Annotated in this window: 34 protein-coding genes; 26 read left to right on the top strand and 8 right to left on the bottom strand. The window is 70.4% G+C overall.

Annotated elements, in window-relative coordinates:
* The coding region (locus VFZ09_RS28370; RefSeq protein WP_329730816.1) for a serine/threonine-protein kinase at positions 1–1,734 on the bottom strand (1,734 nt) is incomplete at its 3' end.
* A gap of 406 nt (positions 1,735–2,140) precedes the next feature.
* Between VFZ09_RS28370 and VFZ09_RS28365 the strand changes: the two genes are divergently transcribed.
* From VFZ09_RS28365 to VFZ09_RS28355, 3 genes are all read left to right on the top strand, one after another.
* Positions 2,141–5,026, top strand: a complete 2,886-nt coding sequence (locus tag VFZ09_RS28365) for a 2-oxoglutarate dehydrogenase E1 component (protein ID WP_329730815.1) — start codon at positions 2,141–2,143, stop codon at positions 5,024–5,026.
* Positions 5,016–6,230: a 2-oxoglutarate dehydrogenase complex dihydrolipoyllysine-residue succinyltransferase gene (gene odhB / locus VFZ09_RS28360; RefSeq protein WP_329730814.1), complete on the top strand. Its 1,215-nt coding sequence runs from the start codon at positions 5,016–5,018 to the stop codon at positions 6,228–6,230. Before VFZ09_RS28365 ends, odhB begins: the two co-directional genes overlap by 11 nt.
* Positions 6,231–6,376: 146 nt before the next feature.
* On the top strand, positions 6,377–6,580 hold the full coding sequence (locus tag VFZ09_RS28355) for a cold-shock protein (protein ID WP_073558789.1): 204 nt from the start codon (positions 6,377–6,379) through the stop codon (positions 6,578–6,580).
* A 99-nt stretch (positions 6,581–6,679) separates the two neighbouring features.
* Here the strand turns inward: VFZ09_RS28355 and VFZ09_RS28350 are convergent, their stop codons facing one another.
* Positions 6,680–8,893 carry a S9 family peptidase gene (locus tag VFZ09_RS28350; RefSeq protein WP_329730813.1) on the bottom strand — a complete coding sequence of 738 codons (2,214 nt, stop codon included), beginning with the start codon at positions 8,891–8,893 and terminating at the stop codon, positions 6,680–6,682.
* A 118-nt stretch (positions 8,894–9,011) separates the two neighbouring features.
* On the opposite strand from VFZ09_RS28350, the gene VFZ09_RS28345 reads away from it, so the two are divergent.
* The 3 genes from VFZ09_RS28345 (at position 9,012) to VFZ09_RS28335 (ending at position 14,267) form a co-directional block, all read left to right on the top strand.
* Entirely contained in the window at positions 9,012–9,776 is a 765-nt protein-coding gene (locus tag VFZ09_RS28345) for a hypothetical protein (RefSeq protein ID WP_329730812.1), read from the top strand.
* Between the two features lie 153 nt (positions 9,777–9,929).
* Positions 9,930–11,747, top strand: coding sequence for a methyl-accepting chemotaxis protein (locus tag VFZ09_RS28340; protein WP_329730811.1), 1,818 nt, complete (start codon positions 9,930–9,932; stop codon positions 11,745–11,747).
* Positions 11,748–11,813: 66 nt separating this feature from the next.
* Entirely contained in the window at positions 11,814–14,267 is a 2,454-nt protein-coding gene (locus VFZ09_RS28335) for a glycoside hydrolase family 3 C-terminal domain-containing protein (RefSeq protein WP_329730810.1), read from the top strand.
* 19 nt (positions 14,268–14,286) lie between these two features.
* On the opposite strand, the gene VFZ09_RS28330 is transcribed toward VFZ09_RS28335, so the two are convergent.
* Positions 14,287–14,652: a DUF6184 family natural product biosynthesis lipoprotein gene (locus tag VFZ09_RS28330; protein WP_329730809.1), complete on the bottom strand. Its 366-nt coding sequence runs from the start codon at positions 14,650–14,652 to the stop codon at positions 14,287–14,289.
* A 259-nt stretch (positions 14,653–14,911) separates the two neighbouring features.
* On the opposite strand from VFZ09_RS28330, the gene VFZ09_RS28325 reads away from it, so the two are divergent.
* From VFZ09_RS28325 to VFZ09_RS28295, 7 genes are all read left to right on the top strand, one after another.
* The gene (locus tag VFZ09_RS28325; RefSeq protein WP_329730808.1) at positions 14,912–15,361 is read left to right on the top strand and encodes a DUF2147 domain-containing protein; all 450 of its coding nucleotides are present in this window, start codon (positions 14,912–14,914) and stop codon (positions 15,359–15,361) included.
* Positions 15,362–15,426: 65 nt separating this feature from the next.
* Entirely contained in the window at positions 15,427–15,564 is a 138-nt protein-coding gene (locus VFZ09_RS28320; protein WP_329730807.1) for a hypothetical protein, read from the top strand.
* 140 nt (positions 15,565–15,704) lie between these two features.
* Positions 15,705–16,463, top strand: a complete 759-nt coding sequence (locus VFZ09_RS28315) for a hypothetical protein (protein ID WP_329730806.1) — start codon at positions 15,705–15,707, stop codon at positions 16,461–16,463.
* 290 nt (positions 16,464–16,753) lie between these two features.
* Positions 16,754–20,779, top strand: a complete 4,026-nt coding sequence (locus VFZ09_RS28310) for a DUF6531 domain-containing protein (protein WP_329730805.1) — start codon at positions 16,754–16,756, stop codon at positions 20,777–20,779.
* 7 nt (positions 20,780–20,786) lie between these two features.
* Positions 20,787–21,173: a hypothetical protein gene (locus VFZ09_RS28305; RefSeq protein ID WP_329730804.1), complete on the top strand. Its 387-nt coding sequence runs from the start codon at positions 20,787–20,789 to the stop codon at positions 21,171–21,173.
* Between the two features lie 173 nt (positions 21,174–21,346).
* The gene (locus tag VFZ09_RS28300; RefSeq protein WP_329730803.1) at positions 21,347–21,589 is read left to right on the top strand and encodes a hypothetical protein; all 243 of its coding nucleotides are present in this window, start codon (positions 21,347–21,349) and stop codon (positions 21,587–21,589) included.
* Complete coding sequence (locus VFZ09_RS28295; protein ID WP_329730802.1) at positions 21,586–22,164, top strand: hypothetical protein; 579 nt, start codon at positions 21,586–21,588, stop codon at positions 22,162–22,164. Before VFZ09_RS28300 ends, VFZ09_RS28295 begins: the two co-directional genes overlap by 4 nt.
* Here VFZ09_RS28295 and VFZ09_RS28290 read toward each other — a convergent pair.
* Complete coding sequence (locus VFZ09_RS28290; RefSeq protein WP_329730801.1) at positions 22,109–23,851, bottom strand: BamA/TamA family outer membrane protein; 1,743 nt, start codon at positions 23,849–23,851, stop codon at positions 22,109–22,111. The genes VFZ09_RS28295 and VFZ09_RS28290 overlap by 56 nt on opposite strands.
* A gap of 147 nt (positions 23,852–23,998) precedes the next feature.
* Between VFZ09_RS28290 and VFZ09_RS28285 the strand changes: the two genes are divergently transcribed.
* Positions 23,999–24,361, top strand: a complete 363-nt coding sequence (locus tag VFZ09_RS28285) for a response regulator (RefSeq protein ID WP_329730800.1) — start codon at positions 23,999–24,001, stop codon at positions 24,359–24,361.
* Here VFZ09_RS28285 and VFZ09_RS28280 read toward each other — a convergent pair.
* Complete coding sequence (locus VFZ09_RS28280; RefSeq protein WP_329730799.1) at positions 24,341–25,225, bottom strand: cobalamin-binding protein; 885 nt, start codon at positions 25,223–25,225, stop codon at positions 24,341–24,343. The two genes, VFZ09_RS28285 and VFZ09_RS28280, sit on opposite strands and share 21 nt — an antisense overlap.
* A 120-nt stretch (positions 25,226–25,345) precedes the next feature.
* Here VFZ09_RS28280 and VFZ09_RS28275 point away from each other — a divergent pair, with 120 nt between their 5' ends.
* From VFZ09_RS28275 to VFZ09_RS28225, 11 genes are all read left to right on the top strand, one after another.
* Positions 25,346–26,341, top strand: a complete 996-nt coding sequence (locus VFZ09_RS28275; protein WP_329730798.1) for a hypothetical protein — start codon at positions 25,346–25,348, stop codon at positions 26,339–26,341.
* A 280-nt stretch (positions 26,342–26,621) separates the two neighbouring features.
* The gene (locus tag VFZ09_RS28270; protein WP_329730797.1) at positions 26,622–28,292 is read left to right on the top strand and encodes a serine/threonine-protein kinase; all 1,671 of its coding nucleotides are present in this window, start codon (positions 26,622–26,624) and stop codon (positions 28,290–28,292) included.
* Between the two features lies 1 nt (position 28,293).
* Positions 28,294–30,849, top strand: a complete 2,556-nt coding sequence (locus VFZ09_RS28265) for a TonB-dependent receptor plug domain-containing protein (protein WP_414640752.1) — start codon at positions 28,294–28,296, stop codon at positions 30,847–30,849.
* The gene (locus tag VFZ09_RS28260) at positions 30,846–32,087 is read left to right on the top strand and encodes a hypothetical protein (protein ID WP_329730795.1); all 1,242 of its coding nucleotides are present in this window, start codon (positions 30,846–30,848) and stop codon (positions 32,085–32,087) included. Before VFZ09_RS28265 ends, VFZ09_RS28260 begins: the two co-directional genes overlap by 4 nt.
* Positions 32,088–32,226: 139 nt before the next feature.
* Positions 32,227–32,850: a response regulator gene (locus VFZ09_RS28255; protein WP_329730794.1), complete on the top strand. Its 624-nt coding sequence runs from the start codon at positions 32,227–32,229 to the stop codon at positions 32,848–32,850.
* 268 nt (positions 32,851–33,118) lie between these two features.
* Positions 33,119–36,232, top strand: a complete 3,114-nt coding sequence (locus VFZ09_RS28250) for an ATP-binding protein (RefSeq protein ID WP_329730793.1) — start codon at positions 33,119–33,121, stop codon at positions 36,230–36,232.
* Positions 36,233–36,341: 109 nt separating this feature from the next.
* Positions 36,342–36,653: a response regulator gene (locus VFZ09_RS28245; RefSeq protein WP_329730792.1), complete on the top strand. Its 312-nt coding sequence runs from the start codon at positions 36,342–36,344 to the stop codon at positions 36,651–36,653.
* 71 nt (positions 36,654–36,724) lie between these two features.
* On the top strand, positions 36,725–36,889 hold the full coding sequence (locus tag VFZ09_RS28240) for a hypothetical protein (protein WP_329730791.1): 165 nt from the start codon (positions 36,725–36,727) through the stop codon (positions 36,887–36,889).
* Positions 36,886–40,065, top strand: a complete 3,180-nt coding sequence (locus tag VFZ09_RS28235) for a sensor histidine kinase (protein WP_329730790.1) — start codon at positions 36,886–36,888, stop codon at positions 40,063–40,065. Before VFZ09_RS28240 ends, VFZ09_RS28235 begins: the two co-directional genes overlap by 4 nt.
* A 129-nt stretch (positions 40,066–40,194) precedes the next feature.
* A complete protein-coding gene (locus tag VFZ09_RS28230; protein ID WP_329730789.1) occupies positions 40,195–41,949 on the top strand; it encodes a peptidoglycan-binding protein in 1,755 nt (584 codons plus the stop codon).
* A 38-nt stretch (positions 41,950–41,987) separates the two neighbouring features.
* Entirely contained in the window at positions 41,988–43,214 is a 1,227-nt protein-coding gene (locus VFZ09_RS28225; RefSeq protein ID WP_329730788.1) for a cytochrome P450, read from the top strand.
* A gap of 297 nt (positions 43,215–43,511) precedes the next feature.
* On the opposite strand, the gene VFZ09_RS28220 is transcribed toward VFZ09_RS28225, so the two are convergent.
* Entirely contained in the window at positions 43,512–44,186 is a 675-nt protein-coding gene (locus tag VFZ09_RS28220; RefSeq protein ID WP_329730787.1) for a hypothetical protein, read from the bottom strand.
* A gap of 236 nt (positions 44,187–44,422) precedes the next feature.
* Here VFZ09_RS28220 and VFZ09_RS28215 point away from each other — a divergent pair, with 236 nt between their 5' ends.
* Positions 44,423–44,848, top strand: coding sequence for a hypothetical protein (locus VFZ09_RS28215; RefSeq protein WP_329730786.1), 426 nt, complete (start codon positions 44,423–44,425; stop codon positions 44,846–44,848).
* A 332-nt stretch (positions 44,849–45,180) separates the two neighbouring features.
* Here the strand turns inward: VFZ09_RS28215 and VFZ09_RS28210 are convergent, their stop codons facing one another.
* Entirely contained in the window at positions 45,181–45,642 is a 462-nt protein-coding gene (locus VFZ09_RS28210; RefSeq protein WP_329730785.1) for an immunity 26/phosphotriesterase HocA family protein, read from the bottom strand.
* Between the two features lie 2 nt (positions 45,643–45,644).
* On the bottom strand, positions 45,645–46,127 hold a 483-nt coding region (locus tag VFZ09_RS28205), incomplete at its 5' end, for a hypothetical protein (RefSeq protein WP_329730784.1).

Here is a 46,127-nt window from a genome sequence, read left to right as displayed (position 1 = left end):
CTCGAGCCGGGCCCCCGGCCCCTCCTGCACGGTGACGAAGTCCTCGTACACCACACCAGCGAACCGGGTGCCAGCATCGGCCCCGGTGCGGATGCCCAGCAGCCGCATGGTTTCCAGGGCGCCGGGCGGGCACGCCTCGGGCGGGGGCGTGGCGCGCACCTGGGCCCCGGGGCACCCCGCGGCGAGCGCGCCCACGGCGGCGGTGCACAGGGTGTGGGCCATGGCGCTGCGCACCGGGCCCTGCTTCTGCTGCTGCGAGGGGGAGTCCTTCCGCGAAGTCTTCACGCGCGTCGTGTCCTGGGGGAGCATCGCGGGGGCGACGGGCGCGGGGGTGGCCGCCCACGCGGGCGCCGCGCCATCTCCACCTTCCAGCGGACACCATGGAGGCGCCACTTCCTGGCGCTCCAGCACCATCAGCAGGTGCTTGAATCCCTCTTCCAGCCCCCTCTGAACCAAGAAAGACCGGGACGGTGGCACAGGTGGAGGCGGAAAGAGGTTCGTCGCCAGCGCCAGCGCCATGACGCCGCCACCGAGCAGAAATACCTTCGCCTTTGGAACGGTGGGCGCGCGCTCCCCGGCCGTAGCGGCCACGGCGGGAGGCGACACGGGAACCAGTTCCGGCACGTCCCCGGGCTTGCCACGCCGGGGGTGCTCGCGCTCGTACACCAGCAGCCGACGATCCCGAGCCAGCGCCTGCTCCACATCCAGCACTTCGTCCATCCGGGTGGTGGCGCTCTCCGGGCTCCAGGCTTCACACAACGGCACCTCCCAGGCCGCGTCCGCTCCGGCACCTACCGCCTCCAGCGCCGCACAGACAGCCTCCGCATCCGCGTAGCGCGCCTCGGGCGCCGCCTCCAACATGCGCATGCACACGGCGGACAGACCCGGGGGGACGCGCGGGTTGCGCTCGTGCGGCGGCACGGGCCGGGTGCTCAGCACCGCGTCCTCCACCTCCTCCTCCCGCGCCCCGTCGAAGGGCCACACTCCCGTCAACAGCCAGTAGAAGAGTACGCCCAACGCCCACAAATCGTCCCGGGCGCTCGCCACGTACTCCTGGCCTGGCTGGCGCTCACGCCGGAAGCGCCAGGCCTCCGGAGCACGGTAACGGATGGCGCCCGGCAACTGCCCCCGCGTCACCGTCAGCGCTCCTGGAAACGTGCCCACGCCGTAGTCCACCAACACGGGCCTGCCCTCCCCCGTCACCACCACGTTGTCGCACTTGATGTCGCGGTGCACCACGCCCACGTCATGCGCCACCACCAACTGCTCCGCCAGCTTCAGCACCACATCCGCGACCCCACGCGCCGTGGGGTTGTGGCGTTCCACATACGTGTCCAGGGGCAGCCCGGGCACATAGGCCGTAACGATGTAGAGAAAGAGGGGTCCGAAGCCAGGATGCTCACCATGGTGGCCATGGCTGTCCACCACCATGAGACCCACGTGGTGCAGGCGCAGCAACACCTCCAATTCCCGCAGCGCCCACTCGCCCGCGCGAGGCAGGTAGAGCAACTTCACCGCATACTCGGTGCCATCACGCACGGCCCGGTACACGGTGCCGTAGCTGCCCGCCCCCACCTTCGTCTTCAAGACGAGGGTGCCCACCGTCTCCCCCTCCCGTGGCAGGAACTCCTCCTGCGCCCCCTCCTTCAGGAGCCGTCTCAACAACTGCCGCTGGAGCCGTTGCGCACGAGCCTGCCGCGCCCCATCCGTCCCCCCTCCCTCTGCCTGCCTCATGCGTGCTACCTCCCAGGTGGGGCAGCCTAGCATGACACCCGCCGTCACCGGACACGTGCGGGCAGGGCCTCGGGTGGGCTCCGCTTCCAGTCAACTGGAAGCACCCCACATGCACACACATCACTTCCAGTCAACTGGAAGTGAAGGTCCTTTGGCACACCTCTCACCAGCGGCGCGTTAGCCAGCTCTACCGCCTCTCATGAGGGCTGCTGGCCCAGCCAGGAGCGCAGGCCGTGGCTCCGGGCGAAGCATGGGATGGGACGGAAATCAAAAAGGTGCGCTCACGTGGCGCATGAATCCTGCTGCTCCCCCGGACCGGAAGGATTGGGAGCCGGGACCCGGCTGATCAACAAATCGTGCCGAAAACCCCCCAACGGGGCGGCCTTCCAGTAAAAGAGCGCACGCCATGGCGAATTTCCAGGACTCGTACCTCTCCGGCGGAAACATCGACTTCATCGAGGGGCTCTACGCGCGCTACCTCGAGGATCCGTCCAGCGTGGACCCGAGCTGGCGCGAGTTGTTCGAGCGCAACGACGGCGCCGGCCGGCCCATCTTCAACAAGACCCTCATCGAGCCGCCCGCGCCCGTGGTCCCGGGCAAGGACGGCGGCAAGGGAGAGAAGGGCAACAAGGCCGCCGCCGCGGTGGCGCTGGCCCCGCAGACGGCCCCCACGGTCGCCTTCGAGCAGGACATGAAGCTGCAGGCCCGGGTGGACCAGGCCATCTCGGCCTTCCGCCTGCGCGGCCACCTGCGCGCCCAGCTGGATCCGCTCGGCCGGCCCCGCCCGGCCCTGGACCACGTGGCCGACGTGGGCATGGTGGACGACAAGCACTTCTCCACCGCCGAGCTGGAGCAGCTGGTGGAGAGCGCCCACGTCTTCCCCGAGGCCCGGGTGAAGCTCAAGGAGCTGCTGGGCCGGCTGCACCGCACGTACACCGGTGCCATCGGCGTCGAGTACATGCAGATGCTCGACAGCGAGCGGCGGCGCTGGCTGATGAAGCGCATGGAGTTCACGGAGAACCGCACGGCCTTCTCCGTGGACGAGCAGCGCCACATCCTCACCCGGCTGTCCTACGCCGAGGGCTTCGAGAACTTCCTGCACACCAAGTTCATCGGCGCCAAGCGCTTCGCGCTGGATGGTGGTGAGGCCCTGGTGCCCATGCTGGACGCCGTGCTCGAGGTGGGCGGCGACCTGGGCCTCAAGGAGGTCGTCATCGGCATGGCCCACCGCGGCCGCCTCAACGTGCTGACGAACATCCTGGGCAAGAAGCCGGATCAGATCTTCAGCGAGTTCGAGGGCCCGCAGGACCCCAAGCAGCACATGGGCCGCGGCGACGTGAAGTACCACATGGGCTTCAGCTCGGACCACACCACGCGCGGCGGCAAGGGCATCCACCTGTCGCTGGCCTTCAACCCCAGCCACCTGGAGGCGGTGGATCCGGTGGTGGAGGGCCGCGTGCGCGCCAAGCAGGACCGCAGCGGCGACACCGAGCGCACCAAGGTGATGCCGCTGCTCATCCACGGCGACGCGGCCTTCATCGGCCAGGGCGTGGTGGCCGAGACGCTCAACATGGCGGGCCTCGAGGGCTACAAGACGGGCGGCACCCTGCACGTCGTCATCAACAACCAGGTGGGCTTCACCACCGACCCGTCCGACTCGCGCAGCTCCATCTACTCCACGGCCCTGGCGCAGATGCTGGACGTGCCCGTCTTCCACGTGAACGGGGACGACCCCGAGGCGTGCGTCCACGTGGCCCGCCTGGCGTCCGAGTACCGCCAGACCTTCAAGAGCGACGTCGTCATCGACCTCGTCTGCTACCGCCGCTTCGGCCACAACGAGGGAGATGACCCCTCGTTCACCCAGCCGGCGATGTACGAGATCATCCGCAAGCACCCCTCCGTGCGCACGCTCTACGCGCAGCAGCTGGCGCAGCAGGGCCGGATTCCCGCCGACGAGTCCGAGGCCATCAAGCAGCGCTGCATGCAGGAGTTCGACGCGGCGCTGCTGCGCGCCCGCGCGGAGAGCCAGTTCAAGGAGCCCAACGCGCTGGAAGGCCTGTGGCAGCCGTACAAGGGCGGCGCGCACAAGAGCGCCCCGCTGGCCACCACCGCGGTGGACAAGGAGACGCTGCGCGCGGCCCTGAAGAAGCTGGCCGAGGTGCCCGAGGGCTTCAACGTCCACCGCGACGTGGAGCGCACGGTGCTCAAGAAGCGCCAGGCCATGCTGCAGAGCGAGGAGCTGCAGTGGAGCGAGGGCGAGTCGCTCGCCTACGCCACCCTGCTCTCCGAGGGCTACGCCATCCGCCTCAGCGGCCAGGACAGCGAGCGCGGCACCTTCAGCCACCGCCACGCCGTGCTGCACGACGTGAAGACGGGCGACAACTTCGTCCCCCTGCGCCAGTTCCCCACCGGCAAGGCCCGCTTCGAGGTCTTCAACAGCCCCCTGTCCGAGATGGGCGTGCTCGGCTTCGAGTACGGCTACAGCCTCGACGTGCCGGACGGCCTCACCCTCTGGGAGGCCCAGTTCGGTGACTTCGCCAACGGCGCTCAAATCATCATCGACCAGTTCATCGCGGCCGGTGAGAGCAAGTGGCGGCGGCTGAGCGGCCTCACCCTGCTGCTGCCCCACGGCTACGAGGGCCAGGGCCCGGAGCACTCCAGCGCCCGTCTGGAGCGCTTCCTGAGCCTGAGCGCCGAGGACAACCTCCAGGTGGCCTACCCCACCACGCCCGCGCAGATCTTCCACCTGCTGCGCCGCCAGGTGCTGCGCCCGCTGCGCAAGCCGCTCGTCATCATGTCGCCCAAGAGCCTGCTGCGCCGCCCCGAGGCGACGAGCAAGCTGGACGAGCTGGCCACCGGCACCTTCCAGGAAGTCATCCTGGACCGCGTGAACCCGGCCAACGTGACGCGGCTGCTGCTGTGCTCCGGCAAGGTCTACTACGACCTGGTCAAGACGCGGGACGAGCGCAAGGACGAGTCCATCGCCATCGTCCGCGTGGAGCAGCTCTACCCCTTCCCCTTCGACGAGCTGGCAGGCCTCGTCGCGAAGATGCCGAAGCTCACCGAACTCCTCTGGGTGCAGGAAGAGCCCCGGAACTCGGGTGGCTGGCACTTCATGTTGCCCCGTCTGCACGACCTGGCCTCCGCCCGGGGCCAGAACCCGCTGAAGGTGGGCTACATCGGGCGCGCGGAAGCCGCCAGCCCCGCCACCGGCTTCCCCCAGACGCACAACCTGGAGCAGCAGCTCATCGTCGAGGAAGCCATCCTCCGAGGAACCAAGAATGGCCGTTGAACTGAAAGTCCCGCCCCTGGGCGAGTCCATCACTGAAGCCGTCGTCGGGAAGTGGAACAAGAAGAAGGGCGAGTCCGTCTCCGCCGACGAGCCCCTCGTCGTCCTGGAGACCGACAAGGTCACCATCGACGTGCCCTCCCCCGCCGCCGGCTCCCTCGCCACCATCGCCTTCAACGAGGGTGACAAGGTGCGCGTGGGCGACGTGCTGGGCACCATCGACGCCGCTGGCGCTGGCGCCTCCGCTCCCGCGCCCCAGGCCGCCGCTCCCGCCGCCGCGCCCGCTCCCGTCGCCGCCGCCGCTTCCGCCGGTGCCGACGTCCGCATGACGCCCACCGCCCGGAAGATCGTCGAGGAGAACAAGCTCGACGTGGCCCAGCTCAAGGGCAGTGGCACCGGCGGCCGCATCACCAAGGAGGACGCGCTCGGTCAGCTCAACCGCCCGGCCGAGGCCCCCGCCCAGCGTGCCCCGGCTCCGGCCGCTCCCTCCGGCCCGCGCCCGCGCGCCGACCGCGAGGAGCGCGTGAAGATGACGCCGCTGCGCCGCCGCGTCGCCGAGCGCCTCGTCCAGGCCCAGTCCACCGCCGCCATCCTCACCACCTTCAACGAGGTGGACATGGGCGCGGTGATGGAGCTGCGCAAGCAGCACCAGGACAAGTTCCTCGCCCGCCACGGCGTGAAGCTCGGCTTCATGAGCTTCTTCATCCGCGCCGCCGTCGAGGCCCTCAAGGCCTTCCCCCAGGTGAACGCGGAGATCGACGGCGACGACGTCGTCTTCAAGCACTACTACGACATCGGCGTGGCGGTGAGCGGCAGCCGCGGCCTCGTCGTCCCCGTGGTGCGTGACGCCGACACCCTGTCCATGGCCGAGCTGGAGAAGAAGGTCGGCGACTACGGCACCCGCGCGCGCAACGACAAGCTCACGCTCGCCGAGCTGCAGGGCGGCACCTTCACCATCACCAACGGCGGCATCTTCGGCTCGATGCTCTCCACCCCCATCATCAACCCGCCCCAGACGGGCATCCTGGGGATGCACAACATCGTGGAGCGCCCCGTGGCCCGCAACGGCCAGGTCGTCATCCGGCCCATCATGTACCTGGCCCTCTCCTACGACCATCGCCTCATCGACGGCCGCGAGGCCGTGCAGTTCCTCGTGCGCGTCAAGGACTGCATCGAGGACCCCACTCGGCTGCTGCTGGAAATTTGAAAAGCCGCTAAACGGCACCAACCAGGAAAACAGGGCAGCCGACTGGACAGGCGCTCGGCTGCCCGCCTAGCCTTTCACCTGTCACCCGACGGACGGGGGACGGGAGAACGAGTCGGTCTCGGGCCGGCTCCTGACAAGGAAGCACAATGGCAACTGGTACCGTGAAGTGGTTCAACGACGCGAAGGGCTTCGGATTCATCGTGCAGGACGGCGGCGGCGAGGACGTGTTCTGCCACCACACCGCCATCAACATGGATGGGTTCCGCACCCTCGCCGAGGGGCAGAAGGTGGAGTTCGAGCTGGCCAAGGGCCCCAAGGGTCTGCAGGCGCAGAACGTTCGCGCCGTCTGAGTCCGCCCCGAGCCACTGCGTACCGATAGTGGCCTCGGAAAAAGGCCCGGCATCCCTCAGGAGGAGCCGGGCCTTTCTCTTTGCGGGCTGTCCCCGCGGCTACTTCGCCAGGTGCCGCTTGAAGTGGTTCATCACCCACTCGTACTGGCGCTGGGTGACGAGCGGATCCGGCACCATGTGCGTGAGGCCGCTCAGCGGCAGCAGCTCGTGGTGCTTGCCGGCGCGGAAGAGCGCGTCGGACAGCTTGAGCGTGTGGAAGAAGTACACGTTGTCGTCCGCGGTGCCGTGGATGAGCAGCAGCGGGGAGATGGGCTTGCGGGTGTCACGCGCGTAGGTGAGCAGCGAGCTCTTCTCGTAGGCCTCGGGGTGCTGCTGGGGCAGGCCGAGGTAGCGCTCGGTGTAGTGGGTGTCGTAGTCGAGCCAGTCCACCACCGGAGCGCCAGCCACCGCGGCCTTGAAGACGTCCGGACGCTCGAGGGCGGCGAGCGCGCCCATGTAGCCACCGAAGCTCCACCCCTCGATGCCCACGCGCTGCGGGTCCACCTCGGGCACCACGGCGGCGAGCGCCTGGACGGCGGCGGCCTGGTCCTCCAGCGTCACGCCGGAGAAGTCCAGGTGCACGGCGCGCTGCCACTTGGAGCCGCGCAGCGGGGTGCCGCGGCCATCGAAGCGGGCGATGAGGAAGCCCTGGTCCGCCATCCACTGCGACAGCAGGTGCGCGGCCATGGACTTGTGCACGACGGTGACGGTGGGGCCGGCGTACACCTCGACGATGGTGGGCAGCTTCTGGCCGGGCTTCGCGTTGCGCGGGCGCACCAGCGAGGACTGGAACTTCAGCGGACCCACCTCGCGGTACTCGACGACGGGGACGAAGCCGGGCTCCACCGCCACCGAGGGCAGCTCGCCCACGCGGGAGCCATCACCCCGCACCACGTAGGTGCGCGGCATGGACGTGGGGCTCGAGTGGGTGATGACGGCCAGGTTGCCGGAGCGCGCGACGCTGCCCATCTCCACCGCCTCCCCCGTGGTGCCGGGGCGCACCTGCTCCGGAGCGCCGCCCTCCTTCACGCGCCACAGGTAGCTCTCCGAGGGGTTGGGGCCGCCCACGAAGTACAGGGTGCGCTCCTTCTCGATGTAGCGCGCGAGGTTGCGGAAGCCCGCCTCCGGCTTCACCAGCGAGCGCGCGAGGCTTCCATCCGCGTTGCGCAGCTCCACCTCGGGGCCGCCATTGCGCTCGGTGTACCAGAGGAAGCCGCTGCCATCCTCGAGCCACAGCGGGAAGGTCTGCTCCAGCTCGAGCCAGGCGTCATCCTTCTCGGTGAGCAGCTCCTTCGTCTTGCCGCTGGCCGTGTCCACCGCGAGCAGCTTCTCCTCCGTCTGCGTGCGGTTCTGCACCAGCACCGTCAGGGAGCCCTTCTTCGGCCACACCACCGTGGCCAGGTACGGGTACTTCTCCGCGTCCCACTGCACCCACACCGTCTTGCCGCCCGTGACGGGAGTGATGCCCAGGCGCACCTTCGCGTTGTTCTTGCCCGGCCGCGGGTACGCGTAGTCCTCCGCGCCCTTCTCCGGGTGCATCACGTCGATGATGGAGAGCTTCTCCACGTCCGCCGTGTCCGACTCGGTGTAGGCGATGAACTTCGCGTCCGGGCTCCACCACCAACCGGAGAAGCGGCTCATCTCCTCCTGCGCGACGAACTCGGCCAGGCCGTGCGTCTTCGCCGGGCTGCCTCCCGTGGTGACACGGTGCTCCTTGTTGCTGGCCACCTCGAGGCGGAACACGTCGTTGTCCCGCACGTACGCCACCTGCTGGCCGTCCGAGGAGAGCCGCGGATCGATCACGCCCGGGCCCGTCTTCAGCTCGGTGGACTTCCCGGTGAGGCGCTCGACCAGGTAGAGCTTGCCGGAGAGCGGCACGAGAATCCGCGAGCCGTCCTCGGACAGCTGGTACGTGGTGAAGCCCCGGGCACTCACGCGCATGCGCTCGCGGCGGGCCTTCTCCTCGGGGGTGAGCGTCTCCTCGGAGCCCTTGAGGATGGCCTCGGGGGTGAGCACCTCCTTCGCCTCGCCCGTGGCCACGTCGAAGGCGAAGAGCGTCTGGATGGGCGCGCGCGGCTGGCCCCGCAGGAAGAGGACGGTCTTCTCGTCGGGAGTGATGCGCGGATTGACGGGACGCCCGCTCATGAAGCGGCGCGTCTCCGCGAAATCCTTCAGGAAGGCGTCTTGGGAGGCGGTCATGGTTTTCGCGGGGGGCTGCTGGGCGAGGACGGGGGCGCTCGTCAAAAGGAGCGCGGCTGCGAGCAGGATGCGCATGCGGGGCTGGCGCCCGGGGAGCGGGCGTTCCCTCCTTTGAGGTAGGAAGCGCGCGCAGCCTACACTCCCGGCGGCGCGCGGCCCGCCAAATGCCGTGAACGGACGGTTATTCCCTGTGATGGACGAATCCCACAAGCATCTGCGTCTGGCGGGCGTCATCCGGCTGTCACTCGGCGGTGGCCGGGGGCCCTCGGACGCATACGTGTTCGACCCGCACCGGCTGGCACTGCCCGCGTGGGCCTGCGCGCTGGAGGACGGGCCGCCGGCGCTGCTGGTGACGCTGGACCGGCACCTGGATCTGGTGGTGCCCCAGGCCCCCGCGGCGGTGCCGGACCGCTCGGCGGGGCTGCGCGCCCTGGACGAGCACGCGCGGTGGGCCCTGGACGTGCGCAACTACGATCACGTGCTGGCGGCCATGGAGGCGGGGCTGGTGGGCGACGCGCTGGTGCTCGCCCGGGGACGGCCGCGGGGGACGTTCTCCGGAGACGTCTACGTGGACACGCGGGGACGCCCGCACCGGCTGGTGGTGGTGCCCACCGTGGACCGCGCCGCCGAGGCCTTCAACGCCCCCGCCCCCGGTGACGCGGTGCGAGAGGTGCTCCAGGCCGCCGGGCGCGTCCTGCTGGACGTGGACCTGGACTGCTTCACCAGCCTGAGCGACGCGGACCCCACCACCGTGCTCCCCTGGCCCCAAGGTGTCATCCGGGACTACCTCCTGCCACCGGACTCGGAGTCCTTCTGGGACGCGGTGCTGGAGAAGTGCGTGGCGCTGACGCTCGCCCGCGAGCCCCACCACTGCGGAGGGCTGCTGGCCTCGGGGGAGCTCTTCCGGGACGTGGCCGAGGTCCTCTTCCAGGAGCTGCTCCACACCCAGCCGCCCTAGTTTTCCTTTTCCCAGTTTTCCTCTATTTGAAGGCGCACCGGGTGGGACCGGATTAACATCCCGGCCGATAGGGAAGCATCCAGGCAGGCGCCGGGATTTCTTCCCGCGCCTCTCCATAAGCCCCCCCTCCCTCTGGGAGAATGGCCACGCCTCATGAACGGCTCGCCCCCGCAGACGGTCATTCCTCCGCAGCTCGCCCGACGCATCCACCTGGTCGTGTTGGCGTGGCTCACGCCCTCCGCGCCCATCGCGGGCTACCTCCTCGCGTTGTCGTTGGGGCTGTCCGCCCAGGACCACCTCTGGGCCCTGGTGCACGTGCTCCCCGTGGTCTTCGTGGTGGCGGCGCTGCTGATTCCCTGGACGGGCATCTCCTTGCTGCTGCGCGGCAACCTCCCCGCCCGGCCCGGCGAGCCTCCCCAGGAGCGGCTCGCCCGGCTGCAGATGCTGCCCTGGAAGCTCGCGTTCATGGTGACCCAGGCCCCTGCCCTGCTGGGCGGGCTCGTCTATGTCGTCCCGCTGGTGCTCCGCACCGGCAAGCACCCCTTGATGATCGGGCTCGGGTTCCTGGTGGCCGCCACCATCGGCCAGGTGCTGGCGCTGCCCGTGGGCATCAAGCTCGAGCAGATGTTGATGCCGCTCATCATCGAGGAGCGCAACCGCCTGAGGGTGCAGGCCACCGGCCAGGGTGCCTTCTGGCCGCGGCAGCGCTGGTTCCTGCCCTACGTGTTCGCCTCCGCGCTGACGAGCACCCTGGTGCTCACCGGACTGGTGTTCATCCTGCAGACGCTCGAGCTGCGCGATGCGCAGATGAAGGCCGTGCTCGAGGACCCGTCCATTCCCCAGGCCCAGGGCGCGCTGATCGCCGAGAAGCTGCATGGCTTCAGCGACAGCCTGCTGACCACCATGGGCCCGCCGCTGCTGGCGATGGGGGCGTTCGTCCTCATCGTCCTGTCGCTGTCCGCCTGGATGCTGGCGCGCCGCCAGGTGCGCGCGACATCGGCCGTGCTGGAGGCCATCGAGGCCCTGGCCCAGGGCGCCCCCTTCGCGCCCCGCTGGGCCTCCACCGACGAGATGGGTGACCTCGCGGCGGGCATGACCACGGCGCTCGAGCGGCTGCAGGAGATTCCCACCCGCCTGCAGGCCTCGGCCACCATGCTGCTGTCGGCGAGCACGGCCCTGGGCTCCGCGAGCCACCAGCAGCGCCAGCGTCTGACGGAGCAGGCCGCCATGCTCCAGCAGGCCCAGCTCACCTCGGAGGAGATCCGCACCACCTCCGAGCTGGCCTCGCACAAGGCCGAGACGGTGCTCAGCGTGGCCGGCCACGCCGGGCAGCTCGGCCAGTACGGCGAGGAGTCCCTGGAGCGGACCCTCACGGGCCTCAACACCATCCGCGACTTCGTGGACGGCATCCGCGGCAAGGTGCTGCGCCTGCAGGAGAGCGCCACGCAGATCGCCCACATCGCCGTCACGGTGAAGGACCTGGCGGACCAGTCCCACCTGCTGGCGCTCAACGCCTCCATCGAGGCCGCGCGCGCGGGAGACCAGGGCGCGGGCTTCGCCGTGGTGGCCAGTGAGATTCGCAAGCTGGCGGACCAGACCATCCGGGAGAACGCCCTCATCCGCAAGAGCCTGCTGGACATCGGCACCGCCATCCGGGACGTGGTCTCCATGAGCGAGCAGGGCGCGCTGCAGGTGGAGGGCGGCCTGGAGATGGTGAAGTCCTCGGGCAACAACCTGCGCGAGATGTCCTTCATCATCCAGGAGAACGCCGCGGCCGTGCGGCAGATCGCCGTCGCGGTGAACCAGCAGAACACGGGCATCTCCCACATCTTCAACGCCATCGGCCACATCTCGGCGGGCATGGACGAGACGATGAAGCGGCTGGACACCACGCTGCAGGCCACCGAGACGCTCCAGGCCGTCACCCGCGAGGTGACGGAGATCGCCCGCCGCTACCAGCTCAACCGCTGAGGCGGCATGCGTGGGACGCCTGGTCCCACTACCGCGGCACCTCCGGTCCCGCGTAAGACTCCGGGCATGAGCAGGGAAACGACGGAGCCCCAGGCAGACGTGGCCGCGACGCTGGCCGCCATGACGCTCGAGGAGAAGGTGGCGCTGTGCGCGGGCCGGGACCTCTGGACGCTCGGCGGCGTGCCCCGGCTCGGCGTGCCCCGCATCGTCCTCACCGACGGCCCCCACGGCGTGCGCCTGATGAAGGGGGACCTCGGCCAGGCGGTGAACCTGGCCACGAACGAGCCGGCCACGTGCTTCCCCACCGCCTCCGCCCTCGCGGCCACCTGGGACGTGGCGCTGCTCGAGGAGGTGGGCGTGGCGCTCGGCGAGGAGGCCCGGGCCATGGGCGTGAGCGTCCTGCTCGGGCCCGGCGCGAACATCAAGCGCACGCCCCTGTGCGGCCGCAACTTCGAGTACTTCTCCGAGGATCCACTCCTCTCCTCGCGCATGGCGGCCGCGTGGATCCGCGGCGTGCAGCGCACGGGCGTGGCCGCCTCCCTCAAGCACTTCGCCGCCAACAACCAGGAGGAGCGCCGCACGTACATCGACGCGCGGGTGGATGCGCGCGCGCTGCGGGAAATCTACCTCGCGAGCTTCGAGCACGCCGTCACCGAGGCCCGGCCGTGGACCGTCATGGCCGCCTACAACCGGCTCGAGGGGACGTACTGCACCCAGCACCCGTGGCTGCTCACCCGCGTCCTCCGGGAGGAGTGGGGCTTCGACGGCGTGGTGGTGTCCGACTGGGGCGCCATCGACGTGCGCGTCGAGTCGCTCGTCGCCGGGTGCGACCTGGAGATGCCCGGGTCCCTGGGGCGGGGGGATGCGGCCCTCCTGCGTGACGTCCGGAGCGGGCGGGTGCCGCTCGCGGTGCTCGACGCGGCCGTCACGCGCATCCTCCAGCTCATCCAGCGCACGGCCAGGGCGCGCGAGCCCGGCCATACGTACGACCCGGAGGCCCACCACGCGCTCGCGCTCCGGGCGGCCGCGGAGGGAGCGGTGCTCCTGAAGAACGAGGGCGGCGTCCTGCCCGTCAGCCCCGCCTCGCACCTGGCGGTCATCGGCGCCTTCGCGCGGGAGCCTCGCTACCAGGGCGCGGGCAGCTCGGAGCTCACGCCCACGAAGCTGGAGAACGCGCTCGGGGCGCTGCGCACGCGCGTCGCGGAGGCCGGCGGGCGCCTCACCTACGCTCCGGGGTACGGCCGGTACGAGGATCGCCCCGACCCGGCGCTCATCGCCGAGGCGTGCGAGGCGGCGCGCGGTGCGGACGCCGTGCTGCTCTTCGTCGGCCTGGCCGAGGCCTATGAGACGGAAGGGCTCGACCGGGAGTACCTGCGCCTGCCTCCCGCGCATGATGCCCTCGTCCGCGCGGTGGCCGAGGTCCACCCGCGCGTCGCCGTCGTCCTGAGCAACGGGGCTCCCGTGGAGATGCCCTGGCATGCTCGGGTGCCGGCCATCCTCGAGGCCTACCTCGGCGGGCAGGCGGGAGGCGGCGCCGTGGCGCGCGTGCTGATCGGAGACCTGGAGCCCGGGGGACGCCTGGCGGAGACCTTCCCGCTGCACCTCGAGGATCTCCCGGTGAGCGCCATGCCCAAGGGCCCGCGGGTGCTCGAGTACCGCGAGAGCCTGTACGTGGGCTACCGCTACCACGACGCGGCCGGCACGGACGTGCTGTTCCCCTTCGGCCACGGGCTCTCGTACACCACGTTCGCGTACGCGGACCTCTCCCTGGACGCCGAACGGCTGCGCGACGGCGACACGCTCGAGGTCTCCGTCACCGTGACGAACACCGGCCCACGCCCCGGCGCCGAGGTGGTGCAGGTGTACGTGCACGCCGTGGCCCCCGGCGTGTTCCGCCCCCCCCAGGAGCTGAAGGCCTTCACCAAGGTGCGGCTCGCCCCGGGAGAGTCGCAACGGGTGCGGCTGACGCTCGACCGGCGCGCCTTCGCCGTCTGGGACGCCGCTCGCGGGGACTGGGCGGTGGAGCCCGGTACCTACGAGGTGCGCGTGGGCAGCTCCTCGCGGGACGTGCGCGCGCGCGCCCGGGTGGAGCTCTCCTCCGAGGCCCCTCCCCTGCCCCAGGACGTTCCCGCGGTGTACCGGGACGTGCGAGCGCCGGGAGGCTTCAGCCATGAGGCCTTCGCCGCCCTGTACGGCGCCCCCCTGCCGGAGAACACCCACGAGGCGCCCGGCGCCTTCACGCTCAACACCCCGCTCATGGACATGCACGCTTCGCCCGTGGCGCGCTTCATCCACGCGCGCATGTTCGCCGAGGCGAGCAGGTTTCTGGGGAAGGCCCGGGAGGACATCTCCCCCGTCCTCCGCAGCATGCTTCAGGAGGCCTCGCTCCGCTCCCTGTGGCTCGCCACCCAGGGCCTCGTACGGCGGCCCCTCATGGAGGCCCTGCTCTCCCTGAGCAATGGCCGCTACACCCGCGGAGCCCTCGCGCTCCTGCGGGCCGCGCTCACCCTGGGGCGATGAGCGGCCGGGGACCGGGCGCTCAGTCCTCGGCGTCCTGGCACACCGCGCCCGAGCCGCAGACGATGAACACGGTGTTGAAGTAGTCCACCCCGCTCGAGCACGAGGTGGTGCGGATGCGCTCCAGGCACGTGTCGAGCCCCTTCTCGTTGATGGCGGGGCAGTTGTTCGCCGTCCACACGCCCTGGAAGAAGTCCCGGCTCTTCACCTCACACTCGGCCCGGTCCTGGAACTCCTGGCCCGAGCCAGAGCCGATCTCCTCACAGCCCGCGTAGTAGTCGCAGGCGGCGCGGGTGGCCTGGACATGCGCGTCCTCGCGGGTGGTCGGGCCACACGCGGGCAGAACGGCCAGCAGGGACAGCAGGGACAGGGAAGGAGAGAGGCGCATACGGGTGGGCATCGTGGATGACATGGCTTGCTCCGTGTGGGTCCTGACGCGAAGCGCCTTATAGGCAGACACGCCTCATGGGTCACGCACCGAGAGCAGCCCGGGCGGCGCTCCCTTCTTCTTGGAGAGAAGGAGGGCTTTGGGTGCTTCCACTCTGGGGGTAGGCTCGGACGCTGAGTGCGGATGGAACGCAGAGGGGACGTCACCGCGGCGCACGGACCCTCGCGGCATGTGACTCCCAGCGCCCGAGGATCTCCAAATGACTGCGACCCGTTGGTTGGGACTGGCCACGCTGACCCTGCTGTTCGCCACGAACGCCCTCGCCCAGGAGGCGAGCGCCGTGGGGCGCTGGACCACCATCGATGACGAGACGAAGAAGCCCAAGTCCATCGTCACCATCTACGAAGAGGGCGGCAAGCTGTACGGGAAGATCGAGAAGCTCTTCCGCGCGCCCAACGAGGAGCAGAATCCGCTCTGCGACAAGTGCGAGGGGGCGCTGAAGAACCAGCCCATCATCGGCATGGTCATCCTGCGCGACCTCAAGAAGGACGGCAATGAGTGGACGGGTGGCACCATCCTCGACCCGGCCAATGGCAAGACCTACAAGGCCAAGATCGCCGTCGAGGACGGGGGCAAGAAGCTGAAGGTCCGCGGCTTCATCGGCATCGCCCTCATCGGGCGCACCCAGTACTGGATGCGCGCCGAGTAGGTAGAACCCGAGCATCAGGGCCGCCCTCCCGGGAGCTTCCCGGGGGCTGGCGGAGGACACGGCACATGGCGAAGTCACGCGAGTGGACGTACCGGGGACCGCGCGGCCAGCTCGTGGCGCGGACGTGGAGCGGGTCCCAGGCGCCGAGCGAGGTGCTCGCCCACGTCACGGAGTTCATCCGGACGCAGCTCACCGCCCTCTGAGGACGCGGTCACCCTCCAGCGAGCACGACAACCCGCGGCTCGGACCCTACTGCGGACGTGATATTTCCGTGGAGCGAGATGGAGACCTGTCTGGTCATCCTCGGCACCATCGTGCTAGGAACGCTCCTCGGGAGGACTGCATGAAAGAAGAAGACACGCCCTGGAGCGGAGGACCCCTGGGGCCGTATCGCATCACCCTTCGCCATCGCGCGATCGGCGGAGGACTGGGGCGCCTGTACGAGGCGCGCAACACCGAGACGGGCAACCCGGCCCTGGTGCTCATGCCCGCCCCCAAGGGAGATCTGCGGGCGGAAGAGCACTGGCAGGTGCGCGCCACCGCCAACGTCACCCCGCCCTACCTCGCGCTGGAGGTGGAGCACGCGCCCGCGAACGGACAGCCCCGGCAGCTGACGTGGATGCTCGAGCGGTGGGCGGCGACCTTCATGCGCATCGACGCCCGGCCGGAGATGCGCGCCCACCTGACGGGAGGCCCGAAGGAGTCTCGTCCGCGTCCGGCGGGCCGGCTCGGTTCGCCCGGGGCGGCGCTGGCGCTGGCCGCGCTGCTCGCGCTCGCGGTGCTCCTCTGGCCACGGGCCACCGTGCATCCGCAGGAGGTGCACGCCCAGGAGAAGCACTCCGTGGAGGAAAGCCTGGAGTTCATCCCCGCGAACGATGAGGTGCTGGCGGGCATCGCGGGGCTCCCCATGCCCGAAAAGCCTGCTGTGGGCCAGAAGAGGCCTCCGTGCGATGCCACGCGTGGCGAAGTGGAGCTGCGCGGCGCGTGCTGGCTCGAACTGGCCAAACACCCGCCGTGTCCCAGAGGCATCGCCGAGTACCAGGGCAAGTGCTACGTCGGCATCGAAGCCACGCCGCGCCCCCCCACCTCCATCGGGCCCTGAAACATCGTCCCACGGTTCCACTTGGGACTCGCGCAGGCCCAACCCTCGCGGCGCGCACGGCGAAGTCCTTCGCCACCACACAGCCAGCGTCCACCTCGCACGCCGCGCTGCCTCCAATCACGCCGGCTCCGTTCTCGTTGTCACGGTATTCATTGTCATCGCGCCGCGCACTCCGCAGCCCCTCGAGCACCTCCACCACTTGGAATGGATTGGAGGCGCAGGCCGCAAGTAGCATGGCTCCTGGACAATGATGGGCGGCCGGATGTCCAGGCCGCGGGAGGTCAGGCGGCATGATGCTCGCGGTCAAGCACCTGGATCCGGTGTTGGGAATCGACATCCACTTCATCATCACCCCACCCGGAGTGGTGGTGCCCATTCCCCACCCGCATATCGGCATCGTCTTCGACCCGTTCGACTACCTGCCCATCATCGGCGCCACGGTGGTGGTCAACGGCTTGCCGCGGGCGCAAGCGGGCACGGGCGGCGTGACACTGCCTCCCCACTTCCCCATTGGAGGGGTGTTCGCCAAACCGCCGGGCAACGAGAACGAGACCTTCATGGGCAGCTCCACCGTGGTGGTGGACGACGAGCCCTTCACCTACATGACGCTGCCGGTGCTCAGCTGCCAGGACATCGGCATGCCCTCGCCGCCACGCAAGAAGGGGCCGGGGGCCAAGACGCTGCTGCTTCCCACCTCCATTGCCCTGTCCATTCCGACGGGGCCGCCGGTGTTCGTGGGCGGGCCTCCGACGATTTCCCTGTCGGGGCTGATGACGAAGGTGGCGGTGGGAGGCCTGCTCAAGGGCTTGAAGAAGCTGCGCAAGCTGCAGAAGGGCAGCCGGAGGATGAAGGCCCTGTCCGAGCGCCTCAACCGGAAGGCGGCCCGGGCCCTGGACGCGCTGAAGGTGGGCAAGGAGTCGCGCATGCGGGACTTCGCCCGCGGTGCCATCTGCACGTTGACGGGGCACCCGGTGGACGTGGCCACGGGGAAGGTGGTGACGGAGGCGGCGGATTGGGAACTACCGGGGCCCATCGCGCTGCGTTTTACCCGCCGCTACGCCTCGAGTTGGGGCGAGAGGGACACGGGGCTGGGTTGGGGGTGGAGCCACTCGCTGGGGTTGGCGGTATGGGAGGAGGACGGGCGGGTGGTGTACCGGGCGGAGGACGGGCGGGAGCTCGAGTTCGACACCACGGGCTTCCCCGGACAGCGGATGCCGGTGGGGGCCCAGGTGGAGCAGCGGATGAACCGGCTGACGCTGCGGCGGGAAGGGGAGGCGCGCTGGGAGGTGGAGTCGGCGGAGGGCCTCACACACGAGCTGCGGCGCGTCGCGGGCGAGAGACAGCCGGGAGTGTGCCGGGTGGTGCGCACGCGCAACCGGCCAGGCCACGCCATCGAGTACGAGTACGACGGGCTGGGGCACCTGAAGTGGGTGAGGGACAGCGCGGGCCGGCGGGTGCTCTTCGAGTGCGACGCGGCGGGACGCCTCCTACGGGTGGCGCTGCCTCACCCGCGCGAGCCGGGGCAGGTGACGCACAACCGCTACGTGTACTCGGAGGCGGGACACCTGGTGGAGACGCGGGACGCGCTGGGCCAGGCCATGCGCTACGCCTACGAGGGCTGTCTGCTGGTGAAGGAGACGGACAGGACGGGCCTCTCCTTCCACTTCGAGTATGACGGGAAGGGGGCGGAGGCGTGGTGCGTGCACACGTGGGGGGACGGCGGCATCTACAACCACCGGCTGCGCTACGACAGGAGGGCACGAGTCACCGAGGTGACGGACTCACTGGGCCACACCACCACCTACCACTCCAACGCAGCGGGGGTGGTGGAGAGGGAGGTGGACGCGCGGGGAGGGGAAAAGCGCAAGGAGTACGACGAGGCGCTGCGGCTGGTAGGGGAGACGGACGCGCTGGGCCACACTACCACGTACGAGTACGACGCGCGCGGCAACCGGACGAAGGTGGTGGGACCGGACGGGACCACGGTGGCTGTGCGCTACAACCGGCACAACCTGCCGGAGGAGGCCACGGACGCCAACGGGGGCACGTGGCGCTGGCGCTACGACGTGTGCGGCCAGTTGCTGGAGGAGACCCATCCGCTGGGGGAGACGCGGCGCCATGCGTATGTGCGCGGCCTCCGGGTGGTGGAGGTGGGCGGGGGCGGTGAGCGGACGGAGTACGAGTACGACGAGCAGTGCAACCCCATTCGCGTCCGCCTGCCCACCGGAGGGCAGGTGCGTCTGGAGTACGACCGGAGGGGCCGGAGGGTTTGCCTTCGAGACGCACGCGGGGGCGTGGAGCGGGTGCACTACGACTTGCTGGACAGGCCGGTGCGGGTGGAGGGGCCCGGCCTGGAGATGCTCGAGGGCCACTACGACGCGGAGGGCAACCTGCTGGAGGTGAAGGGGCCGCTGCGTCAGGTGCGGCTGGGCTACACGGGCTTGCACTGGCCCGCCTGGCGGGAGGAGGCGGGCACCCGCCTGGGCTGGCGCCATGACGCCGACGGCCAACTGGTGGAGGTGGAGAACGAGGCGGGCGAGGTGTACCGCTATACCCGGGACGAGTTGGGACGGGTGGTGCGCCAGGAGGGCTTCGACGGGGCGGTATGGCACTACGAGTACGACGCGGCCGGGCGGCTGACGAGGGCCACGCAGCCGAGTGGCAAGACGCGGCACCTCACCCATGATGAGGCGGGGAGGCTGACGCGGGTGGAGTACGGCGACGGCACCTTCCGGGCCTTCGGCTACCGGGCGGACGGGGCGCTGGTGGAGGCGGAGAACGAGTCGGGCCGGGTGCTGCTGGAGAGGGATGCGCTGGGACGGGTGGTGGCGGAGAAGCAGGGGGAGGTGGAGGTGGTGTCCCGCTACTCGGCGGCGGGCCACCGGGTGGAGGTGGAGAGCAGCCTGGGGGCGCACCAGAAGCTGCTGAGGGACGCGCTGGGGTGGGTGCATGGAGTCACGTCCACCTCGCCTGGGAGGGCGGCGTGGACGGTGCGGATGGAGAGGGACGCGGGCGGGCTGGAGGTGAAACGGTGGATGCCGGGCGGGGTGGAGGTGGGCTGGAGGCATGACGAGGCGGGCCGCCCCACGGAGAGGCGCACGTGGGTGGGCGGCGGGACGGTGGCCCAACGCACCTGGCGCTGGCGGGCCGGTGGCCAGTTGGCGGCCATGTGGGACGCGGTACATGGCGCCAGCGAGTACCGGCACGACGCGCGGGGACGGCTGGTGGGGACGAAGCGGCCGGACGGCGGCTTCCAGCACCGGGCCCTGGACGAGGTGGGCAACCTCTACCGCCACCCCGCCCGGGCGGACCGGCGCTACGGGCCGGGCGGGCGGCTGCTGCAATCCTTCGAGACGCACTACACCCACGACGCGGACGGCAACCTGACGGAGAAGCACACGCCCCAGGGCACCTGGCGCTATGGGTGGAATGGGGCGGGCTTGCTCTCCGAGGTACAGCGGCCGGACGGCACCCGGGTACACTTCGCCTACGACGCGCTGGCCCGGCGCACGCGCAAGGTGGTGCTGAGCGCGGAGTTGGCGGGGCAGCCGGCATCCACGCGCGAAGTCCGCTTCGTGTGGGATGGACACGTTCCGCTGCACGAGGTGGCTTCTTCCGAAGACGTCACCACCTGGCTCTTCGAGCCGGAGAGCTTCGCTCCGCTGGCCCGGGAGGACACCACCGGGCGCTACGCGGTGGTGACGGATCACCTGGGCGCGCCCACGGAGATGTACGACGAGTCGGGGCAGCTTGCCTGGAGGATGCAACTGGACACCTTCGGGGTGGGCAGGACGGACGTGGCCCTCGAGCCGTGCCCCTGGCGCTGGCCGGGACAGTACGAGGACGAGGAGACGGGCCTCCTCTACAACCGCTTCCGCTACTACGACGCGTATGCCGGGCGCTACATCAGCCAGGATCCGTTGGGACTGGCCGCGGGTCCCAATCTCTACGGCTACCCCGAGGACCCTCTCTCCGCCAGTGATCCCTTGGGGTTGACCAAATGTACGAGGCATGGGGTCAAGCGGAACAATCCAGCCGCTTGGCGCCAGTTGCGCGACTTGTGGGATCAGATTGGTTACGGCGATATTCTCAGTGACGCCAACCGCCAGAAGATTGCCAAGGGGCAGACGCCTGAGGTGGATGATGCTTGGATCCGGCACTTTCCAGGAGACAATGTACTCAAGGGGGAGAAGATTCCAATGCATCACATTGGTGGGAGTCCTATCACCGTTCCGCTTCCAGCAAGTCGGCACCTGGACGCGCATATGCCTGGTGGATTCAAGAACAACCCGGGTGGTCCCGGAATGTCTGGTTGAGGCAAGGATGAGCCACGGATTGTTGGCATACCTGAGTGCGGATTTTTCAGATGATGATGTACGTGCGTTACGAGAGCTTGTTACAAATCTCGCAAGCTCAGGAGGCTGGAGTCATAAACCGCCGATGTTCGTCGATGAGGTGGACGATAGCTCATGCACTCGACCTGAAGATGAACCAGTGAGAACCGTCGGGGTCTTGCTCAAAGTGAGCGAACCTGGAGAGAGTCCGATGACCTTGGTCGACGAACTCATGAGACTGCTTGATGCGTTGTCCTTGTTCTCCAGCGAGCGTGGGGTCGAATTGGAGGTTCAATTGGATGACACGTATGTTGGAGAGATTCGCAATGGAGTGCCGGATCGACTCATTCGTGAGGGACTGCTAGCTCGCTGGTAGGAGCTACGCCGTGGTGACGGACCACCTGGACGTCCCCACGGAGATGTACGACGAGTTGGGGCAGCTCGCCTGGAGGATGCAATTGGACACCTTCGGGCTTCCACCCCGACAACCTCCGGTTCGCGCCCGACGGCTCCCTTCTCGCGACAGGGCACCCGAACTCCATCGCCGTCGTGGGCCTGTGTGGATTCCTGCTCGGGTGCGGCATCGGGACGGAGGTGGCCCGCATCGATCCGGCCACCTTCCAGGCGGCCACACTCTTCGAGCGAGGCGCGAACGAGACCTTCAGCGCGGGCACGAGCGCCATCGTCGTCGGTGACGAGCTCTGGATCGGCTCCTTCGTCTCTCGCGCGCTCCTGATCGTACCGCTCAACGAGCGGATTCAACGCCCGGACGGGCAAGAGAAGAGCCGATGAAGCGGCACGTGCTGATTACCGGGGCCAGCATCGCGGGGCCCGCCATGGCCTGGTGGCTGAACCGCCATGGCATGGCGGCGACAGTGGTGGAACGCGCCCGGGAGTTCCGGGACGGCGGGCAGACCATCGACGTGCGCGGCGCCGGCCGGACGGTGGTCCAACGCATGGGCCTCGAGGAGGCGATCCGCGAACGGACGACGCACGAGGAGGCGGTCGCTTTCGTGGACGCGCGGAACCACGTGCGGGCCCGGATCGGCGTGGAGCAGTTCGGCGGTAACGGTCTTGTCGCGGAGCTGGAGATCCTCCGCGGCGAGCTCGCGCGCTTGCTGGTCGAGCACAGCCGCGACTCGGTCGAGCCACGTTCACGCCGGAGGCACACGCCGTGTTCCGGCGGAGCGCCTCGGGGTCTCACGCGGGTGACAGTGCCCCCGGGAACAAGCGCTGACAACGTGCCCAAATTTCCCCTCGCCCTCCGGGAGAGGGGATATTTCCACGAGGGGATATTTCCACGGACAAGGATTAGAGCGGCGAGTCCAGGAAGCCGGGCCGGAACTCCGTCACCTGTCCGCCGCTGAAGGAGAAACGGCCGCCGAACTCGGGGCGCTCGTCGTTGATGACGTACCCGAAGTCCAGACGGAACGGGTACGTGTTGAACTGGGGGAAGAGCAGCCGCAGCCCCACGCCCACCGAGTGCACGAAGCGGGGGCTCTCATCGAACGCCGAGCCACCGTCGTAGAAGAGCACGCCGCCCAGGTGCACCGTGTAGAGGATGAGCGGCCGGGTGCGGTACTCCACGTTGAGCAGCGCCATGCGCTTTCCCGAGTAGGCCTCCGGCTGCGCCCCCCGCAGTCCGTTGCCGCCGCCGAGCAGCAACACACGCTCGTTCAGGTCATCGGTGTTCACGTCCAGCAGGCCCCGCACCACGAAGCGCCCGCCGAGCACCTTCGGGGAGACCTGCTGGAACTCCACGGCCCAGCGGCGGTTGATCCACGTCCCCGCCCCCTGCCCCCCGAGAATCCGGCGCACGGAGGCGGCGGTGGCCAGCGAGGAGAGCGCATCCCCCAGGCGCAACCGGTAGCGGCCGGTGAGGCCCACCTCGGCGAAGTTCCCCGCCCCGGCCAGCAGCGCGGGGGCGTAGCGCGCCGAGGCGGTGAGGGAGGGCCCCACCTGGAAGTCCTCGGAGAGGGCGTAGGAGTCCACGTCGCGCATCACCTCGTAGCGCGTCTCCCAGAAGCGCGCGTAGCCGAGTACGTACGTGGCGTCCTCGGCGCGAGGCAGATAGGTGTCCCGCAGCCAGGCGCGCCGGGCCTCGTCCAGCCCGGAGTCCGCGGGAGCCCCATAGCGCCGGTGGTACACGCCCACGCCTCCGCCCGCGTCCACCTTGTAGCGCGAGCCCCAGGAGCGCAGGTACAGCAGGCTCCCGCTCAGCTCGCGCGCATCGTAGATGTAGGGCACCGTGCCGCCCTCGGGGTACGGCAGCGCCCACACCTCGGCTCCACGGAAGACACGGACGGGCTGCACGCGCCACACCGCCTGCGCCTGGAAGCTCCACGGCGTGTCCAGCGAGTAGAAGGGCCGCGTCACCAGCACGCTGCCGCGCGAGCCCTCGAGCTGCCCGTTCTCGCGCCCGAAGATGAGCGAGGCCGTCTCACTGAGGTACCAGCGGCTGCCGCCCAGGCGCGGATCCACGTACGTCTGCCCGAAGCTCACCGAGTCCCGGCGCAGCAGGAAGTCCAGCGCCACCTTCTTGTTCAGCCCCAGGAAGTTCTGCTCGGTGCCCTGCAGCCGCAGCGACTGAATCAACGTGCCCACCACCTGGAAGTCCTGGTTGAGCCGCAGCGACCACAGGTCCTTGGTGATGATGAGCAGCGACACCGTGTCCGGCGTGGAGCCGCGCACCGGCACCACGCGCACCACCGCGAAGATGCCCAGCTTGCGCAGGTTGCGCGCCGTCTCGTACGCCCGCGCCGCCGAGTACGGCGCCCCGGGCTCCAGCAGCACCTCGCGCCGGATGACCGACTCGCGGGTCCGCGCGTGGAACACATTGAGGAACAGCGGGTACGGGTCGCTCGGGGCGACGACGTCCTCGGAGGCCACGAGCACGGCCTCCAGGCGCTTGCCCTCGGGCTCCGGCTCCAGGGTGCGGCCCTCTTCGAGGGACAGGCCCCACTGCACGAGCGCGTCCTCGTAACCCTCGGCGGGCGGGGGCGGGTCCGCCGCCAGCAGGGGGGCGATCAAGAGGGGCAGCCAGGCGAGCGACACGGTCACATCCTGACACGCCGCCAGGGCCCGGGAATACGCTAGTGAACAGCTCCGGCCCCCGCCGGGTTGGAGGGGATTCCCGGGCCGGGCCGGAAGCGGGAGACTTCAGCCTTTCAAGAGATGCACCCCGTAAGGTCCGGACGCAACGTGAAGATTCTCCTGGTAGAGGACAACGAGGACATCCGCGAAGGGCTGACCGATCTGCTCGAGAGCGAGGGCTATTCGGTCTCCGGCAGCGGCACCGCGGAGGAGGGGCTGGCCCGCTTGAGGTCGGACTCGTTCCACCTGGTCATCACCGACTACATGCTGCCCGGGCAGAATGGCGATTGGATGCTGGAGCAGGCGGAGCGGGAGCACCGGCTGCGCGGCACGAGCGCGCTGATGATCACCGCCCACCCCCGGGTCCGTCCTCCCGCGGGCGTGCGGCTGATGCACAAGCCGTTGGACATCGACGACTTCCTGCGCGTGGTCTACGAGTCCATCACCCCATTACGGGCGGTGGGCGGGTAGCGGCGCCGCCCGCAGGTCTCCCCCGCGCGGCGAGGGCAGCTTCTCGCCCCGGGCGATGGCCGACACGATGCCCGCCAGCTGCTCCACCCCATCCGACAGCGCCGCCGGACCCGGCTGCAGGATGAACGAGCTCTTCACCTCGTAGAGCTGATCATCCACCACCGCGCGCACCCGCTCCCAGCCCGGCCGCGAGACGATCTTCTCGCGCTTCGCCTTGCGGCCACACCAGCTGGCGATGACGCCCTCGGGGTCCCTCCGGGCCACCTCGGCCGGGTCGAAGATGCGGCCCTTGGCGCCCTGGGACTCGCGCGACTCGCGGCACACGTCCTCGCCCCCCACCAGCTCCACCAGCTCCGAGCACCAGCGGATGCCGGAGATGAGCGGCTCGTGCCACTCCTCGAAGAAGATGCGGGGCCGGCGCGGCAGCCGCTCCGCCGCCTCCGCGTGCCGCACGAGGTTGCCCTCCAGCTCGTCCGCCAGCTTCTCCGCGGCCTCGGCCCGCCCCACCAGCGCGCCCACCACGCGCACCGTCTGGAGGATTTCGGCGAGCGAGCGCTGGTTGAAGAGGTACACGGGCACCCCGCGCTTGCACAGCTCGCGGCCGATGTCCGCCTGCAGGTCCGAGAAGCCCAGCACCAGATCCGGCTTCAGCTCGAGGATGCGCTCGAAGTTGGCGTCCAGGAAGGAGCTGACACGCGGCTTCTTGCGCGCCTCGGGCGGACGCACGGTGAAACCGGAGACACCCACCACGAGGTCCCCCGCGCCCATGCGGTACAGCGTCTCGGTCGTCTCCTCGGTCATGCAGACGATGCGCTGGGGGTAGTGCGGTGCGGAGGAGAGCAGGGCCTTCAGCCGGTCGGTCATGGGACGCACTGTAAGGCTTCAACGGCCCTGGATCAGCGCCCGTGTGGCCCCCCGGACTTCCTTCCACCCGCCCTTCCGGACCATGCTCTGCCCTACCCCGAGCCGGGGATGGCGATCGACATGACTCCCGTACGCACCCCCTCCCGCACCTGGCTGCTCCTCGTCCTCCTGGCGGTGGCCACGAGCGCCTGTGGCCCCCGCACCAAACAGCAGCGCCAGGCCTACGGCGAGAAGCGGACCGACGAGGCCACGCTGCTGCTCAGCGAGGCGACGAGCCACCTGCGCGAGCTGAACGCGGACCGCGCCGAGCCCCTGCTGGCCAAGGCGAAGGAGGTGCTGGCCCACCCGGACGTGGACCTGTCGCCCGAGGGGGAGATGCTGCGCTCGGAGCTGGCGGAGCTGCAGGCGCGCGTGCCCCGGGTGCGCGAGGAGAAGGTCCGGCGGGAGAAGCAGGCCGTCGCCGAGCGCGAGCGCAAGGAGCTCGAAACGGCGGTGGAGAAGCAGCGGGACGCGGTGGTGGAGGCGCTGTTCGCGGCCAACGAGGCGCTGGATGCGCTCGAGGCGAAGGACGCGGGGAGCGCGCAGGTGACGGCGGCGAGCGAGGCCCTCCAGCGCACCCGGGAGCGGCTGAAGGCGGGCAAGGAGCTGGAGGCGAAGAGCGAGGACTACGCGGCCTCGGCGCGGAGCACCGAGCGGAAGCTGGAGCAGGCGGAGGCGCGGCTGAAGCAGGGGCGGAGGGTGATCGACTTCGTGTCCGGGCCGCTCGGCGGCAGCCAGGAGGCGCCGGCGCTGGAGAAGAAGGCGCGCAAGGAGAAGGACCTCGCGGCGAGGCTCTCGCTCTACACGGAGGTGAGGGAGCGCTACCGGGTGTGTGCGAGCGAGGCGGAGACGCTGCTGTCCGAGATGCCCGAGCTCGCGCGCAGCCCGCTGCCGGTGAAGGGCCGCCCGATGGTGCTCAAGGCCGTCATCCTGGGGTGCAAGAAGAAGGCGGGCCTCACCCAGCGCGCGGTGGTGAAGCTGGAGAAGGCCCAGGTGAAGTGGGAGAAGGCCCGGGAGAAGCGCGAGAAGGCCCGGGAGGCCGCGAGGCAGAAGGCGCTCGCGCGCAAGCGCAAGTAGGCCTCACGACGGCGGGGCCGCCGGCTCCCTCGTCCCCACGGAGAACTCCCCCTGGACTCGCCGCCCGCGTTGACGCGGCGCGTAAGTCCGGCGCGTCAGGGAAGGACTCCCCAGGTGAACCGTCCAGGACGTGACGTCCTGGCGCCGGAGCCGTATTCTCGGCCCCGGGTGACTCGGGATTCCAGCAGCTCCCGGGTTTTCGGTGTCAGCGTGTCTGGTGGTAGCATACGAGACAGGTCACATTTCGTCCCGCCCACCCCGGCGGGCGGCGGGGGAGCTCATGGTTCAAAGCGGCGCGCAACCCCAGAGCGCACCGGCCGACGTCGGAGATCCCCTCATCGGCAGGGTCCTCAACGACAAGTTCCGCATCGTCGAGGCGCTCGGCTCGGGGGGCATGGGCCGCGTGTACAAGGCCGTGCAGTCGCCGCTGGAGCGACTGGTGGCGCTCAAGGTGCTCAACCCCCAGTACAGCGAGGGCAAGGACCCCGGCTTCCAGAAGCGCTTCTTCATGGAGGCCGCCGTCACCGCCAGGCTGCGCCACCCCAACACCGTCACCGTCATCGACTACGGCCGCACGGACGATGGGGTGCTGTACATCGCCATGGAGTACCTGGAGGGGCAGACGCTGGCGCAGCTCCTCACCCAGCAGGGGCCGCTGCCGTGGATGCGGGTGATGAACATCGCCCAGCAGGTGGCGCGCTCGCTGCGCGAGGCGCACCGGGTGGGCCTCATCCACCGCGACCTCAAGCCCGCCAACATCATGGTCCTCAACCAGGAGGACGACCATGACGTGGTGAAGGTGCTGGACTTCGGCCTGGTGAAGTCCTTCCTGCCGGACCGGGGCGGCTCCAACGAGACGGAAATCACCCAGGCGGGCGTCATCCTCGGCTCGCCGCAGTACATGGCGCCCGAGCAGGCGCGCAACGTGTCCGACCCGCGCAGCGACGTGTACTCGCTGGGCGTGGTGATGTTCCAGATGCTGATGGGGCGTCCGCCCTTCCAGGCGGCGCAGAGCATCGACGTCATCTTCAAGCACCTCAACGAGGCCCCGCCCGTCTTCGCCGCCGTGTGGCCCGGCCACACCGTGCCGCAGGAGGCGGAGGCGCTGGTGATGCGGTGCCTCTACAAGCGCCCCGAGGAGCGCTTCCAGTCCATGGACGAGGTGCTGGAGGCCATCCGCCGCGTCGCCGCGTCCGCGGGCTTCAGCGGGGCCTTCTCCAGTCCGCGCAACGCCATCACCAGCGGCTTCACGCCCCTGCCCGGCCCCGGCAGCGGTCCCGTGTCGGGCGCGCAGACCGGCCCCCTGCCCTCTCCCGGCTCCACCGGCGCGAGCACCGTGGCGCTCGACATCGCCGTGGAGGAGGCGCCCGCGAAGCCGGCCGCGCCCCGGCGCACGCTGCCCCTGGCCCTCTTCGCGGCCTCGCTGCTGCTCGGCGTCACGGTGGCCGCGGTGGTGGCCCTGCGCGCCCCCGCGCCCCAGCCTCCTCCGGAGCCCGAGCCCCTCCAGGCGGTGGCCCCGGCGGTGAAGACTCCCGCACCCGAGAAGCCCGCGGCCGAGCAGCCCGCGGCCGAGCCGCCCGCCACCGCGGCGGCCGCGCCCGAGGCCCCGGCCCAGCAGCCCGCCGCCGAGCCCGCGGAGCTGGCCGCTCCGCTCGTCCCGTCCGGGCCCGTGGCCATCCGCTTCGTGATCGACAGCGAGCCCGGTGGCGCCAAGGTGATGTACGGGGGGCGCGTGCTGGGAGAGACGCCCCTGGAGCTGCCGGTGCCCCCCGGCGCCGATGGCCGCGCGAGCGCCCGGCTCACCTTCGCGCTGGACGGCTACCAGCGCGTCACCGCCATCGCCGCGGGCGAGGGGCCGGTGGTGCGCCACACGCAGAAGCTGAAGAAGAAGTCCGGTTCCCGCTCCGCGTCGGACAGGAACTCGGCCGGGTACAAGGACGACCCCTACTGAGATGGTGATGAACCCGACCGCCTTGAAGCGAGCGGGCGCCCTCGCGCTGGTGCTGTACGCGGGGAGTGCCTCCGCGGACGCGCGCCTGGAGGCCCGCCGTCACTTCCGCAGTGGCATGAGCCTCATCGCCCAGGGTCAGTACGACCAGGGCATCGCCGAGCTGCTGGTGGCGTATTCCATCAAGCCGCACCCCAACGTCCTCTACAACATCGCCCGGGCCTACCAGGACGCGGGCCTGTTGACCGAGGCGGCCGACTACCTGCGGCGTTACATCGCCGCCAACCCGCCGGACGTGGCCACGGCGCAGGCCACGCTGGTGAAGCTGGAGGAGTCGCTGCGGGCCGCCGAGGCGGCGAAGCAGGACGAGGCGTCGAAGTCCACCGAGCCGGTGGTGCCCGGGAAGAAGCCCGCGCTGCCGCCCATGCCCGCGGCGCCCGGAGGGGCCGAGGCGGCCCGCTCGCTCGCGGTGCTGGTGGAGCGCTTGGAGAAGGCCATCGCCCGCGCCGAGTCCCTGCCCGCGACGCCGGCCCCCAGCCCCTCCGCGCAGCCCGCGCCGGCCGAGGCCGAGGCCGCCAGCACCGAGGCCAGCTCCGACGAGGAGGAGGGAGCGGTGCCCTACGAGGAGCGCGTGGTGACGGCCAGCCGCCGGGCCCAGTCCTCGCTGGAGGCCCCCAACGCCACCACCGTCATCACCGCCGAGGACATCCGCCTGTCGGGCGCCACCACCCTGCCGGAGCTGCTGCGCCGCGTGCCGGGCGCCGACGTGATGATGCTGGGGCCGGGCAGCGCCAACTTCTCCGTGCGCGGCTTCAACCAGCGCGTGGCCAACAAGGTGCTGGTGCTGGTGGACGGCCGCACCGAGTACCAGGACTTCCTGGGCATGACGCTCTGGTCCTCCATCCCCGTGGAGTTGGAGGACATCGAGCGGATTGAAGTCATCCGCGGCCCGGGCAGCGCGCTCTACGGCGCCAACGCGATGCTGGGCGTGGTCAACATCATCACCCGTGCGCCGGGCACCGGCCCCAAGGCGCGCTTCCAGGCCCACGCCGGCAACGCCAACGTCGCGGGCGGCAGCTTCGTGAGCCATGGCGGCTCGGGCGGGCTGCGCTACCGCGCCTCGGCGGCGTACTCGCAGGCGGACAAGTGGAGCCGGGACTTCGCGGAGGACCGGCCGGACGTGGCGGTGGTGGACCCGCAGCCGAACCTCGGCCTGCGCAGCGCGCGCGGCAACCTGGCCACCAGCTACAAGTTCGGCTCGGGCGCCGAGCTGGGCGTGTCCGGCGGCGTCAACCGCCTCTACACGGAAATCTACCCGCTGGGCCTGCTGCGCAACTTCTACCTGGACGGGGTGAGCGCCTTCGCCAAGCTGGACGTGGGGCTGGGGCCGCTCAAGGTCAAGGCCTTCTGGAACCACCTCGGGATGGACGCGGGGCCGCAGTACGAGGCCGTGGGGCAGCGCTCACTGGCCACGCGCGTGGAGTCCAACCTCTTCAACGGCGAGGTGCTCTACAGCAAGGGCTTCCAGCTGCTGGGCGAGCACCAGGTGAACGTGGGCGTGGAGGGCCGCCTCAAGCGCGTGGCGTGGAGCTACCTGGGCCCGCTGCGCGAGGAGTTCCACGCCGCGGCCTACGTGCAGGACGAGTGGCGGCTGGCCCAGCCCCTGCGCGTGGTGGCCTCCTACCGCGTGGACCGGCACCCGCTGCTCGACAAGGGGCAGCCGGGCCTGGCGCACTCGCCGCGCATCTCCGCCCTCTTCATGCCCTTCGAGGGCCATGCCTTCCGCGCCAGCGCGGCCTCGGCCTTCCGCGAGCCCACGTTCCTGGAGAGCTACATGGGCGTGCGCGTCCCCATCCCGGGCGTCAACGGCGCCAGCGCGCTGTCCCTGGGCAACCGGGCGCTCCAGGCCGAGCGGATGGTGGCGCTCGAGCTGGGCTACCGCGGCGAGGCGCCGGAGCTGGGCATGGACTGGGACGTGGCGCTCTTCCAGGACACGGTGACCAACCTCATCCACCTGTCCGCCGTGCGGCCCCTGCCCGCGGGCGAGTCCTGGGACTCGGAGACGGGCACGTACCTGCTGGGCCGCTCCCTCTTCGAGAACGAGGCGGCCGTCTACACCGCGCGCGGCGCCGAGGCCGGCGTCACCCTGGCCCCGGTGGATGGCCTCGGCATCAAGGCCAGCGCCGCCTTCCAGCAGGTGACGGCGGATGGAGAGAAGGGCCTGTGCGGCCCCTGCAGCCAGACGCCCCAGGTGAAGCTCTTCGGCGGCGTCACCTACCGCACGCGCCAGGCGCTGGAGTTCGGCGTGGACGCGGCCTGGACGTCCTCCACCGTCTGGGTGGAGCGGGAGCCCTCGTCCAAGGATCCCACCGTCATCGAGCCGCTGGCCAACACCCTGCCCGCCTACACCATCATCAACGCCCGCGTGGGCTACACGCCGGTGAAGGACAAGGTGTCGGTGGCGCTGGTGGGCTCCAACCTGGGCCCCGCGCACGCCCAGCACCCCTTCGGCAACCGCATCGAGCGCCGCGTGCTCGCCCTCCTGACGGTGACCCCATGAGCCTCTCCGCTTCCAAGACGCTGGCGGGCCTGGCCCTCGCGTCCGTGCTCGCCACCGGCTGCGAGCCCCCGCCCGTGGTGCCCACCGCGGACCAGCGCCAGAACCAGCGGCTGTCCCGCATCGAGGGCCAGGTGGTGGTGCAGAGCCGCGCGCGCGGCAACGCCATCGTCCTGCTCTACGACGCCGCCCGTCCGCCTCCGCCCCAAGGCGCGGGCCGCCCGCTGAGCTTCACCGTCATTCCCGCGCAGAAGCTCTTCGGCCCGGCGGACCCGGCCTCCTCCGGCCCCTTCACCGCGCCCTTCTCCTTCAGCCTCGTGGCCCCGGGGCGCTACCTGCTGCGCGGCTTCATCGACGCGGACACCTGCGTCACGGGCGCCTCGCCCTGCCACGGGCCGGACTTCATTCCCTGGTACGGCATCACCGGCGAGCCCAACGCCGGAGACGTGGGCGGCGCCGCGGTGGACCCGCTCACCCGCGTGCCACGCGTGGTGGAGGTGGCCGCGGGCGCGGACGGGGCGCTGCAGGCCGCCACCGGCGTCATCGTGAGCTTCAGCGACTCGAGCGCCATTCCCCTCGAGCGGCCCGCCTTCCGCGTGGAGGGCGGCGCCCGGTTCGACCCCGCGGCGGGCCTCAAGCGGCTGGACCTCTGGCCCCTGCAGGTGCGCGAGGGGGTGGTGTCCGCGGGTGCTCCCGCCCTGGTCGTGCGCTACGTGGACGACAACGGCGACGGCGTGCCCGATGACGCCAACAGTGACGGCCAGCCGGACCTGTGGCCGCGCGTGCTGGTGCGCAAGCTGGCCGACGCGGAGGGGCTCAGCGGCTCGCAGACGCTCGCCGACGAGAACGACCTGGACCGGGATGGCCTCCTGGATGCCACGGGCGCCGACTACCTCCGGACCGATGGCACCCTCGACGGGCTGCCGGACCAGGTGGTGCTCGCCGCGGGGCTGGTGGCGGACCCGGTGTATGCCGCGCTGCGCAAGCCGGATGGGACTCCGCGTATGGAAGCCGTGGCCGTCCCTTCACTGGGAGTGTACATCCAACCCCATGCGTTCGACGTGAGGGACCCGTCCAACCGGGTGATGCTGAAGTCGGTGCCGCCCGGCCGCTACGCCCTCACGCTCGTCCAGTTCACCGGCCAGACGTGGCGCGTGCCCAACGAGCTCTCCCCCTCCCTGGCGGAGGAGGACGGGCTGCCCGCGGTGGAGAGCCAGTCGTTCGTGGTGGAAGTGCCGTGAAAAAGCCTCATCCCACCGGCGCGAAAAACTCCAGGGCTGGACGACGGGCCACTTTGACTTCGCGTTGTCCGTCGGACAACATACAGTAGGAATTCCCGGACAGGGATGTGGAGGGGGGACAGTGCAGGGAGACTCTCCAATGAAGCCGGCAACTGTTGTGCCCGAAGCAGCGGCGACCTCGTCGCCACGTCCGACGTCGGCCGCCAACGAGCCGCCGCGGCCAGTTGCTGCCCCCACCGGGCCGGCGCTGACACCGGCGCCCCTCAGCGAGCCGTCGCGTCCATTCGGCGTGCTCAACGCCGAGACGGCCAAGGCCTTCGCGGCCGCGGCCTCCAGCGAGACGCGCGCCTTCGCCCGCCCGGATCCCGCGGTGCAGCCCCAGCGCGTGCTGCTGGTGGATGACAGCCGCTCCATCCGGACGCTGCTGAAGATCTACCTGATGGCGCGCTCCTTCGAGTACATCGAGGCCGAGTCGGCCGAGGCGGGCTTGAAGGTGCTGGAGACGCAGCCGGTGGACCTCATCCTCACCGACTTCCACATGGACGGGATGAACGGCGCGGACTTCGCGGCGACGGTGCGGGCCAGCAAGGACGCCAAGGTCTCCAAGATTCCCATCCTGATGATGACGGGAGACGCCAACGCCGCCGAGGTGCGCAACAAGGGCCAGAAGGCGGGCATCAACGCCTTCGTGCGCAAGCCGGTGAGCTGCGCCCAGCTGATGACGCTGGTGGACACCATCCTGCCGCCGGCCAAGAAGGCCTGAGGGGCCCCTGGGACTGGCGGGCGAGCAGCCACGCAGATGGCCCTCCTCACCCGGAGGACCCCTCCTGGCCACCGCCGCCCATGCCGCGCCCGCGGTGGTGAAGGTGTTCGAGGCGGCGCTGGCTCCGGCGGGAGGCCACCCCGCCCCGGCGAGTGAGCGGTGACGCAACTTCCAATATGCTCGGGCATCAGCCCCCCAGCGTATGAGCCGCCTCTGCCTCCACCTCTTCGGTCGTCCCGCCCTCTCGAGCGAGGGTGCGCCGCGGGAGGTGGCGCGGCGAAAGCTCCTCGCGCTCCTGGCCTATATGGCGCTCTCGAACCGGCCGTACGGCCGCGCCGAGCTGGCCACGCTGCTCTGGCCGGACCTCGAGGAGCAGAAGGGCCTGGCCGTGCTGCGCAGCACCCTCTGGGAGGGAAGCCAGCTTCTGGGCAAGGACTGGTTGGAGGCGGATCGCAAGGAGGTGCGGCTGCGCCCCGGCGCCCACCTCTGGGTGGATGTCTCCCGCTTCGAGCAGCTCGTCGAGGAGGCGCGCTCCAGGTCCTCCCAGCGGGAGGCGCACGCCACCGTGCTGCCCCTCCTCACCGAGGCGGCCTCGCTCTACCGGGGAGATTTCCTCGAGGGCTTCTCCCTGCGTGACACCGAGGTATTCGACGAGTGGCGCATCCTCCAGGCCGAGCGGCTGCGCAACCGGATGACGGCGCTGCTGGAGCAGCTCGTTCATCTCCACCTCGAGCAGGGACAGCCCACCCAGGCCCTCGCCTGCGCGCAGCGGCTGGTGGCCCTCGAGCCCACCCATGAGCCGGCCCACCGCCACCTGATGCGCCTGTATGCCCAGAGCGGCCAGCGCACGAAGGCCCTCGAGCAGTATGCGAGCTGCGTGCGCATCCTCTCCGAGCAGCTCGCGGTGATGCCCGAGGAGGAGACGCGGCGGCTTCAGGAGTCCATCAGGGCATGCCCCCTGCCCCCCCAGGCCCCGCGCTCCGCCGAGGGCCTCCCCTCCCCGCGCCTGCCCGCGGAGCTCCCCGCGCCCACCACGGCCCTCATCGGGCGTGTCAGCGAGCTGGCGCTCATCTCCCAGCGGCTCGCGGCGGACGGCTGCCGACTGCTGACCCTGGTGGGGCCCGGCGGCGTGGGCAAGACGAGTCTGGCCCTCGAGGCCGCCCGGGCCTACTCCACGCTCCATGGCGGTGGCGCCCATCTGGTCTCCCTGGCCGGGGTGGATGAGCCCGGACTGCTCGCCTCCGCCATCGCGGACGCGCTCGCGCTCCCCGCCGCTCCCTCCGACACGCCCGAGGCGCTGGAGGCCCGGCTCCTCGAGCACCTGCGCTCCCGGCCCCTGCTGCTCGTCCTGGACAACTTCGAGCACCTGCTCGGCGCCACCCCCCTGGTGGCCCGCCTCCTGGCACACGCGCCCGGGCTCCGGCTGCTCGTCACCTCGCGCGAGCGGTTGGATCTGCGCGGCGAGTGGGAGCTGGCCCTGGAGGGACTGCCCGCCGGCGGCTCCGAGGCCGTGGAGCTCTTCGTCCGGGCCGCCACCCAGACGGATGCGTCCTTCTCCCTGACACCCGACGGCGCGGCGTGTGTCACGCGGCTCTGCCAGCGGCTGGGCGGCATGCCCCTGGGCATCGAGCTGGCGGCCGCCTGGGTGCGGCTCATGCCGCTCGAGGAGATCGCCTCGCGCATCGAGGAGGATCTCGACTTCCTCGCCGGGCCCCGCGACGCCCCGGAGCGGCAGCGCGGCATGCGCGCCACCTTCGCGTACTCCTGGAGGCTGCTGTCCGCCGCGGAGCAGGGCGCCCTGCGCCGGCTGAGTGTCTTCCGGGGGAGCTTCACCCGGGGGGCCGCCCAGGAGGTGGCGGGCGCCTCGCTGGAGCTGCTCGCTTCGCTGATGCGCAAGTTCCTCGTGCGGCGCACCGCGGCGGGGCGGCACGTGCTGCACGAGCTCATCCGCCAGTACGCCGCCGAGCAACTCCACGCGCTGCCCGAGGAGGACGTGCGGACCCGGGAGCTCCATGCCGCCTGGTACGCCGCGCGCCTGGAGGCGTACCGGCCAGCGCTCGAGGGGCCGGAGGCGCGGACCGCGCTCGCGGCGCTGGAGCCGGAGTGGGACAACGTCCGCGCCGCCTGGGCCCATGCCGTGGAGCATGGGCGGCTCGCGGTGCTCCAGCAGGCGCTCGACGGTTTCTGCCTCGTCCATGAGCTGCGGGGCCACCGCGCGGAGGTCTCGGAGGCGCTCCGGCGGGCCCTCTCCCGGGTCCGCCAGGTGTCCAGCGCCAGCGCTCCGGACGCGAGGGAGCCCCGCTTGCTGCTGGGCCGGTTGCTGGCACGGCTGGGACGCCTGTGCCTCGAGGGGGAGACGCAGCGCGAGGCGGCGGGGCTGCTCGCGGAGAGCCAGGGGGTGTTGAGCCCGCTCGACGTCCCAGGGGAGCTGCGCTTCACCCTGGAGGCCGCCGGGAGGCTCGCCCTGCTGCAAGGGGACCACTGCGCGGCCCTCTGGTGCTTCCGCGGCTGCCTGGCCCTCAGCAAGACACTGGAGGACCGGCGCGGGGTGGCGCACTCGCTCGGCGAGTTGGCCGCCGTGGCCATGAGCCAAGGAGACGCCGGGGCGGCCCGGCGGCTCCTGGAGAAGAGCCTGGACGCCTCGCGGGCCCTGGGGGACGAGCGCCAGGTGGCCACGGGCCTCGGCCGCCTGGGGCACCTGCTCGCGCAGGAGGGAGACCTGGAGGGAGCCCACCGCGCCTACCACGACGGGCTGCGGCTGCTGGAAGCATTGGAGGAGCCCCAGCGCACTGCGGAGCTGCTCGGCAGCCTGGCCCGCGTGCTCTGCCTGCGGGGTGACCTCGACGGCGCGTGGCGCTGCTGCGAGCGGCAGCTTCGTCTCGGCCGTGAGCTGGAGCACCCGGAGCTCCAGGCCCGTGCCCTCCTCGGGCTCGGGCGCGTGGCGTGCCAGCGCGAGGAGGGCGCGGAGGCCCGGCGCCTGTGTGAGGAGGGCCTGGCGCTCTACCGCAAGCTCAACGCCCGCCAGGGCATCACCGAGTCGCTCATCTGTCTGGGCCGTATCGCCTCGGCGGCGGGCGAGCCCGAGCGGGCCCGCGGCCACTTCCACGCCGCGCTCGAGATGGGCATGGAGGTGGGCGCCACTCCGCAGGTGCTCGAAGCGCTGGTGGGCCTGGCCGAGCTCCTGGCCCCGGCGGCCCTCGCTCCCCGGACGCAGCGGGCCCTGCGGCTCATCTCCACGCACCCGGCCGCGGAGCGCTCCACCCGGGAGCAGGTGGCGCGCCTGCTCACCCCCGGCGAGGCGCCCGGCGGCCAGCTTCCCCCCGCGCGGCCCACTCCCGAGCTGTCCGCCCTCGTCGCCGACGTGCTGGGCACCCCGCCCTGAGCGGGTGCTCCCTGGCTTGAATTCCGGCCCGGGCCCCGGTCATCATCGCGCTCCACCTCTCCTCGGCCTCCCGCGCCGGTCCCACCCCGCTTCGCCCAGGAAAGAGCCGATGTCCTTCAACGAGCTCGATGAGCTCCTCGCGGAGGATGTTCCCTCCGGCCCCGATGCCGAGCAGCTCCCCCTCCTCGTGGTGGTCGACGACGATGCCACCATCCGCAAGTCCCTCCAGGCCGTGCTGTCCCCCCGCTACCGCGTCGTCCTCTGCGCCTCCGCCCGGGACGGGGTGGCCGCCGTCACCGAGGAGGTGTGCGCCGTCATCCTCGACGTGAAGATGAAGGGCTACGACGGCTTCTGGGCCTGCAATGAGATTCGCAAGAGCCATCCGGACGTCCCCATTTCTACTCGGCCTACCAGGACCTGAAGGACCCCTACGACATCATCAATGAGCACCGGCCCTTCGGCTACATCACCAAGGATGGCTCCACCGGCCGGTTGCTGGAGTCCGTGGACATCGCCGTGCGGCTCTACAAGATGACGTTGGACAACAAGAAGCTGGTCTCCCGGCTGGAGCAGCAGCTCAAGCTGCGGCGGAGTCCGGCGTCCGCGCCAGAGCAGGAGCCGCCCGCGCGGAAGAAGGGCCGCCCCGCGAGCCGATGAGCCACTGGCGGGCGAGGCTGCTGCTCCCGGCTCTCCTGATCGCGGTGGGGGCCGTGTTCCCCGTCCGGGCCCAGACGCCGCCCGGCGCGCTGCCCTTCGTGCGGTACGGGGCGGAGGTGGGCTTCGGCCAGTGGAACGTGCGCGACATCGCCCAGGACTCGCGCGGCGTCCTCTGGGTCGGCACCGATGACGGCATCTACCTGTACGACGGCCACCGCTTGCGGCGCGCGGAGCACCAGGGGCTGCCCTCGGCGTACATCTCCCGGCTGGTGGCCGGCGCCCACGGCGACATGTGGTGCGCGACCCTGGAGGGAGGGGCCCGGTGGCACGCGGGCCAGTGGAGCCCGTATGGCGCCGCCCAGGGCCTGCCCGGCGCCTGGGAGGATGTGCGGGTGGATGAGACCGGGCGCGCCTGGGTGGCCACCCAGCAGGGGCTCTTCTGGGAGGAGGAAGGGCGCTTCGCCCGGGTGCCCGGGTGGCCCGGCGGGGTGCCCCTGGCGCTCTGGAGCGAGCCGGGCGGGGGACTGTATGCGGTGACGGCGGGCGCGCTCCACCACCGGGAGCCGGACGGCCGCTGGCGCACCTGGGGCGAGGCGCAAGGGGTTCCTCGCGAGGGACTCCGCCAGGTGGCGCGCGACGGCGCGGGCCGGGTGTGGATCTGGGGCAACTACAGCATGTGGCGGTTGCCGGCGGGCGCCCGTGCGTTCGAGCCGGTCCCCGGGCTGGAGGCGAACCGCTCGCTGTGGAGGGCCGTGAGAGATCGCCACGGCAGGCTGTGGCTGGGCTCGGACAAGGGGTTGGTGGAGGTGGGCGAGGACGGGCGGCCGCACGGCGTCACGGGCCCGCCGACGCAGCGGGTGGCGGTGGCCTTCGAGGATCGCGAGGGCTCGCTCTGGGTGGGAGGGCTCGGGCTCTTCCGCCTGGCGGGTGGGGGCCTGTGGCGCACGCACTCCGTCGCGCAGGGGCTGCCCTCCGCCGAGGTCTGGGCCATCCACCGGGAGGAGGGTGGCCGGTTGTGGGCCGGCACGAGCCAGGGGCTGGCGAGGGCCACGGCCGAGGGCTGGGTGCCGGTGGCGGAGCTGCCGCCGCGGGCCGTGCGCGGCATCTACCAGGAGCCTGGCGGCGGCGCCCTGTGGCTGAGCGGTGGCTGGGCCGAGCTCTTCCGCTATGAGCCGCGCACGGGCGGGCTCGAGCGCTTCGGCCCGGAGCATGGACTGAGCGCGGCGGTCACCCTCGAGGTGGTGCGGGATGGGGAGGGGCGGCTGTGGGTGGCGACGACCGCGGGCGTGCTCCGGGGCGAGCGGCGCGGCACCGGGTGGCGCTTCGTTCCCGTCGTTCTGCCTGGCGGGCCGCCCAACGAGGTCGTCCTGGACGTGGAGGTGGACAGGCGCGGGCGGGTGTGGCTCGCGGGCCATGCGGGGCTCGTCGTGGTGGAGGGCAACGGCCCGCGGCGCTTCACGGTGGCGGATGGGCTGCGCCGCGACTCGGCGAGCTATCTGCTGGAGCGGCGCAGCGGGGAGATGTGCGTCAGCTACTTCCGCGTCGCGGGGATGAGCTGCTTCCGCTACGACGGCGGCACCCCGGGCGGCTTCACCCACCTGGACACCACGCGGGGGCTGGCGAGTGATCGCATCTACCAGCTCGGTGAGGACGCCGCGGGGCGGCTGTGGGTGGGAACGGGCAAGGGGGTGGACGTGCTCGGTCCGGAGGGGGGAGTCCACTTCAGCGTGGCCGATGGCCTGCCCGGGGACGACTGCAGCGCGCGTGCCTTCTGGCTGGACCCGCACGGCGAGGTGTGGGTGGGCACGAGCACCGGGTTGGGGCAGTTCCTGGCGCCGCGTTACACCGGGCCCCCCCGGCCGCCGGAGGCCGTGGTGGCCTCCGTGCGTGCGGGCGGGTGGGCGCTGGAGCCCGGGCCGCACGAGGTCCCCTACCCGCGCAACACGCTGGAAGTGGAGGTGCGGGCGCACACCTTCCTCAACGAGGGGCAGGTGCAGCACCAGGTGCGGCTGGTGGGGCTCGAGCCGGAGTGGCGGGTGCTCGAGGGGCTCCAGGCGCGCTACACCGCGCTGGCGCCCGGCACCTACGAGTTCCAGGCCCGCGCCCGCCACGCGCCCGGGGCGTGGGGCCCCATCGCGAGCTTCTCCTTCGTGGTGCTGCGCCCCTGGTGGCGCACCGGGTGGTTCTACGCCGGGTGCCTGCTGGGGTTGGGGGGGCTGTTCTCCCTGGCCATCCACACCCGGGAGCGCACGGCCCGGAGCCAGCGTGCGCGGCTGGAGGCGCTCGTCACCCAGCGCACGCGCGAGCTGGAGCAGGCCCAGGCGCGGCTGGTGCAGATGGAGCGGGACGCCACCGAGCAGCAGATGGCGGGGGGCTTCGCGCACGAGATGCGCAACGCGCTGACGGGCGCGAAGATGCTGCTGGGGACGGTGCGCAGCGGGGGCGGCGAGCCCGGCCCCAGCCTGTGCGTGCGCAATGGCGCCCTGCTCAAGGAGCTGTACGTGGGGGTGCGCGAGCACCTGCCGCCCGAGGTACGGCCCCGCGTGGCCACGCTTCTCAAGGAGCTCAACGGGAACGAGGCCCGGATGGAGCAGGTGATGCAGGACACGGACGAGGCGCTCGGCCGGGCCCTCTCCGTCACCCAGCTCATCCTGGAGTATGCGCGCCTGGGGCGGGAGCGGCCCAGCCCGGAGCCGACCCGGGTGCTGGAGGTGCTCACGCCCCTGCTGGAGGAGTCGCGCGAGGACTTCGCGGCCCACTCCATCACGCTGCGCCTGGAGGGGAGCACGGACTGCACGGTGGCCGCCAAGCCCATCCACCTGTACTCGTTGTTGAAGAACCTCGTCCTCAACGCGCGCGACGCGCTGGTGGAGAAGAGCGGCCCCGGCGCGCGGGAGATTCGCATCACGCTGGAGGAGGAGCCGGAGTGGGGGGTGCTGCGCGTGGAGGACACGGGCGCGGGCATGCCGTCCGAGGTGCGCGAGCGCATCTTCGAGCCCTTCTTCACCACCAAGCCGGATGAGGGCACGGGGCTGGGCCTGAGCGTCGTGCGCAAGCTGGTGACGCTCTACGCGGGCACCCTCTCGGTGGAGAGCGAGCCGGGACGGGGGACGTGTTTCACCCTGAGGCTCCCGCGGCCCGCCCCGGCGCCACGGGCACGCCCGGCGAGTCCCTGAAGAAAAAGGCCCTGGGACACTCCCGGTGACGGTGCGTGTGACGGTGGTGTGATGCACCTCCGTCATGACGCACTCCACACGTCATTTGCAATCATTGCCCACTCATTCGTTGCGAGGAGAGCCTCCATCATGACGAGCATTTCCCAGCTCGGCGCCACCCGTCCCTCCCTGGCCCCCAGGTCCACGGGCCCCGCCCTCCAGGTGGACGCCGCGGCCTTCGACAACCCTCGCCTGGACAAGGGGCTCGTGTTGTCCCTGGCCTGCGCCGAGGGCAACACCCACAAGGATGGCTCCCAACGCTTCCTGGGGCGCTCGGAAGGGTGTCCGACCGGCTACCCGGCACAGGGCCACGTGGACCCGGGGGATGGGCTGTGGAACAAGGGCCGGCTCTCCTACGCCCCCGCGCGCCACGGGCTGCCGGAGAGCACCTCGGTCGCCGAGTGCGAGCGCCGCGCGCTGGAGCTCGTCAGCAACCGGATGGGTGACATCGAGAACAAGCTGCAGCAGCTCGGCATGTCGCCGGCCAACCCCAACTACCGCTTCGTCGTGGCCACCCTCATGGACTCCGTCAACCAGACGGGAGACGCCTGCTTCCAGGGCAAACACAGCCTGTGGAACGAGCTGCCGCAGGCCCTGCGCGAGCTGGGCCAGGGGAAGGATCCCCTGCAGGTGATGACCGATTGCCGCATCCGCTCGCATGCGAAGGATGACGGGAGCTGTGGCAGCTTCAACGGGAGCTGGGCGGAGACCCGCTCCGACCAGGCGCGCCGCGTCGGGGAAATCCACGACTGCCTCAAGCTGCACGGTGGGGTGTCTCCCACGGCGGGGGCGGGGACCGCCTCCCCCCCCGCGGGCACGCCGGGCAGCTCGGGTCAAAGCGGGTTCGATCCGAAGCCGGTGGTGCCCTCCAACCCGGTGCTCGGCGGCGTCCCCGTCTCCACCGGGCTGCTGGCCAGGGGGAGCGAGGGCCCCGCGGTGCGCGGCCTCCAGGAGAAGCTCAACCAGGCCGGGGCGCGGCTGGAGACGGATGGCAGGTACGGCCCGGACACGGAGCAGGCCGTCCGCGACTTCCAGGCCCGCCACAACCTCCCGCCGGACGGCGTGACGGGCCCGCTCACCCTGCGGGCGCTGGACAAGGCCGCGGGCGTGCTCACGCGGGGGGCCGAGGGCGCCGCGGTGCGGCAGCTCCAGGAGAAGCTCAACCAGACGGGGGCCCAGCCCCGCCTCGACACCGACGGCGTCTACGGCGAGCGCACGCAGCAGGCCGTCCGTGACTTCCAGAAGCAGCAGGGGCTGAGCATCGACGGCATCGCGGGGCCGGAGACGCTGCGCAAGCTGGAGACGGCGCCGCGCGCCCCCGCCCCCAGCACTCCCGTCACGCAGCCCTCGAAGGGGACTCCGGCCTCCAGCGGCGTGTCGGGCCTCCTGCGGCCCATCGTCCAGCAGGACGCCACCAGCTGCGGCCTCGCCTCGGTGGCGATGATCGCCAACGCGGCCAACCAGAAGGCGGGCACCGGAGCGCGGCCCATCGACGACCAGGATCTGCGGCGCGAGAACGGCGGTGGCACCGGCTACCTGCCCGACGTGCTCAACGGCCACCTCCAGGGCACGGGCTTCCGCGCCACCAACGAGGACTGGTCGGGGGGAAGCTGGGACGCCATCGAGAAGTCGCTCCAGTCCGGCAACCCGGTGATGATCTCCACCAACGGCGAGTTCTCGGCCTCGGGCTACGGCCACTACGTCGTGCTCACCCAGATGGAGGGCAACCGCGTGCAGTACGCCGACCCGGCGGACGGCCAGCTCAAGTGGACCACCCGGGACATCCTCGACGCCCAGCCGGCGCACACGGACGGGCGCTGGTTCTCCCGGCTCGTCAAGGAATAGCCCAGGCGTAGCGGCCCTGCCAGACCCCGAGCAGACCCATGCCTTCGCTCTTCGACCCCTACGGCCTCTCGCGGCCCGAGACGCAGCAGAACCCCTACCCCTGTTACGAGCGCCTGCGGCGGGAGGCGCCGGTCTACTTCTCCGAGGTGTGGAAGGGATGGCTCCTCACGCGCCATGCCGACGTGCTGACGGGGTTCCGCGACGCGCGCCTGTCTTCCAACCGCTCCGGCATGTTCGCACGCTACCTGCCACCGGAGCAGCAGGAGCGCCTGCTCCCATTGACGCGCAACGTCGCCGCGTGGGCCCTGCACATGGATGCGCCCGGCCACACGCGGGTGCGCTCGCTCATCAACAAGGCCTTCAGCCCCCGGCTGGTGGAGGCGCTGCGCCCGCGCATCCAGGAGCTGGTGAACAGGCTCCTGGATGAGGTGGAGGGCACCGGGTGCATGGAGGTGGTGAGGCATCTGGCCGCGCCGCTCCCGGTCATCGTGATCGGCGAGATGATGGGCCTGCCCCGGGAGGATTTCGGGCAGCTCAAGTCCTGGTCGGACAACATGTCCCGCTTCTTCGGTGCCGTGGCGCGCGCTCCCGAGCTGCTGGAGGAGGCGCTGCGGGCGATCCAGGAGATGGAGGACTACTTCCGGCGCCTCCTCGTCCAGCGGCGCGAGCAGCCAGGGGAGGATCTCCTGAGCGCTCTGGCGCGGGCGGAGGAGCAGGGCCGGCTGCTCAGTGAGCAGGAGTTGCTGTCCACCTGCATGATGGTGCTGTTCGGCGGCCACGAGACCACCACCGCCCTGCTCTCCAACGGGCTGTACGCGCTGCTGCGCCACCCCGAGCAGTGGGCGCTGCTGCGGCAGGAGCCCGAGCGGGTGCCGATGGCGGTGGAGGAGTTGTCGCGCTACGAGAGCCCGGTCCATCGCATGTCCCGCATCGCACTGGAGGACCTGGAGGTGGGGGGACAGCGGGTGCGCAAGGGAGACCTGGTCTTCCTGGTGATTGGCGCGGCCAATCGGGATGAGGAGGTGTTCGAGTCACCCGAGCGGTTGGACGTGCGGCGCAATCCCAGACAGCACCTGGCGTTCGGCCATGGAGCGCACTTCTGCGTGGGCACGGTGCTGGCCCGGCTGGAGGCCCAGGTGGCGTTGTCCACCGTGCTGCGGCGCTTCCCCCACCTGGCGCTGGAAGAGGAGGCGCCGCGGTGGGCCCAGAACATCGTCATCAGGGGCCTCGAGTCCCTGCCCGTGAGGTGGGGCCCGCCCCGGTGACGCTCTCCACCCACGGCGGGTTCCCGGCCTCGGGCCACGGCCACCATGTCGCCCAACCGGCGCACACGGACGGGCGCTGGTCCTCCCGGCTCGTCAAGGAATAGCCCAGGCGTAGTGCCCCTGCCCGCGGTGGCTCCTCCCGGGGCCCTCGCGGGCACGAGTCCACCCCTTGCCGGGACATGTTTCACGGCGCGGCCCGTACCGGAACCGGAGTACGGGCCGCACCGTGGTCACCAGGCGGGACAGGGGCGCCCGGTCCTGCCTGTTCGCATTGTTGGGATTGCCGCTACGACGGCGCTAGATGCTGCCGACGAAGGTGACGGAGTGACTCTTGAACTTGTCACTCCCGGGCGAGGCGACCCAGGCATAGCTGTCGGTGCTCGACCTCTGGAAGATGAAGTCGTGGCTGTAGTTGTTCCGGAAGAGTCTGAAACCCTCGTAGATGTTGATGTCGGGGTTCCACACGGTGAAGTAGTACTCGTACCAGAACTGGTAGCCGTTGTTGAAGGTGTGGCTGCAAGGCTTCAGGCGGAGGTAGCCATCGATGTTGTTCATCTCCGGCGTCTCGAGGCAGTACTGGAACGCCCCCGCTCCATTGATGTTGACGGCGCTCTTGTAGATGTACACGGGGACCTGGGTGCCCACGCTCTGCGGGTGCTGGGACCGGGTCCAGAGCTGCGCGGTATCGGCACTGTTGCACGTCGTGTAGTACGCGTAGGTGCCGGTTGCACGCAGGCAGCCCCCCCAGTTCTGCTTGATCTGCCACACGGGGGTGGCCATGGCGGAGACGCTCCCGTCAGCCTCTGCGGACTCGCCCAGCTCGGGCAGCCTCGCGAGGGGCTCGGGCTCCATCACCCCGGGGTGGGCCATGTCGCTCACACCAGGGTCGGAGCCGGTCTCGGCGCCTCCGCAAGCGGCGAGGCCGCACAGCAGGGGCAACGTCAGCAATGAGGAGCGCTTCGGGAAGTTCATGTCAACTCCAGTGTGTGCCGGGCCCCATCGCCCGGTGTTGAAACCGTTATCCACTGGTCGCATCACAAGAACATCACGGGAAACGTCACAAAACAGGAAAAGTGAATTTAGACGAGAATCAGTTCGCCCGGCGTCCACGGGCCTTTCACGGCCCAGGCGGTGTGATGAGGGTGTAACGGTTGGATGGTCCTCTGGTTCTCGCGGTCGAGCATGAAAAGAACCGCCAAGGACAAAACATGATGACCCTACCCAAGTCTCTCGGTGCCTCCCTGCTGGCGACCTCGCTCCTCCTGAGCCTGGGGTGCGGAACCGACGAGGGGAGTCCAGAGCGCATCCGCGTGGAGCCGCCGGAGAGGGCTCCGGAAGAGCGCATCGTCACGGCCCAGGCGGATGTCTGGAGTTGTGGATGGCTCTCCAGCTCCTCCACGAATACGACGGGAGGCTGCCCGGCCCCCAACAGGTATCCAGTATGGCATACCTATATCGAGGGCTGTCTGGGCACTGGGGGCCGCGCCACCTCGTGTCAGGACGTCACGCCCCGGGACAACGTGCAGCCGTGCGGGACTGCCTGCCCCGTGGGCTGGACCCAGGTCGGTACCTACTCGAATCCGTCGAAGTGCCAGGGGACGCCCAACTCCACGTACGTCGACTGCCGGAGGTAGGTCCTGCCCCAGGACGGAGGGGGGGCTCCCGGACGGGCTGCCACCTCCTCCTGTCCCCGTTCCTCCGTGTCGTGCGCACGCGAGCTTCCTCCGCCTGGCTCGAGTCCTTGCCGCTGGACCCTTCCGGCCCGTGCCTTCAGGTCCGTTCACGGGGCCTTCAGCTCGTGCGGCAACCAGCAGGCGCCGACCAACCCGACCTCGGCGTCGCGTGAGCCAAGCCGATCATCGGAGCGAAGCGACGCTGGTGCTCCTCACTTCTCCGGCCCTCGAGAATAGCCCCGCGCGTCCAATCCCGGCCGGTGTGGCCGGGGGCGCCAGGGTTCGGAGTCCGCCTACTGCAGGCGTACTTTCAGGTGCTCCACCGTGAAATTGGGCCGCCCCATGAAGGTGTCCAGCAGGCGTTCCTCGACATCGGACTGCTCCCAGACGGCCATTCGCTCGAGCCCGACACACTCCTGGGGCTCGGCATCTCTCGAATTGCCCTCGGTGTCGAAGATCTTGCAGCGACGGAAGTTTCCCACGTCCTGCCTGAATTGGACGATCGGTTGAGCCAGCGACGCCTCAATCTCTCTCCATCCAATGATCTCCCACGACCCCGGCTCCAAATGGCGGACAGCCACCTTGAAGAGGATGGGCTTGGAGGCGATCCGATCAAGGTCCGCGTCAGGGCTTTCAGTCCTGTACTCGTAGAAGGCATCATGCGTTCGCGCAATCGCCCTCCCGTAGCCGAAAGAACCGTCGGCGAGTGGAATTCGCAGAAACGATCCCGGTCTATACAAGCGCACTTTCGCCATTTCTAGTATCCCGTGTAAGGATGAAGTTGACCCCAGACGTCCGTGGCCGCGGCGTGAAACCGCCTGCCCCGGGGATTGTCTTTCGCCACACCGCGCAAGACATTCTCGGTCCGATAGGGCTTCCCGGTGTCGGACCAGGCGCCTCCATGGGAGTCAATCAACTGCTGCTCTCTTCCGCAGATCCGCCAATACGCGGCGTCGTCATATCTTCGGCCATAGTCAATGGCAGCCCCGACATCGAATTGATCAACCGTCGGCGGGGTGAACACAGCCCCCTTCGGCTCGTCGCTCTCGTCGATGTGATGATTCCGTGATCGAAGAATAACGGCCAGAAACACCTGTTCTTCGAGGGGTCTGGTGAGATCGACGACCATGCTGGTTCGCCCCGAGTAGTAGCGGTGGGTATTCCTGTTGAGCCTCGTGTAGGTCGCATAGATGCGGCCCAGCTTTGTCTTTTCATTCTTGCCTGGCTCTGATTTCGGCAA

This window comes from Archangium sp., assembly GCF_036277355.1.
In the GTDB taxonomy this organism is placed as follows: domain Bacteria; phylum Myxococcota; class Myxococcia; order Myxococcales; family Myxococcaceae; genus Archangium.
Note: the sequence above shows the minus strand (reverse complement) of the source record. Positions and strands in the feature narration are given on the sequence as shown.

Coding starts and splice junctions, on each gene's coding strand:
- VFZ09_RS28230 (WP_329730789.1), top strand. CDS start 40,195: ATGACGAGCATTTCCCAGCTCGGCGCCACCCGTCCCTCCCTGGCCCCC.
- VFZ09_RS28235 (WP_329730790.1), top strand. CDS start 36,886: ATGAGCCACTGGCGGGCGAGGCTGCTGCTCCCGGCTCTCCTGATCGCG.
- VFZ09_RS28345 (WP_329730812.1), top strand. CDS start 9,012: ATGGACGAATCCCACAAGCATCTGCGTCTGGCGGGCGTCATCCGGCTG.
- VFZ09_RS28210 (WP_329730785.1), bottom strand. CDS start 45,642: ATGGCGAAAGTGCGCTTGTATAGACCGGGATCGTTTCTGCGAATTCCA.
- VFZ09_RS28270 (WP_329730797.1), top strand. CDS start 26,622: ATGGTTCAAAGCGGCGCGCAACCCCAGAGCGCACCGGCCGACGTCGGA.
- VFZ09_RS28310 (WP_329730805.1), top strand. CDS start 16,754: ATGATGCTCGCGGTCAAGCACCTGGATCCGGTGTTGGGAATCGACATC.
- VFZ09_RS28295 (WP_329730802.1), top strand. CDS start 21,586: ATGAAGCGGCACGTGCTGATTACCGGGGCCAGCATCGCGGGGCCCGCC.
- VFZ09_RS28355 (WP_073558789.1), top strand. CDS start 6,377: ATGGCAACTGGTACCGTGAAGTGGTTCAACGACGCGAAGGGCTTCGGA.
- VFZ09_RS28340 (WP_329730811.1), top strand. CDS start 9,930: ATGAACGGCTCGCCCCCGCAGACGGTCATTCCTCCGCAGCTCGCCCGA.
- VFZ09_RS28255 (WP_329730794.1), top strand. CDS start 32,227: ATGAAGCCGGCAACTGTTGTGCCCGAAGCAGCGGCGACCTCGTCGCCA.
- VFZ09_RS28320 (WP_329730807.1), top strand. CDS start 15,427: ATGGCGAAGTCACGCGAGTGGACGTACCGGGGACCGCGCGGCCAGCTC.
- VFZ09_RS28330 (WP_329730809.1), bottom strand. CDS start 14,652: ATGCGCCTCTCTCCTTCCCTGTCCCTGCTGTCCCTGCTGGCCGTTCTG.
- VFZ09_RS28220 (WP_329730787.1), bottom strand. CDS start 44,186: ATGAACTTCCCGAAGCGCTCCTCATTGCTGACGTTGCCCCTGCTGTGC.
- VFZ09_RS28225 (WP_329730788.1), top strand. CDS start 41,988: ATGCCTTCGCTCTTCGACCCCTACGGCCTCTCGCGGCCCGAGACGCAG.
- VFZ09_RS28245 (WP_329730792.1), top strand. CDS start 36,342: ATGTCCTTCAACGAGCTCGATGAGCTCCTCGCGGAGGATGTTCCCTCC.
- odhB (WP_329730814.1), top strand. CDS start 5,016: ATGGCCGTTGAACTGAAAGTCCCGCCCCTGGGCGAGTCCATCACTGAA.
- VFZ09_RS28335 (WP_329730810.1), top strand. CDS start 11,814: ATGAGCAGGGAAACGACGGAGCCCCAGGCAGACGTGGCCGCGACGCTG.
- VFZ09_RS28305 (WP_329730804.1), top strand. CDS start 20,787: ATGAGCCACGGATTGTTGGCATACCTGAGTGCGGATTTTTCAGATGAT.
- VFZ09_RS28260 (WP_329730795.1), top strand. CDS start 30,846: ATGAGCCTCTCCGCTTCCAAGACGCTGGCGGGCCTGGCCCTCGCGTCC.
- VFZ09_RS28350 (WP_329730813.1), bottom strand. CDS start 8,893: ATGCGCATCCTGCTCGCAGCCGCGCTCCTTTTGACGAGCGCCCCCGTC.
- VFZ09_RS28325 (WP_329730808.1), top strand. CDS start 14,912: ATGACTGCGACCCGTTGGTTGGGACTGGCCACGCTGACCCTGCTGTTC.
- VFZ09_RS28215 (WP_329730786.1), top strand. CDS start 44,423: ATGATGACCCTACCCAAGTCTCTCGGTGCCTCCCTGCTGGCGACCTCG.
- VFZ09_RS28315 (WP_329730806.1), top strand. CDS start 15,705: ATGAAAGAAGAAGACACGCCCTGGAGCGGAGGACCCCTGGGGCCGTAT.
- VFZ09_RS28280 (WP_329730799.1), bottom strand. CDS start 25,225: ATGACCGACCGGCTGAAGGCCCTGCTCTCCTCCGCACCGCACTACCCC.
- VFZ09_RS28365 (WP_329730815.1), top strand. CDS start 2,141: ATGGCGAATTTCCAGGACTCGTACCTCTCCGGCGGAAACATCGACTTC.
- VFZ09_RS28275 (WP_329730798.1), top strand. CDS start 25,346: ATGACTCCCGTACGCACCCCCTCCCGCACCTGGCTGCTCCTCGTCCTC.
- VFZ09_RS28265 (WP_414640752.1), top strand. CDS start 28,294: ATGGTGATGAACCCGACCGCCTTGAAGCGAGCGGGCGCCCTCGCGCTG.